The sequence below is a fragment of the Saprospiraceae bacterium genome (assembly GCA_016719615.1).
Classification (GTDB): domain Bacteria; phylum Bacteroidota; class Bacteroidia; order Chitinophagales; family Saprospiraceae; genus Vicinibacter.
In genome coordinates this window covers 57,672-115,342 of sequence record JADJYQ010000001.1, presented here as the reverse complement: position 1 = coordinate 115,342, position 57,671 = coordinate 57,672, and the positions used below count along the sequence as shown (strand labels likewise).

Sequence of the window (57,671 nt, the reverse complement as noted above, 5' to 3'; positions counted from 1 at the left end):
ATCCCACCATCATCAGCCAGCAATTGAAAATTACCTAACAAGTGGACCACTAAAAACAAGATGAGAAACAATCCGGATAAACTCATGACCACTTTTCTCCCGATGGAGGAACGGAACAGAAAATTGAATAACCAAATCATAATAGAGGATTCGTTGATACCGCGGCAAAGCTATAACTGGATACTAAGAAAGATAGGCTAATGCTAAAAAATTCCAATTAAAATATGAATAGACACAGGTTAATTGATTGATACTAGCGGGCTTACAAAACTAAAGCAAGTTATTAAGTTTGGTACTAAACTAATATCCGAGTGCCTGACTTAAATCCTCTACGAGATCCTCTGCGTCTTCAATTCCCACACTGAGGCGAATTAAGGTATCTGTAAGTCCGTTGGCAATTCGATCTTCTCGAGGAATGGAGGCATGTGTCATACTGGCTGGGTGACCAATCAATGATTCAACACCCCCTAAAGATTCTGCACAAGCAAAGATTTTTGTGGATGCTAAAACCAACAAAGCATCCTCTAAAGAACCACTTTTTAAATCAAAAGAAACCATTGCACCAAATCCCCGCATTTGCGATTTCGCAATATCATGGTTGGGGTGTGTAGGAAAACCAGGATACAAAACCCTGGAAACTTTTGGGTGCTTAAGCAGGAAGTCTGCAATTTTAACCGCATTCTGACAAGCACGTTCTACCCGAACATGTAAGGTTTTGATCCCACGTAGAATTAAAAAACAATCCATTGGTCCCGGTACCGCCCCTGTCGCATTCTGAATGAATTTCATTTTTTCAAAAAGTTCCCGGGTCTTCGTTATAACGGCACCATGCACTACATCTGAATGTCCACCCAGATACTTCGTTGCGGAATGTAATACCAAATCGGCACCTAAATCGATAGGGTTTTGTAAATAGGGGGAAGCAAATGTATTATCGACACAAACCAAAAGTCCTTTCTCATGGGCTATTTTGCAGATGGCACGAATATCAACGATGCTCAATAGAGGATTTGTAGGGGTCTCCACCCAGATGAGTTTCGTTTTGTCAGTAATACATTTTGAAAGTTCATTCGGGTCAAACATCGAAATATATTTACTGCTGATGCCAAGGGGTTCAAAAATTCTAACCAGCTGCCTGTAAGAACCTCCGTAGAGATCATTTGTAGCAATAACTTCATCTCCGCTTTTCAACAATTTGATAACTGCATCCATTGCTGCCAATCCACTGCCAAAACAAATTCCTCCATATCCGTTTTCCAATGCTGCGAGATTTTCTTCCAATACTTGCCGGGTTGGATTTTGTGTTCTGGCATATTCAAATCCTTTGTGATTGCCAGGACCCTCCTGTACGTAAGTTGATGTTTGAAAAATAGGAGTCATGATAGCCCCGGTTGAAGGATCCGGATGGACACCTGCGTGGATCACTTTGGTATTGAATTTCATGGATTTTTAAATTAGAAATATTATAAAAATAGCCACAAAACTTTAGTGTTTTGTGGCTATTAAAGTATTTTTAAATATTAATTTTTAGAAAAAGAGTCAAATAACGAACGTTTGTTATCCAAATTAATATAGAACAAATAATGTCCGGAAGGAATGCCCGAAATGTCTAAACGAAATTCAGCTTCTTTTGGCAACGAACCAGATAAAATCGATTTGCCCTCTGCATTGATAATCGAATAATCTGCTTTGGAAAAATCAAGCTCCTTTAAATCAATCAACATTTCATTTGAGACCGGGTTGGGTGATATTTTAAATAATGATGAAGAGGCTGACTGGTCATTATTTCTAACGATTTCCTGATCTTTCAAAAAAGTAAAAGCCGTATCATTTACGATGCCATTGTCATCTTCAAATTCCGCAAAAAGCAAGGTAGCCACAGGTTCTGCAAAACCAGAAGCAATCCAGCTGTAAGTTATTAAGGTTTGACTTCCGAAAGGAATGCCCAAAACAGAAATTTCCACTAATTGGACGCTCTTCATTTTGATAACCGGAAAACTTCCTTCTTCTGTTTTCATGGTGCCCCAGGCATCTACAGTTGAATTGGTCATCATTGCCATTTGCGCCGGAAAACCACCTGCATCAAAATTCGCGGTAACATCATTCTGAAAATTATCACCAAAATTGAGAGGGTATTTGGTAATGGTCACCTTTTTATCAAATGCAATGGCCAATGAAGATTGGTATAAGCCCACCAGATAAAGTCCAGTATTGTTATATTCGTACATATTAAAAGCACTATCGATATTTGGAACATTTACGTAAGCCATATTACAGCCTGGAAATTTTGAAAGAAAGTGAAGTCCATTTACGGGAATGTATTCCGTGCTAAAATCTTCAAAACCAGTTCCTGTGATATCCCAATTTTGGTTACCTCCAGCTTTCTGATAGTCTTGCAAATCAAAACCCGAAAGGTCGCTCAATTGGCCGTGTTCAAGTTTTATACCCGGCCTGGGTCCATCTGCCGCAGTATAGGTAATTTGGGCATTTAAACCACCAAATAACAAAACAAATAAAAGTGTACATAAATTTTTCATAGGCAATAGTTATATTATTTTACAACAAAAGAAAGAAATCCATACGAGTTAAGAGGATTTATAGGGCTCAATAACAAAAACTTAAATAAAAATACGACTTTTCGTTGAATTCTAATGATTTCCCTAAAACTCCATTGATTAGAATTGAAGGCTTTATCATGGTTAAATTATAAAGACTAATTTCCATCAAGCCCGGCAGACCAATGGTAAGAAACAGAAACTGAATCAATGGGACCTTGAAGGATGGGTTTTTTGAAGATTTCAATTTTAAGCGCCACGACTTGAGGAAACGCAATTCTCAATTGAATCGCAAGTTTGTTTGCCAAATTCTCCAAAAGCTCTTCATTTTGTGCGAAAACTTGATTAGCAATGTCATATACCCCTTGATAATCAATGGTATTAGCGAGTGTAAAACCGGTTTTAGCATTGGGTATAAAAGACAAATGAATGTCTGCTTGAATCTCGGTAGTCCATTTTTGCTCTACGGGATAAAGCCCATATGGTCCGAAGAACCTGAGTTTATGGAGACTGATTTGCATTAAATTTGTATCTTCCATGATTATTAACAAGCCATTTTAGGCTTCACTTGTAGCCGCTATTAACTTTGCGCAAAATTGATAAAAAGACATGAGTTCTGGTACTGATCGCTATGAAGGCCATGATTATTATGGCGTGGATGAATTGCTCCAGGAAGATCACTTATTAGCCCGCGAGGCAGTAAGGGCCTGGGTTAAATCGGAAGTAAGTCCGATTATCGAAGAATATTCTGAAAAAGCTCAATGTCCGACACATTTATTCAAAGGGCTGGCTGAAATCGGTGCCTTTGGACCCAGCTTACCAAGTGAATATGGAGGCGGAGGAATGGATGAAATAGCTTACGGAGTTATTATGCAGGAATTGGAACGGGGCGACTCAGGGATTCGGTCAATGGCCTCAGTTCAAGGTTCTCTGGTTATGTATCCCATCTACCGCTTTGGTTCGGAAGAACAAAAGCGAAAATATTTGCCAAAACTTGGAGCTGGAGAATTTATAGGTTGCTTTGGGCTGACGGAGCCAGATTTTGGATCCAATCCTTCGGGAATGATCAGTAATGTCAAAGATGATGGAGATGCATATATTTTAAATGGAGCCAAAATGTGGATCACAAATTCACCATTGGCAGATTTGGCAGTTGTGTGGGCTAAGGATGAAAACGGTGATATTTTGGGAATGATCGTCGAAAGAGGCTGGAAAGGCTATTCTGCACCTGAAATTCACGGTAAATGGTCTTTGAGAGCTTCGATTACGGGTGAACTCATTTTTGAAGATGTGAGGGTCCCGAAAACACATGTTTTTCCCAATGTAAAAGGTTTGAAAGGTCCATTATCCTGCTTGTCTAAAGCCCGTTATGGAATCGCCTGGGGAGCCATAGGTGCTGCTTTGGATTGTTATGATGTTGCTCTTCGATATTCTAAAGAACGCATACAATTTGACAGACCTATTGCCGGTTTTCAGTTAACCCAAAAGAAATTGGCAGAAATGATCACAGAAATCACCAAAGCCCAACTTTTAGCATGGAGACTTGGAATGCTGGCCAATCAAGGCAAAGCGAGTCCCGCACAAATTTCTATGGCCAAACGCAATAATGTTCATATCGCCCTTCAAATTGCAAGGGAAGCCAGACAAATATTGGGCGGAATGGGGATCACTAATGAATACCCGATTATGAGACATATGATGAACCTTGAAACGGTTTTGACCTACGAAGGAACACATGATATCCACTTATTAATAACTGGAATGGATGTAACGGGGATCAATGCTTTCGGAATGTAATGGCAAAAGGCAACAATTAAGTTTTTATTAATAACTTTCAATACTTTAAAACGTTTAACAGAAAACCACAGATTTTTGACCTCAGAAGAATACTATCGAACATCATATTACGCGTTCATTAAACCTGGCAGTATATTTCTATTTGTATTTGCAGCAGGATTTTTATGGATGGCACAAGTGGCTCTGGCGCAGCATCCGCAGGATATTTTTTTACAAAATGGATCCTTTGAGGATGTACCAGATTGTTGCAAACCTCCCTCAGGTTGGGTAGATTGCGGTTTTAAAGGAGAAACACCACCCGATGTACAACCTGCCCTTGATGACTCCAATCGTCCATTTTTTAATGTAACCAAAGCTGCATTTGCAGGTAACACCTATTTGGGTATGGTCGTCCGCGAAAATGACACCTACGAACGCGTCGCACAAAGACTCCTAAAGCCCTTAAAGAAAGATCTGTGTTATACTTTTAGCATTTATTTATGTCGTTCTGATAATTACTTGAGTGCATCCAATCGCAACGAACCAGACAAACTCAAAGAATTTACACAACCCATCTTATTGCGCATCTGGGGCGGCGATGCGTATTGTCATCAAAAACAGTTGTTAGCAGAATCGCCACTCATTTCAAACACTGATTGGAAAAAATACGAATTTGAATTTGAGGTTAAACATGACATGTGGTATTTTGAATTGGAAGCATTTTACAAAACGCCGGTACTTTTTCCTTATAATGGAAATATTTTATTGGATAATGCATCCCATATTACAATTATCCCTTGTCCTACAGATTCAAAAGCATATGCAGAGTACAAAAAAGAAATCCAGAAAGCAAAAAATGGCAATACAAAACCAAAAGAGAATTTAAAAACAAAATCAAATTCTGGGACTTCTTCAATACCATCCAAACCTAAACAACGCATCTTAAAATATCTCGATAACAAGATGTCAGTAGGACAAGTATTTAAAATAGAAAAATTATATTTTGAGACAGATTCAGCTACTATCAAACAAGAATCTTTTGACGTGCTTGACGAATTATTGGAGTACCTGGAGAAAAACAAAAAAGTTAAGATTGAGATTGGAGGGCATACCAACAACAGATGTTCAGAAAAATATTGCGAACGTCTTTCACTTCACAGGTCTGAAGCAGTGAAGGCATATCTCGTTGAAAACGGAATCGACGGATCGCGCATCGTTTGTAAAGGATACGGCCGTAAAAATCCCGTAGCATCAAATTCTACGGTAGATGGACGAAAACTCAATCAACGCGTAGAAATAAAAATACTCAGCATCAGTGGTTGATCTACATCTGTGTTACTTACACAAACCCAGGTAAGTTGTGATTAAAACAAGCGGTATTGTATTTCGGAACACTCGTTATAAAGAAAGTAGCCTGATTCTGGATATCTTCACAGAAGAAGCAGGCCTCCAATCCTTTATTGCTAACGGTGTATTTAGTAAATCCAATCAACGCCTGGCTGCTGCCCTTCAGCCAATGAATATTGTTGAAGTCGTAGCATACTACAACGAACAAAAAGAATTACATCGATTGAAAGAAGTATGCATATCCGTTATGTATCAAAAAATTAGATTCGATATTAAACGCTCTGCCATGGGTTTGTTTTTGCTGGAAGTATGCAGGAAAACGATTCGTTCCCATCAAGCTAATAGTGAATTATTTCATTTCGTAAAAAATGCGTTCGAAGAAATAGATCACACTGACAGCTTTAATCCAAATTTTCATCTTGAATTTTTAGTACAGCTCATGAGTTATTTGGGTTTCCAACCTCAAAATAATTATTCTTCAAACACAAGTTGTTTTGATATGGTCAATGGAATTTTTACAAGCTACAAAGGCGAGGCCGTTTATCATCTTTCTGAAGGAGCAAGCAAAATATTCTCCGAAATGCTTTCTGGACAATCATACATACATTTATTTCAGAATAGTCAACAGCGCCGCCAAATGTTGCATGCGCTCATACTTTATTATCAATTACACATTGAAAATTTTGGTCAGGTAAAATCTATGGAAGTATTCCATGAGATTTTAGGGGCTTGAGAATTTCTTGAAAATATATTAAATAAAATCTGCTTACTTCAAAAATAATTAAATCCAATTTTGAGTCCTTCAAATGGAGCAGTTAATATATGGTTCACAGAATCAACTCAGGTGATGATCCCAGAATTGCAATTAATAAATTCAATTCGACTAACTTTGCAGAATGATATCTGTACAAGAAGCCAAAGATCTCATTTTGCAAAATATTCAGCTCCTTGAAACTGAAACGGTCTGTTTGTCCTCTGCATACGGAATGATACTTGCGCAAGCTGTTGTATCAAAAATAGATGTTCCTGCTTTTGATAATTCTGCGATGGATGGATATGCAGTAAAGTACGATGATCAAATTCATTCATTCCGCGTGACGCAATATATACAAGCAGGAGAACTTACAAATATGGAATTGAATTCCGGAGAAGCAGCACAAATATTTACAGGAGCTCCTATTCCTAAAAATGCAGACACCGTTATTCCACGGGAATTGATTTCAGTATCTGATGGAAATATTAATTTTAGTCCCAATATTATTTCCAGAGGCATGCATATCCGGAAAAGAGCATCTCAAAATGCAACTGACGAAATCATAGCCCAGGCCGGAGCATTCATGAATCCTGGTTTAATTGCTTTACTTTCTTCTTGCGGAGTCCAAAGTGTAGTTGTCTACAAAAGACCTTCGGTCAGTTTCATCGTTACCGGCAATGAACTTATTGAGCCCGGAAATCCTTTACCCGAAGGGTCTGTTTACAATTCCAATGGTCCGGCCATTTATTCTTTTCTTCAACTCTGTGGCATTCAAAGCATTCATGCTTTTTCAGCCCCTGATCAAAAAAACACGCTCCGAGAAAAAATAGAGCAAGCTTTAGACTGCAGTGATGTGGTCATCCTCACAGGTGGTGTATCGGCAGGCGATTTCGATTTTGTACCTCAAGTGCTCGCAGAACTAGGCGTACAGAAGTTATTCCATAAAGTCAAACAAAAACCGGGAAAACCCATTTATTGCGGCAAAAAAAATAATCAATGGATTTTTGGTTTACCCGGAAATCCTGCTGCCGTATTGGCTTGCCTGAACCAGTATGTAAAGCCTTGTTTATTTGGGATCAGTGGTCATCATGAAATTTTCAGACAATTTGTGGTGTTAGCAATAGCTCATACATGGACTAAAAAACCAGGACTAAGTCATATTCTAAAAGTCAAAATGGAAGGCCAAAAAGTAAAAATTCTGGATGGACAAGAATCGTTTAATCTTTTACCCTTCAATGAATGTAATGGATTCATGGTAATGGATGAAGATACAGAAGTATTGGAAAAAGGAGCCCGGGTAAATGTGTATCCCATATAATGTATGAATAAACCAAGAAGTGAAATTTGAAAAAATAATTAAATTCACTATGCAAGTCATTTGAAGTATCCAATGGGAACAGGATCTATCATAGAAGTAAGTATTCTTGCAGGAGGCAAAAGTTCGAGAATGGGGCAGGATAAAGGTATGCTACAAATGGGCTCACAACCCATGATACAATATCTACTTGATACGTTTCAATGCTTTGATATGCCGCTCCATATTATTGCCAATCATCCTAACTATCGTTCGTTAGTTTATCCCGTTTATGAAGACCTATGCATTGAAAAAGGACCTATGGGAGGATTATATACGGCATTATTAAAAAGTCGTTCATCGCTAGTATTACTCATAAGTTGTGATAGTCCATTTATAAGCAAAACATCGATCGATCGATTATTGAGTAACATAGAAGATGAAAAAATAATCGTATCTGTCGTACAAGATATTATCAATCCCCTATTTGCGATTTATCCCGTTTCGCTGGTTCAAAAAGTATGGCTAAATATCCAAGAAAATAAATTAAAAATGACAGATTTTATCCTTGAATCCGCTCATTTAAAAGTAGGTATGGATGATATCCATAAAAAAGATCCTTTTGAATTTTACAACATCAACAGTCCGTCGGATGTTATACTTTGCAAATCCAAATGGAAATGAGTAAAATCAAGATACAGGCATTCGGTATAGTGGCCGAAAAAATGGGACTACAACAAACAATGCTCAGTGATTTGGATGATACTGACGCATTAAAAGTAAAATTGGAATCGGAATTTCCAGACTTAAAGCTGGTCCGATATGCGATAGCTTACAATCGTAAGTTGATTCATGAAAATATCGCATTCACCGGTGATTGTGAAATCGCTTTGCTCCCGCCATATTCAGGAGGTTAATCAATTACATGAATCGATTTGAACGTCAGGAAATATTAAAAGGATTTGGAATTGAAGGACAAAAGAAACTTCGGGAAGCTCGCATTTTAGTTGTAGGAGCAGGAGGTTTAGGCTGCCCGGCTCTTTTATATCTGGCAGCAGCAGGCATAGGGACCCTTGGTATTGCTGATGGAGATTTTGTAAGTCTTTCAAATCTCAATCGCCAAATCCTCTTCGGAATAGAAGATCTCGGCAAACCAAAAGCTTCGACTGCAGCTGGTTTATTAAATCTCAAATACCCTGATATACATATCAATATTCACGAAACTTATTTGCAGGTTCATAATGCCATTCCCATACTCTCAAATTACGACTTGATCATAGACGGCACAGATAATTTTCAAACACGGTACCTGCTTAACGATGGATGTTTTTTGTTAAAAAAGCCATACATCATGGCCGCTATTTTTCAAAATGAAGGCCAAGTTGCTGTTTTGAACCTTGCGTATGGCAATGACCGACCCTTACATTACAGAGATATTTATCCGGATCCACCCATGCCACATGAAATTCCGAATTGCAATGAATCAGGAGTGATTGGTGTATTGCCTGGAATTCTCGGAATGCTTCAGGCCGCTGAAGCTATAAAGTTATTGACGGGTTATGGAACACCCTTGAAAAACAAACTGCTTCATTATCATTTGCTGGATACTAACTTTTTTGAAATAGAGATCACAGCCAATCCCAAAGCAGACCAAACCACTCCCCTAAATCTTGATGCATATTATAAAATGGATTATGTAATGACATGTGGTGGTGTTGAAACGATCAACTGGAAAGATGCAATGGATGTGTTACAAAAAGAAAAGCACGCACTTTTAATTGATGTCCGGGAAAAAGATGAATTACCAACAACAGAACTACTCAATTGCCATCAAATACCTCTCAGACAGCTCGAAAATGAAATCATCAAGTTGCAAGCCGCAGATTCATTCATTTTATTTTGCCAAACAGGAACGAGAAGCGGACATGCAGCTTCACTGTTAAAAGCGATGTTTCCGAATAAACATATCTATTCAATCATCGGAGGATTGCGAGATTTTAATTCTCCATTAAATTTAAAATTGTATGGATAAAAAGCCAAAAAATATTTTTGTAGATGGCCCCATTTCGTCCGATTTTATTGCTGATGCCATTCATAAACACCGAACACAAAAAGGTATTGGAGGGCACAGCATTTTTCTCGGGCAAGTTCGGGCAGATGAAAAATTGAATGCGGTAGTTTCAGCTATTGAATACAGTACCTACAAAGAAATGGCTCTTGAAATGGCTCATCTCATAAGGGAAGATATTTTTGAAAAATATCCTCTACATTGTATGCATATATACCATAGCCTAGGTAGCGTTGAAGCCGGCAATATCTGCCTTTTTGTTTTCACATCCTCAAAACACAGACAGGATGCCATCAATGCCTGTGAAGAACTGGTTGAACGCATTAAAAAAGAAATACCGATATGGGGAAAAGAAATATTGTCTGATGCAGAATCAGTTTGGAAAGTGAACGAATAAAGGAGGCCTTTCACTTCTCTAGAAAAAAAACGCTCTAAAAGGTTTAAAATTTTTATTAGAACTTCTCTTAAGCATTGAGCGTTAAGCGAAATCTACATGATGATTGTCATCCCGGCAGGTATCTTCTATCACATTTGAGATTATGATCGTGATTTAGCTTCGCGTGATATTTCCAAGGCATGTACTTTGGCATTTTTTTAATTGAAATCCGCTGCCCTTCATGAAAGATCCCTTTATCAAAACCCTGGCCGAACCCTTCCGCATTAAAATGGTAGAACCCATTCAAATGACCACACGCGAAGATCGGGAAAATGCACTTCGCGATGCAGGTTTCAATCCTTTTTTATTATCATCGGAAGATGTCTTTATTGATCTCCTTACCGACAGCGGAACGGGTGCCATGAGTCAGGCACAATGGGCAGGTATGATGATCGGTGATGAAAGTTATGCCGGTGCAAAGAGTTGGATCAAATTAGAAAAAGTAGTTAAAGAATTAAGCGGAATGCCTTATGTGTTACCTACACATCAGGGACGCGCAGCAGAGCGAATTTTGTACGGCCTGATTGGTGGTCCAGGTAAAATTTTTCTGAGCAATACGCATTTTGATACAACGAGAGCGAATATCGAATATACTGGCGCTGCAGCTTTTGATTTGATGCCAGAAGAATCTCTTCAAAATGATTTGTATTCAGCTTTTAAAGGAAATATAAGTCTCATTAAGCTCGAAGAACATATTGTTCAATTTACTCCTGAAAAAATTTCAGCTGTCATCTTAACGGTTACCAACAATTCGTCAGGAGGTCAACCGGTAAGTATGTCGAATGCAATAGCAGTGCGAAATTTATGCGATAAATATGGTATCATGATGGTCATCGACGGATGTCGCATTGCTGAAAATAGTTATTTTGTTCAGCAACGCGAAGAAGGGTATCAACATAAAACTTACAAAGAAATTGCACAACAAATGTTGCAACTCGGCGATGCTTTTATCATGAGTGCAAAAAAAGATGGAATGGTTAATATGGGCGGATTGTTGTGTTTGAAAGACGAAGAACTCAGCAGAAAATGTATCAATCAACTCATCATCTCAGAAGGATTTGCAACTTATGGTGGTTTATCAGGACGCGATATGGAAGCCATGGCAGTAGGTTTGGAAGAAGTATTTGATCCGGATTATCTGCATTATAGAATCAGAAGTACCAACTATTTGGGAGAACACCTGAGACAAAAAGGAATTCCTGTCATTTGGCCCATCGGTGGTCACGCCGTTTATATCGATGCCAAAAAATTATTCCCATCACTGCCCGTATCTGAATTTCCAGGATTGGTATTGGCTTGCGAATTATATAAAATTGGTGGAATTCGCTGCGTAGAAGTAGGAAGCGTTATGTTTGGAAAATATGATGAACATGGTGGACTCATTCCAGCCGCACAAGAACTCGTTCGCTTAGCCATCCCTAGAAGAGTTTATACACAAAGTCATATCGATTATGTACTCGAAGTATTTGATCATATCCTTGAATTAAGAGATCTGGATCGAGGTTACAAAATTGTTTATGAACCACCATTCCTAAGACATTTCACAGCAAGGTTTGAATCACTCTTTTCCTCAAAAAAATAATATGAAAAACACATTGAAAAATCATAAATCATAGGCGGAGCCTTACAAAATGAAAATGGTAGAGTTACTCAAAACTACCACGCGACAAGAAAGGATGAAAGCCATTCGAAAAGCTGGTTACAATACTTTTTTATTGCCATCGGAGGAAGTTTACATTGATCTGTTGACCGACAGTGGTACCAACTCCATGAGTGATCGGCAGTGGAGTGCTTTTATGTTGGGAGATGAAGCATATGCCGGAAGTAAAAGCTATTTCAAACTCGAAGCAGCTATTCAAAAATATTATGGATATAAATACATTATACCTACACATCAGGGACGTGGTGCGGAAAATATACTCTCACAAATCATGATCAAAAAAGGCCAGTTTGTGCCTGGCAATATGTATTTTACAACTACTCGAGTTCACCAGGAACTTGCAGGTGGTAAATTTGTAGATATCATCATTGACGAAGCGCATGATCCAACAAATCTTCATCCCTTTAAAGGAAATGTTGATCTTCAGAAACTGGATGATTTGGTTCAAAAACATGGTGCTGAGAAAATAGCTTATATCACATTAGCTTCCAATGTAAATATGGCCGGAGGGCAGCCTTTCAGTATGGAAAATTTGAAAGCCTTGCGCAAATACACGATCAAACATGGAATCTCTATCATTCACGATATGACACGTGTTGCAGAAAATGCGTATTTTATTCAACAACGCGAAAAAGGATACCAACAAAAAACGATTCGCGAAATAGTCAAAGAAATTTGTTCACATACAGATGGAGCTACCATGAGTGCTAAAAAAGATGCACTGGTCAATATTGGTGGGTTTATGGCCACTAATGATCCGAATGTTTTTGAAGAAGCACGCAATCTTGTCGTTGTTTATGAAGGTTTACATACCTATGGCGGACTGGCAGGTCGCGATATGGAAGCCATGGCGGTGGGCATTCAAGAAAGTCTGGACGACAACCATCAAAAAGCAAGAGTAGGACAAGTGATCTATCTTGGTGAAAAAATGCAGGCTTATGGAATTCCAATTGTTCAACCGATTGGAGGCCATGGTATTTTCGTCGACGCAAAATCTTTTTTACCAAACATACCTCAGTCCAATTACCCGGCGCAAGCACTTGCAGCCGAAATTTACATAGATTCCGGTGTGCGTACCATGGAAAGAGGAATTGTTTCAGCAGGCCGCAAAGCCAATGGTGATCAGTATTTTCCAAAACTTGAATTGGTTCGGTTTACGATCCCCAGACGGGTTTACACACAAGCGCATATGGATGTGGTTGCGGAATCTGCAGCGACCGTTTATGAAAGAAGGCATAAAATCAAAGGTTTACAAATGGTCTACGAACCGAAATATTTGCGTTTCTTTCAGGCAAGATTTGAACAATTATGATCATTAAACAACTCCTTGAACCCAAAAGCATAGCCGTCATAGGAGCCTCTGAAAATACTACAAAACCAGGGGGTAAAGTAATTACTAATCTCTTGAAGGGAAATTTTAAAGGGAAACTTTATGCGGTTAATAAAAATTTAGTACACCTTTCCGGAATGCAGCATTTCTACAATGTTGAAAGCCTTCCTCCAACAGATCTGGCCATCATTTCTATTCCGGCTAACACTTGTTTGTCTGTCATAAAGCAACTCCTAAAAAAAGGAACAAAAGCCTTTATTATTTTCTCAGCCGGATTTGCAGAAGGTGGAACAGAAGGAAAAATACTTGAAGCTAAGATCGCTGAAGCCATTGACGAAGTGGGAGGAACGATGATTGGTCCGAATTGTATTGGTGTGATTACAGCGCATTATAAAGCAGTGTTCACTCTGCCTGTACCGGATTTTGATCCAATGGGTTGTGAATTAATCTCGAGCTCCGGTGCGACAGCTGTTTTCATTATGGAAGCAGGTATCGCCGCAGGATTGCGTTTTTCGAATATGTATTCCATAGGAAATGCAGGACAAACAGGTGTGGAAGATCTTCTCGAGCATATGGATTTTCATTTTAATGAAAACAGTCCACAAGTCAAATTGCTTTATCTGGAAAACATCAGCAATCCATTCAAATTCATGAAACATGCATCATCACTGGTGCGTAAAGGTTGCAAAATTGCAGCCATCAAGTCTGGATATTCTGAGGCAGGACAAAGAGCAGCATCTTCTCACACGGGCGCATTGGCGACTTCTGACATTGTAGTAAGAGCATTATTTAAAAAATCAGGAGTTATTTACTGCAGTAGCAGAGATGAGCTTATTATTATGGGTTGCATTTTTCAAAGCAAACCACTTATGGGTAAAAATCTGGCCATCATCACACATGCCGGAGGCTCAGCAGTAATGCTCACAGATGCATTGACATCGGGAGGTCTCAAAGTTCCGCATCTGACCAATACCGCTACACATCACTTACTTTCCAAACTCAATCCGGGGTCTTCTGTTTCCAATCCCATCGATTTTCTAGCTACCGGAACAGGTGAGCAACTTTCAGAAATAATTGATTATTGTGAAAACGAATCTGCTGTTGATGGAATGATTGTTGTGTTTGGTAGTCCAGGACTACTAACAAGTGTTAGGGACGTATATCTCAGAATTCATGAAAAAATGTTAGTATGCAAAAAACCAATTTATCCGGTGCTGCCATCATTAATCAATGCCAAATCTGAAATTGAAGAATTTTTATCTAAAAATCATGTAAACTTTCCCGACGAAGTTTCTCTTGGAAATGCACTCCCACATGCTTACTTCAGGCCACAACCAACATTTGGAATGACGCATCTGGCACCGATGGAAACCGCAACCATCAGAAGTCTGATTTCGCAAATGGACAACGGGTATTTAAATCCGATACAAACCAAAGAACTACTTGATGCCGCAGGGATTAAAATAGTTGAAACTAAAGTTTGCTACACCTTAGAATCACTGATGCAAGCCATTGATACGCTTAACTTTCCATTTGTTCTAAAATCAGTCGGACCCATACACAAAACCGAGTCCGGTGGCGTGATTCTGAACTTGCAATCAAAAGATCAGCTCATAGATGCATTCCAGAAACTCATCCATAAACCCGAGGTCATTGCGGTGCAAATACAGGAAATGAAAAGCGGGGAAGAACTTTACTGTGGCGCCATCAAACAGGGACAGTTCGGGCATTTGGTTCTTTGCGGACTTGGTGGAATTTTTCTGGAAGTATTAAATGATGTTTCGAATGGAATTGCCCCTCTCAACGAAGATGAAGCGATGCAAATGATACGTTCCTTAAAAGCCTATAAAATCATTAAAGGATATCGCAATAGACCCGGAGTTAACGAACAAATTTTTGCTGATGTGATCATCCGGGTAGCTTCACTTGTGCATCTAGCGCCTGAAATTGCTGAGCTTGATATCAATCCGTTAAAAGGCAATGAAAATGAATTGATCGCTGTCGATGCAAGGATCAGAATAGAAAAATAAGTAAATCCAGATTTAAATTATTTCTTTCGGGTAACCAGAATTTTATCTACCCTTTGTCCATCTTTATCCACAACTTCCATTTCATAATGATCTACAGCGAATTTGTCGCCTACATTTGGAAGTGTGCCACTGAGGTGAATGATTAAACCAGCAACAGTTGTATATTGGTCGAGAAAATTATCTGGCATTTCAAGATCAAAAAACTTGAGAAAATCGATGACGGAATATTGACCATCGACCAGCCAACTATTGTCATCACGTTTTGTGATCTGATATTCTTCCTGATCTAATTCCGTAACATCACCAACCAAAGCATCCACCACATCATCCATGGTTACAATGCCCATGGTTGCGCCATATTCATCAACGACTATGCCATAATGCATTTGCCTTTGTTTGAACAATTCCAATATCTTATACGCATACATGTTCTCATTAAAATACAGAGGTTCTTTAATGTAATCGCGCAAATCAAATGGTTTATCGGAAGCCGGTGTAAATAAATCTTTAAGCAAGACTATACCAATAATATTGTCAATATCATTGTCATCACAAACCGGATATGCGGAATGTTTTTCCTCATTGATTTTTGCTCTGACAGCCTCCCAATTTTCCGATGAATCAAAATAAACCATATCACTTCGATGGGTAAATAAAGTATTCACTTTGCGGTCACCCAATTCAAAAACGCGCTCTACAATATTTTGCTCAATATCTTGTATTTCACCACCCTGGGCACTTTCTTTAATGATCGATTTTATTTCTTCTTCTGAAACTTTGCTGTCACTGGTTTTACGAATTCCAAATAAATTCAAAACCATATCATTGGATGCTGCCAGCAACCAAACAAAGGGAGCTGTAATGTTTGCTAAAATGCCCATCGGTTTTGCAAAAAAAACAGCAATGGGTTCAGGGTAAGCCATTCCAATTCTTTTTGGCAACAATTCTCCAAATACGATAGAGAGATAAGTCACGACCAGCACTATAAGTCCGATCGAAATTTGATAAGCATAAGGTTGAAGTATACTTATGGTTTCAATATAAATAGCTACATCATTGGTCAGGTTTTCACCGCTATATACACCCAATAATATACCAATTAAGGTGATTCCAATTTGGACCGTAGAAAGAAAACGCGTTGGGTTCTCAGATAACTCAAGAGCAGCATTTGCACCCGGCATTCCCTTCTTTTTTGCTTGCTCCAGCTTAAATTTTCTTGAAGAAACCAGGGCCATCTCTGACAATGAAAAGATGCCATTGAGTAGGATCAAGCCCATTATGATTATAAACTCCATAATATCAGAACAATACCGCAATCAAATATTATTATTCCGGCTTTGTAAAAGCAAATATCGTTATTTTAGGAGGTTTTGGCTGATTTTATTCCAACATTCAGAATGCATTCTGTGCATACTATTTGAAATAGGCCTGGATATTTTGCTGAACCATGATTTAGAATTTGTTATCAAATAGAATCACATATTGCCTTAAGGAATAAAATACTTTGCAATTTGGCCCGTTAATTTTATTAATTTATCATTAATTAAATTAAAAAAAAGATATTTGCACAAGAAAAAAGAATATGATACAAATTGATCAAATCGTCGCGGTAAGTGGTAAAGGATCTCTTTTTAAACTCGTAGCCTCCAAATCAAACGGTCTCATTTTGGAAGATATGGAAACCAAAAAATCAAACTTTTATTCTTCCAGAACCTATCAATTCTCCCCTTTAGAATCCATAGGAATTTACACCTTATCAGATAACATTCCTTTAAAAGAAGTGTATCAAAGATTCCTCGATGCAGAAGCGACTGCACCAATCCCCGGTGAAAATGAACCGGATGATTTATTTAAATCTTATTTTGAAAAAATGATTCCTGAGTACGATCGTTATCGCGTCCATGCAAAGGACATGAAAAAATGTCTGAAATGGTATCGTCAATTAAAAAAATTTGGCAACATCACAGAAGAGTTAGTCACTGAACTTCCCGTTGAAAAAACCGAATCATTGAATTCTTAATTTCCAAATGTACAATCAAAAAAAAGTAGTTGTCGTTTTGCCAGCATACAATGCTGCTCGTACACTCAGACAAACACTGAATGAAATTCCTATGCAGCTCGTCGATGAACTCATACTTTGCGATGATGCAAGTCATGACGGCACTTTTGAACTTGCCAAAGAGTTGGGTATTCACCATTGTATACGCCACGAAAAAAATCTCGGTTACGGAGGAAATCAAAAAACACTATACAATAAAGCACTGGCACTTGGTGCAGACATCATTATCATGTTACATCCAGACTATCAATATACACCTAAGCTGATACCAAGTATGGTTAATATTATTGGAGAAGAATTGTACCCTGTGGTATTGGGATCACGCATCCTTGGAAAAGGTGCTTTAAAAGGAGGAATGCCTTATTACAAATACGTTTTCAACCGAATGCTTACCCTTTTTGAAAATTGGATGGTTGATTATAAATTATCCGAGTATCATACCGGATACAGGGCATTTTCCAGGAGTGTTTTAGAAAATATTGATTTTAATGGAAACTCTGATGATTTTGTTTTTGATAATCAAATGTTATCACAAATCATTTACAAAAAATTTACCATTGCCGAGATAAGTTGTCCGACAAAATACTTTGAAGAAGCCTCTTCTATAAATTTAAGTAGAAGTATCACTTATGGTATAGGAGTACTTAAGGTAAGTTTGAAACATTATTTACAGAGAAAAGGATTGGCCCGTTTTAAGATGTATAAGTGAGCATTCATGATCCAGCCTTTTTATAAACAAGCAGGATTGAAAGTCCAAAATTTAAATTAATATGTTTTGTAATCCATTTGCTAAGGGGGACTATATATTCAAACGCCGATACTTGCCAGGGTTTGATGCTTTCAAACCGCAACAGAGTCCCTGTTATAAACCAAGCAATGGCACCGGGTACATTAAAATGTTTTCTTTCTAGAATGAAGCCATCTCTTTTTTTGAAACATTGATCCAATCGCGTTATCGTATATCTTCTATAATGATCCAATTGTTTATCTAATCGATTGAATAACGACGGATGTGCCGGTACAACCATAATAAAAGTACCGCCTTGTTTAAGAAGTTTTAATGCATTTGTTATTGCTAATTGATCGTCCTCAATATGCTCAATAACATTAGAGGCAATGAGGGTGTTAAATTGTCCATACAAGTGTTTGTATTGAACTTCAAACGCTGGATGAATTAAATCCAATTCAAATATATTAGCTAAGGAATTCTGGTTTTGAAAATGCTGCCGAAGATAGATTAAGTATTCTGAGTTACTATCTGATAAACTAACATCTGTATGTTTGGAGAGAATTTGGTTTGAAATATTGCCTATTCCACTGCCTAATTCTAAAACTGAGCCTTTGACCCATGGTTTTATGAGTTCATAAATCCACTTGTTGAAGCCTTGAGCGATTGCTAAGGATTGCAGGGTATATAAACCTGCATTAGTAGTCGAAATCAAGAAAGTATTATGCTTTCTGCAAACCATCCATAATCAGCCGAACGATGTGTTGGGATTGATCTGCCATGAGTTTACCACCTTTTGCAGCTGGTTGGTGCTTCCAGCGGAGCGCTCCCATAATAGCCTGGCAGGCCATTTCGGAATCATAATTATTCAGTTTTTTAGATGAAGCTCCTTTTCTCAGTAAGTCGGCGAGTATATCTTCCAAGACTTTAATTTGCTTTTTATGACTTTTATCGAAACTGCCTTCAAGATGGCGGCCTTCCGTGAAAGTAGCTTGCATGGCAGCCCAATTTTCTGCTTCATAATGCACAAAAGATTTCAAATAAGCTTCCAACTGAGCAGTTGCATTTTTCTGAGTTGCTATATTTTCCTGTATTCCCTGAATTAAGGGTTTAAGGGTCTCCGTGCACAAGCAATGAAGAAGATCCTGTTTAGATGCAAAATGGTTATAAATACTAGCAGCTTCAATTCCTGCTTTTTGTGCAATGTCCCGCATGGAAGCACCGCCAAAACCATTTTGGTTAAATAAATTAACCGCTGCATCTTTAATTCGTTGCCTAGTCATAGTATGAATTTTATTTTACATCAAACTTATTAAAAAAAAATCGTGCATTGGACTTCAATGCACGATTTTTTTATAAAATGGTCTATTATTTCATTATTTAAGGTGACTTATGTGTCCCATGAGGCTACTTTTGATATTTGCCGCCTTGTTTTTATGCCAGGTGTTGTTTTTAGCCAACTTATCAACCATACTTACAACTCTAGGTAAAAACTTGCTGGCTTCAGATGCAGTCTCCATTTCACGAAGCTTCTTAATCGCTGAACGCGTGGTCTTCTTAAAATAGCGATTTGCTATCCTTCTTACGATGTTTTGGCGGATTCTTTTTAATGCCGACTGATGATTTGCCATAAATGCCTATATTTTAAGGAGCGCAAAGATAGTAAAAGCTTTTCTTTTTTCTATAATTTGCGCAAAAAAATATATAAACGGCTCATTTTAGGCGATTTAGCTGAATATATGAATTTAAATAATAACAGCGCATCTATGCTTGCTTTGCGATACAGCAAGCAGGCTAAAGGTCAAAGCTTAAAGGTCTCAGTGAGCGTTGATAAGTAAAGAGCCTTGAGCTAGCTTTTGCATTGATTAATTTTGAGTCCTTAGGTCAAGGCGTCACCTATTTCCGATTCATACACTTCTAATGTTCAACCTATGAACCCTATCTCTTTAATCATTCCCCATGTGCCTACATTGAGAAGTTCCGCACTTTAATGGGTTTTTGAGAGCTTCATCAATACCCAAGTTTCGAAAATGGTGAATAAGAGATAACTTACTCCAAGTGGAATTGCCAGTTGTCTTGGAACCAGTGCAAAAATTTTAACAAGGCTAAAAACCAGTAGAGACAATAAGAGCATTTTGAAGAAAACTGAAACCATAAAAACCCTCGTAAACAAATATGGATTGGCAGATTTAATGGCCATTTTCGCGACATAGAATATGGTCAAAGTAAAAATGATAAAAAAGCAGACCAAGATCATTTGGGCAGATAAGATCCCTTCAGGTTGATTTTCCTTTTTAAACAAGTAGCTAAGGATAAAACTTGCAATCGCCGTTAGGGAAAGCCAGCTATAAAAATTCATGGCTTTCATTTATCGAGCTTTTTAAGGTCATAATTTAACCATACTAATTGCAACAAAAGCATGAGCATACTCAAACCGGCTGTCCATAGTGGTTTACTTAATTCCATTTTTTGATCGATCCATTTACCCAACCAAGCTGCTAATCCGATCGATATAAAAATCTGGGTAGCTAAACCGGAATAGCGTAATACTTTGTTGCTTTTTAGATCATAACGACTCATCCGGTTGGTAAGGCTTACATTTTAATAGTATCTGGCTTAATCACAGGATTAACTGTGCTGGTTGGAGCTGCTTTATGAGAGGAATTCATTTTTGCTGTTACATTAAATTTTGCGCCCGGACTGACCGCCAATTTGTCTGTATTAATTTCGCCATCTACCAGGGCTGTTTCTTTAACTTGTAGCAAATCTTCGATATGTAAAATCCCTTTAAATCGTCCTTCAATCATGGCGTTTTGCGCTTTGATCTCTCCTTCGATGGTGCCTTTAGGGCCTATGATCACTTTTCCTTTACAGATCAAGGTGCCTTTTAAATAACCATCAACCCGGATATCGCTTTCAGCCTGAACACTCCCTTCAACCATAGTTCCTGTTACTAAACTGTTGAGGGCTCCCTGAGGGGTTTGTCCGCTAGGTATGGACCGATTAGCTTCTTCTTTTGAACTCTTATTCCCAAACATAGTCTATTGTTTTTGGTGGATAACAAAAGTACTAAAAAAAGCGACTTTTTTCATGTGATTCAACAAAAAAGCCCTTTCCGCGGAAAGGGCTTTGGGCATTATATTTTTTAAAATGAAAACACTTAAAAGTTAGGGCAATAGATTCCCCTTCTTTCAGGTCCACAAATATTGTAAATGAAAGATAATTCGAAAGCGTTGTTTCCGGCATTTGCATTGCGCAAGCTGGAAGTGTTGATATCATAACTCAAACCGAAACCATATTTCTGATAATCAAATCTTGCCGACAAAATGAGCGCATCCATATGAATTCCGGTAGAACTTGCGTCCTTATATTTATTTGCCAATCTTGACCAGAGACCTAATTGGAAAGAACTTTCGTTTGTTCTGGATTGGCCTGAACCAAATCTGAAACTGGTACCCAAATTCAACTGAAAAGATGGACCCTGAAAGAAGGTAACAAAACCAGGGATGATCGCACTCCTTCTATTAAGACGAAATACACCACCACCGTGAATGGTCAATTTGGAATATAATGGCGCGGGTATATAGCCCGGTGTGCCCTCTTCAATGTTGTTCTGGAGCGGTTCATTGAGGTGACTCAAAGCGCCTCCAACATAAAAGTTATTGTGTTTATCCAAAACGCTGAACCACAATACGCCTACTGAAACATCTGCAAAAAGGAAACTTGGGTCAAAAATGGCAGGATCACCTGGAATGTTTGGATCTGGGCCATTAGTGGTAATCTGATTTCCCCAAATGGCATTGTGAAATTTCACGCCCCTTTGATTGATTCCGCCTTCTGCACCAAATACGAGGTAATTCGAAGAAGTTCTCGTACCGGACATGCGCTTACTATAAGAACCTGATAATTTGAATTGAATGGTACTAAAATCTAAAGAACCTGCTTTATCACCCCAAAACGTGCCTCCAAAACCAAAATAGTCATAGCGACCAACTGGTATTTTCTGATCGAAAGAGAGGTTATACGTATTAAAGGAGTTCGCAAATCCTAAAATGGGTGCCCACTGATTTCTGTAATTCGCAACGAATCGCATTTTACAATTCATAACACCTGTCATCGCCGGATTTAAATTGGTCGGTGACATGTAAAATTGTGAAAAGTGGATGTCCTGAGCGCTAAGGTTCAGGCTGATCAATAAAACAGAAAAGGCTAGTAATCTCATCATACCTACTACAATATAAGAGGCTAAATTTACAGCCTTTCCAGCAAATAATATTCCCATTTTCATAATTTTTAATAAATTTAAAAAACTTATATACCTAAAGCCTTAATCCACACGGGCTACCGCTCCGTAGTTTTTTAACAGGATGTCATCGTATTCGTTTGCTTTGTCGAACAATATGTTAAATAATACCTGGCCGTTCTCGGGTTTAAAAGAATGGTCGAAGACCTGCAACGATAAAACGATATCCCGGTTTAGAATACTGAAACTAAGACCCTCTAAGAAGTAATTCTGCTGCAACAGGTAAGTATAAATTTCTTTAATACCTTCTTTGGGCAAGGAACAAATATAGGCATCTCCTGCAATCATCCCGGAATCTTCGTGATAGGAGAGCAAAATTTTGGCTGAACCTCGTTCTACTTCCCAATTAAATGGTCCTCTACGAGTTAAACTAACATCGTAACCTAACTGGCCCAGCGACTCCTCAATTTCCAGGCGAATCCCCGATGGCGAATAGTCTTCTATCTGGGAAATCATCGTGATCCTAGCTCCGCAAAACGGGCAATACTTTTTTTCGCTATTGGGCTCAAACACAATATTGGCACATGAGGTGCATCGCACGCCCAGTTCTTTTTTGCCCGCAGCAAACTCTTCCAATGCCTGCTGAAGATATCTGGCCGGCAGTGAAAATCCAATGCTCTGACCATTTTGAATGATAAATGTATTGATTCCAAGGATTTCCCCGTGTTCGTTGATCAATGGACCGCCGCTGTTTCCGGGATTCAAGGCTGCATCATGCTGAATATAATAGAGGTCATTTTGCTGGTGTACCGCATTCGAAATGATCCCTTGAGTAGCCGTGTATTTGAGTCCGAAAGGGTGTCCAATAGCTAACACCGGATCCCCCTGCTGATAATCCTCAGATACGTGGAGGTGTACATCCATATTTGTTTTTTGATCAGGCCCCTGAATAAAGGCAAGGTCATATTTGGGATCGACATATTTGACTTTGCGCAAAAGTCTTTTCACACCCATCCCTTCAATAACCACTTCTTTATTATTTCTGACAACATGTTCATTCGTAATGATCAGACCATAATCCCGCAAATAAAATCCCGTGCCTACCGAGAATGGGGTTGCAATCTGAATTACAATATCCTTATACCGCTCAATTAAATTTTTCATGAGAGGGATAATGATTTAATAAAAACCAATAATGATTTTAGAACTGCCGGCAAAGTCTCGCCTTCCAGTGTCAGGGTAGCCGGCAAATTAGGAAAAGCAGGGCGATGCTTCTCCAGTATATGTTCGATGCGATCCACAATTTTATCTTTTAAAACTCGACTTCCGTCTTTATTTCTAAAATTAAATTGAAAACCAAGTTTATTGAAGTAATCCTGCTCTGCGACTTCAAAATAAAGGCGCATGAGGTCGTGATCGGGACCCGGCAAAGCAAAGTTATACAAACAATACCCTGCTATATAGTTGCAAATGGCCATTGTTACTTTGTCATGCTTATTTTCTTCATACCATTTAACGGCCTGCAATTCAGAATCGATAAACTGGGCTACTACAGAATGATTGGCCGGACTGGTGATGCCAAATGTTGAAATAACCTCATATAATTCTTTTGACAATTGATCATCGCTGATCTCCCGGAGGTCTTTCATCCCTTCTTGTAATACATTAATTTTCTCTTCGATCCGGTCTGCCGGTAGACTAAAATAACGAATGTGAATATTTCCGAGGACATCCATAAACGGGCCTTCCGGTTTTACCAAATAATCCAATCCGTAAATAGCAGATAGATAAGCATATGTCAATGCCCCCTGATATCTTTTAGGATTTAAAGTGCCCAGCAGATCACTGGCATTTAAGGCATCGAGTCTTGAATGAATATATTCAATTTTTATATGAACAATTTCAGAACTCAATATTTTAATATGTTGATTCTTCAAGGGCTCCAAATGCTCAAACTCGCTCAACAATAAATCATCCTCTTTGTCTGATTGAATGGCGAGTTCTTTCAAACCATAATATAATTTATAAGGCGATGCCTCGGATAACATACTATCGAACAACATGCAGAGATTGTTTTGGGGGTCTAAAGAAAATCGGGCATAATTCAGGTCATAATTATATTCAACCGCTTTTCGCAAAAACCCTACATTTAAATCCTTACAATGTGCAATTTTAGATTCTGCTCTAAATATCTTATCGTTGACCAGGCAATCAATTTGTTTGGAACCTTGATACAAACTAAAGCAAAAAAGCGCTTCACTATCCTCTGTCAGGATCAGATTGGCTTTGCCATGATTCTCCAAATAATGAACGAATGCCTTGACAGACTCCAGATATTTGTTTTCTTCAAAAAGTTTTAAACTTTTATCCCAGGCAACGTATTGTTCGGCTGACTTATAGGCATCTGAATACCTTCCAAAGTAGATATCCGGATTTTCTTGTTTACTTGCAGTTAGACGATCCCAAAATGCCATGATTCGCTCCAAAAACCCAAAGGTAACATCTCTGTCGAGTCTGCCAATAATACCCCATTTAATTTAATGCTTTGCGTCCCTCCGGATGATTAATTTTGGACCATGAAATCCTATATCGGCAGAAGTGTTTTTCCTCCAATTCAAAATAAATGCAAAATCCATTACCATCAGCGCATATATACAGCCGGAAGTTGTTTTGCTCAAGAAATATCTTCACGACTCGAAATATGTAAAATAAATAACATAAGACATCCTTTTGGGATCGTTTTCAATCCAATGAGTTTTGCGAGCCAGATTGAAAAACTGATGGATGCACATATTTACCATGTTGAAGATCTCATTGAAAGAGATGGTTTGTTCCATTCATTGGACCATCATGGCTCGTATTCAAAATCTGATGGCATACTTATGCTGGATGAAATAAACAATGGCATACAAACTTCGAGGGTTCAACTGGCGCAAGCCGCTTACATGATCATTACTTTGGGTTCTGCCCATTATTACTTGCATAAAGGCAAAAACCAAATTGCTGCGAATTGCCACAAAATTCCACCATCAGAATTCATCAAAGAGAGAGCCGGAACTGATCAAATCATCTTTGCCCTGACCGGAGCATTTCAAAAAATTAAAGTATTCAATCCCGATATAAAAATAATTCTCACGGTAAGTCCAGTGCGATACCTACGCGATGGATTTGAAGAAAACAGCTGCAGCAAAGCCATCCTTTTACTGAGTTGCGACGAACTTTCCAGGAATCTTGAAAACGTTGATTATTTTCCATCCTATGAAATTTTTATGGATGATCTGCGAGATTACCGCTATGTCAAAGAAGATCTCATTCATCCCACGGAAGCAGCTGTAGATTACATTTGGACTTATTTCACAGAAGCCTATTTTGATGCAGAAACATTGGAATATATAAAACGTCTGGAAGCATATCACCATTTATTAAATCACCGCATTTTACATCCGGATTCGTCAAATTTCAGAAATCATTTACTTAAATTAGATGCATTCAGGTCAATGTTGGAAAAAGATTATCCCGAATTAGGAGATCGGCTAATTGTTAAAGGTTAAAGGGTTAAAAAGGTTTTGAAATTTTAATTTATTTAAATTTTAATAATTTTAATAATAAATGGAGTTCGTATACTAACAAACGTTTGTTAGTGTTCGACAACTATCAACCTTTTAATGAACTCATATTGGACAGTTATTCAAACTAATGATTATTAATCAATTCATCCATGCGTTCACCTCACCTCCAGCTCCTCTCCACGATGCGAAGAGGAGAGCAGATCCTGCTTCTTTTAAAAATTTTTTTTTAAAAAGAAATAGCTCTGCGTAGTCTCCATCCCGCTTTATAAATGTATAATGGACTCCGTAGAATTTTACAAAGCGGGATACGCTGGGGCGAAAGGAAAACTCCGTTTTCCAAACGGATGCTAGTTTGATTTATTTTTGTTTTGCTCGCGCTTAGTAATAGTTGCCTATTCAACTATCGACTTTCGACATCAACATGTTTTTATGTAAATGAAGTTTCTTCATGTCGGGACAACTAATATTCTTCCTTTCAAACAATAACCTTCTTCCACTTTCCCAATTTAAAATAATACCATGCTACGATTGCAATGATGGTTTCAGCAACGGGGATGGCAATAAACGAACCTGTAGTTTTCATATCCATACCAATGGCTAAAAAATAGGCAAACGGAATTTGAAAAATCCAGAAACAAATAAAGTTAATCCACGTAGGTGTTCGCGTATCACCGGCTCCATTGAGGGCCTGGATCATGACCATACCTACGCCATAAAAAATATATGCGGACCCAATAATGCGCAAGGATAATACGGCATATTTTGTAACCTCAGGATCGTTGGTATAAATAGAGATGATGGCATCCGGAAAAAACATAAATAAAAGGGTAACGAAGGCCATAAATATTCCATTGTATTTTGCTGTGAGCAATACACTTTTTTCAGCGCGTTCGGCTTGGCCAGCGCCTAAATTTTGACCTACCAGAGTTGCCGCAGCATTGCTAAGCCCCCATGCGGGAAGTATAAAAATACGATATTCCGAATGGTAATTTGATAACCGGCGGATGCATCTGTTCCTCCTGTTTCTGCAACCAGTTTGGCCATAACAATCCAGCTACCACTGGCGATGATAAATTGAAAAGTAGCAGGCCATGCCAGGTTAACCATAGATTTGATTAAATCAATATTGATTCTGAAATACGCTGGTATTAATTTTAAAATCCCATCTCCCTTAAATAAATGATAGCATTGATACAACACTCCGGTAGTCCGCCCAACCACAGTTGCGATGGCTGCACCTGTGAGTCCAAAAATTTCAATAAAAATCGGGCACAATATGATATTGATCAAACTCGCGAGCCACAAACTTTTCATCGCCATGGCAGCATCCCCGGCGCCTCTGAAAATTCCATTGATCAGGAATAATAACATAATGACAAAACTGCTGCCCAACATGATGCGTGCAAAAGGGGTACCTACTTCTACAACTTCTGCACTGGCTCCCATGAGTCCCAATATCTCGCCGGCAAAATATGCACCCAAAAAACAAAGTATTACACTTAAACCAAGTGCAATCCACAAAGCCTGTGCTCCGGCCTCTGCGGCACGAATCGGATCTTTCTCACCAATACGACGCGCAACGATAGCTGTAGCTGCTGTACTCAGACCAATCGCAACGGAATAAATAATAGTGATCACGGATTCGGTAAGACCCACTGTTGCAATTGCTGCCGGCCCCAATTTTCCAACAAAGAAAATATCTACAATAGCGAATACACTTTCAAGGCTGAGCTCAAGGATCATTGGAACAGCCAATAAGAATACCGCTCTTGGAATACTACCTTGCGTATAATCCACGGCTTCGCCTGTCAATGACATTTTAAACAGACGGATGAATTCTCTAAACTTATTCCAAAAAAGCATAATAAAGGCTGAATTAGGTCTGCAAAAATGCAGTATTTCAACGAATAGCTTGGTTGAAATTCAGAAAATAATAAATGCTTACTTCAAAAGTATATTTTAGAAATTGCGCTGACGCTCCTTTATGCATGGATTTCTAGCTTTCAAATGGCAAACAACTCTATGTTTTTGTTGCATTGGGTTTTAAAATAAATAGTTTGTTTGACGTTAATCATGTTCAAATTTTTTTACCCAAAACCAGCAACCAACTGAATGGTTCTTCTACTAATAATTAAGGTGTTATGGTATTAAATAAGTTAAATTCGCTTTGGCATGTTAATAGAACAACATGTTTAATCCTGATCTACTAAAATTCATTAAAAAGTACATTCCACTCGGTTGGTTTAATGAGTAATTTTTGAATACGGGCTTTCATATCATACAATACCAAATTTTCATCCGGGTCTAAATAAATGATTTCATTTGTATTAGTGTTAAACCGAAATTGCGAAGCTCGAATGCCATCGATTTTCCGCTTTTGACTTCCATCTATGTTTATAGTCATTATATCTCCCGGTGCCTGCAAAAATATAATGGTCTGATTGTTCATCCAAATTGGTGAAAAATTATGGGTCGTGATATCTCTGGTAAGATTTTTATGGTAACTTCCATTCCTATCTGTTAAATATATCTGATCGTGTTGATCCCCTTTTTCGGCGGTATACACAATTTTATCATTACTTAAATTCCAGCTTGGTGCATAAGATTTGAAGGGTAAGTCATTTGTAATTTGAGCCCGTTTATTGGATTGCAGATTATAAGTGTAAATTTCCACTTTCCCATTTTTCCCCTGGCCCGTTCTAATATTATATACAAGGCCTTTCCCATCAGGAGACCAACTTACCGCAAACTTTTTAAGTGTATCCCTTATGCATACGGTGTCTGTCATTCGATCAAAATCATACAGGAAAATTTCATCCATGCCTTGAATATTCTTAATAAAGGCCACTTTTTTGCCATCCGGTGAAACTGCCATTCCTCCTCCATTTATTTGCAATAGCTCTGTCTTCTTTGTAAGGATATTGTATTTAAAATTTCGGAGTACCGGGGGCGCTTTTTTAGTTTTATCCAGTTTTAAAACATTGAAGAGTATGGATTGTCCATCCGGCATCCAACAAAAGGCTGAAATTCGATTTTCAAACGAGGTATCCGCTAGTGGAACATTTAAATAATCCAGGGCTTCTGGCCTCCAGGAGTACATCATAATCTTAGCCACTCCTTCAGCCGACGCATCATTCAAAATTTTCGATACCAGATATAAAGAACCATCGATTCCTGCGGATACACCTTCCGTCGTAATGATTCTGCCATTATCAACAAATCTTTTCCCCGTAACAATATTAATATTCGGAAAATCTCTGATCAGGTTTTTTATAGAACCGTAATGACTCGTCGCAGATTTTCCATCAAGCGCTCCTGTCTTAGCAAGTAAGCGCACTCCATTACATACCGTAAGCATGTATTCGGCTTTTTTATTAACAAGAGCCAACCAGGAAATCAACTTTTCATCATTTGCAATTGAAATCGTATTCCCACCCGGAATAATCAATATTTCCGGTATCGGACAATCATCAATTCTATATTGCGTCGTAACTTTTAAAAATCCCTGACTCAAAATTTCATTTGAATGGATTCCAACTGTATACACATTAAAAGCCTTTTTACCATTCCATTCAGCTTGTTGAAAAACTTCTCCGGGTCCTGCAAAATCTAGAAGTTCAACTTCATTGAAGAGCAAGATGGCTACGTTTTTAGGAATATAGTGGCTATCCGCCTGAACCTGTCCGAAGGTATTCAGTGAACTTAAAAACAAATACAAATAAAATGTTCTGATCATATTTTTTTAAGCAACGCTGCTTATGAATGGAATGCAATGATTATTGATCAACGACCACTCGCTACTTCGTGTTGTGCTGATATTATGAATACTTTACTCCTCCTCAAGAATTTTTACAGGAAATTCTTAGATTCTTCATGGGCTCCTTTTCACTAATATTGAAATGGGGCATTAAGGTAGCGTATACTTTTTGAAAAACCGCAAAGCTCTAAGCGTATTCCATCTGCTCGGGCTTCCGGCCTTTTCCTTGTACAGCATCAAAACAAATTTCGCTCATTTTTTGTAAGAGTCTTCAACCCAGAATTGATACAACGAGAGGATAATCAAAGCTATCTTTAAGAATTTCAATATAGCTACTTGAAATATTTTGGGATTCTATTAATTTTTTACAAATATCTCGAGCTATTTCCATTGTTTCTATAATAGTTCTTCCTAGGGCAACTAATCCTTGTATATCGTCAAATGTTGCTAAATAAAAACCTTCCGGCAATTATTCTAAATGTATTTTAATTGTTCCATCCATGATATTGCAAAGTTATTAATCTTTTATTCATGCTCCTAGTTTGTAGTGCCCCATAACGTTCCGCTGCTAAAAGCAGGCAAGAATTAAAAGTACAATTTTAGAAGTAGAATCCAAAATTGAAGAAAGAAATGAAGAATGAAAAGCTACTTCGCCCTGCTTGATTTTTAGCGGTTGTTATAGCCAATTATAAAAAACCGACAATTCAAATTAACCTTTTGTAAGAAATATAGTCAAACAAGAGATAATCATAAAATAGCATATCATGAAACAATTTAAAAGAACATTCGTAGTAAGTTTTCTCATTCTTGCAGTTTCAATATTTACAATTTCTAGTTGTAGTAAAATTGATGAAGAAAATATTGTAACGCCTACACCTGAGACACCAGACTTAACCAAATTGCATTTTGGTGGGACAGCACCTTACAAAATATTAATTAGAAACCAAGGAAATCCAAACCCAGATTTTCTTTCTCTATGGTTATGTGGGTTGCCGTCTAATGGTGCTGGTGCAAATAATGCAGCTGACTGGACAAATCCTGATGGAACTTGGGATTATACCAAGAAACCACAAGTTGCAGGAAATGTAATTTGGACTTCTGAATTTAACGTCACCTTAGATGGTAATGGTAATAGAGTGTTATCAGGTAATGGTTTACCAAACCACCCAACTGGAATTTTTCCAATACAACCTGGCACCATTCCATATCAATATGATGGCAATCCCAATATTATTTCTCCTCAACCATTAAGTTTTATAATTCCCGCTATACCGCAAGAAGCTACAACAAAATCATGCGTTGGCTTTGGTCCTGCAGGTTACTCTTTAACTGGTAGTGCAATCTATCACGGTGCTTCAACTCTTGGCACAGATGCGGCTGCACATGAAATGTTAGATAGATTTGGCGGACATACAGATGGTACGGAAAGATACCATTATCATTACCCTTCAAAAGATTTACAAGACCATATACACGTACATACTTCTGGGCATTCAGCTTTAATGGGATATATGTTAGATGGTTTTGGTATTTATGGTCCATATGGAGAAAACGGAGAGTTATTAAAATCAGCAGATTTAGACGAATGTCATGGGCATAAACATCCTGTATTGTGGGACGGGCAAATGATTAATATTTACCATTATCATTGGACCTATGATTTTCCGTATAATATTGGCTGTTACAAAGGGACACCACAATAATCATCAAATAGAAAAAAGGTATATGTCAATATTAAAATATTTATTCGCATTTTCAATTCTTGCATTCTTCTGCATTTCCTGTTCAAAAGATGAGGAAGGTAATGTAATTTCTCCAACAACAAGTACACCAAATATACTTTTGATTATTGCCGATGATTTGGGAAAAGATGCCATAAAAGGCTATCAAGAAGGTAGTATAAAACCAAACACTCCCAATATTGATGCAATTAGAAATAATGGTTTACTATTTGCTAATTTTTGGGTTAATCCAACGTGTACACCTACTAGATCTTCTATTATTACCGGGAAATATGGCTATCGTACGGGTGTAAAAGGCGTTGGTGATATATTAAATTCTTCAGAAACCGTGGTTCAAAAATATATAAATAATAATACAGGTAATAAATATGCAACAGCAGTAGTTGGTAAATGGCATCTTTCTGGAAATAGTACTGGCTTTAATCCTGAAACTTTTGGTATTGATTATTACGCAGGATTAATTCGTGGTGCAGTGGATGACTATTTTCAATGGCAACTCACAGAAGATGGTGCAACCAGTCAGCAAACAACATACATAACAGAGAAATTTACAGATTTAGCTATTAATTGGGTAAACAGCCAAAGTAAACCTTGGTTTCTTTGGCTAGCTTACAATGCCCCACACACTCCATTTCACGTTCCGCCAAGCAATATGCACAGTCAAGGAAACTTGCCTGCATACACTAACGGTATGGATGCAACTCCTTATTTTATAGCTTCCATAGAAGCTATGGATTATCAAATTGGGCGTTTTTTAGCAAATATTCCTGCTGATGAAAAAGAAAACACAGTTATTATTTTTATGGGAGATAATGGCACAACAAATCTTGTAGCTCAAAGCCCATATTCAAGTACAAAAGTAAAAAACACTTTATATCAAGGCGGTATAAACACGCCTTTATTTGTTTCAGGAAAAGGAGTTTTCAGAAATGGAACAGACAATCAGTTATTGGTAGGAACTGACCTCTTTGCAACTATTGCCCAAATTGCAGGTGTAAATGGAAATGAATATCACGATAGTAAAAGTTTTAAATCTTTATTTTCTCAATCTAGCAGTATTCGGAATTATCAATATTCAGAACTAAAAGACGGAACTGATGAGTTGTGGACAATTAGTAATGGCACATACAAATTATTAATTAAAAATTCTGGTAATGAAATGTATAATTTGGTAAATGACCCTTATGAAAATAATAATTTACTGAATGGTGCGCTATCCACTACAGAACAGAGTGCAAAAACATTATTAGAAACCGAATTAAATAACATAAGACAATAAAAACTGGCTATAACAACAACAGTTTGGCAAAATGGTGGGTTCAGTGCTAAATTGAACATTTGGTTTTCAAATGAACATTAGTGCTAAATTGAAAGTAAGTGCTTCAAAATCCGCCACTTCGCCAAGCTGCAAAACCTTGTTATCGGCAATGCTATATATTTCTGAAAAACCGAATTCGCTTTGGTATTTTAAGAGCACAATGCGTTAATATTTATTCAAAGAAATAACATCCGAGCCTATCTCTGTACTACCAACTTAGCTGTTTTGAATTGTTTTCCGGAACGAATCTGGAATATATAAATACCATCGTGTAAGGCTGAAATATCAATGAGTTCAGCTCTTCGTGATTCCAGAGGTTGTTTTATCCACATTTTACCGCTCAAATCAAAAACGCTGAGCTGTGCATCTTTATCCAATGATTCTGAAAAGCTCAACTGAACACTATTTTTTGCCGGATTTGGAAATACATTAAATTCAAAAATTTGTTCATCCTGTGTGCCAAGCGGACCAATCTGAATTTTGAAAAAATCGGTTCCAAACCAACCACCGGTTCCATCTTCGACAATAAATAAAAATCCATCGGTCTCCATTGGAGCACCTGTATGTTTATAACTCAAGCGGCCATCATTGATGTCTTTTTGCGTAAATTTTGAACCGTAATCCAATTTTACTCCATTCAACATGAGATCGCCTTTTTGAGGAATCACTACGATTGTATAAATCAATTCTGTCGCAGTATTACCCGTATCAGCAGATTCCAATTTATCCTGACCAATATTGCGCAATTCGCCTTGATTCATCTGCAGTCCAAGATTTGAAATTAAAAACGGATTGTTGACTTTAATCTCAGAGCAGATGTCTAATTTAAATCCGTAAAAATTCGCCTGTCCACTGAGGAATCTGTCTGTAACAACCTCAAGGGTCCAGTCTCCTATTTTGTCTTCACCATTAAATTTGTTTAAAGCTTCCAATGGCTTGATTATTTTTTTCTGCGAAGGCGGACAACCATTCATGGTATTGAGCAAACCTTCATCATCGAACGAACAATCGAACAAATCCGTGACCCCACAGTTGCGGTCAAATAATTTGACGCGGGTACCCTGCGGACTAACGAGTGTTAGGGTGATACTGTTGACACCAATAGCGTTGGCAAACAAATCATTGACATTGACATCGCTGATAATTCCCGACCCTCTGATGGGTACAGGCATGTAACCTGTTTTATTAGCACTGCGCACCAATACGTTGCCGGGGTAATCTGTCAACTCGCATTTTTTATTGACCGTTTGGAATGGCGAAGGGGTACTGGGGGAACCCAGTCCACAGCGGTTTACCGGAATAATTCTCCAATAAAGTAAAGTACTTTCATTGAAGAAAACATTCGGAGTAATGACGGTGTCTTTGATACCGTCAAGACTATAAATCAGAGAAGCCCCAAACGATGGTGAACTTGCAATTTCGAGGCGATAACTCAAGGCATTTTTAGCAGCTGTCCATTTAAACTCAAGCGATTGCGGCAAACCTGCCAGTCCACTGGCCGGAGAAATGGTTTTGAGATCTGAAAAATTCACATTGATCAAATCCATTTCAATGGTTTCTCTCAAGGTATCACCTGTTTCTGTGATGGCCCATACTTCAAATTGGTAAACGCCACTTTCGGCTACATTGCTGAAGTCAAGTTGAAGTTTGGTATTTCCTATCAAAGGCAAGTCATCATTTTCAAATTGGTAAACTGCACCAGCTGGCAGACCACCGCTAATCATGAGTCTCAGTTTTCCGGAATTGTTGCCAAAAGCACAGGCCTGAATATTTAAATCAATTTTATCAGGTATGCAAAATACAAATGTAGAAGGGGCAACACCAAATTGAATTTTATTGACATTATTTGCGGCAAAGATTCTGATATCACCATCTGAAACATCAAAGAAAATATTATCTGCAGATTCAACCAGAATTCTGGAGCGAATCATTCCTACCAGGCTATCGGGGATTTCGACAAATGCATCGCCATCGTTTTCGGTATCCATGAGAAGTGGAATCATCACATTTGGATTGGTGCGATTCGGCATCAGATAGATATTGACTTTCTTACAAGACACAGGAGCTTTATGTGTATTGGCCACATCCCATCTTATGAGATTGCATTTGCCGGCATAAAGGATATCCGTTGTGAGGTTTGGAAAACTTACCTTAAAAGGTCCGGCAGAATCTATAGCAAAGAAATGCGTTTGTTTGGTTGTTGTTGCTCCCGAACCGGGATGGTTATCGCGAACGTTATATCTAAAAGTGATTTTGCGATTTACCGTAGGTAAAACTTCTGTTCTTTCAAAATTGGCTCTGGTCAAAATTGTATTCCACACAGGAACGATTCTATTGGGATTGTTTCCGGGAAATACTGACTTAAATAATGGGCCTTCGACGTCGAGCAAGGGTTCTCCTAAAACCATACCATAACCACCGGCATCGTATTGTTCCCAGTTGTAAGTGAGGTTATCATTTTCCATATCCGTTGCACTACCTTTCAACTGAAAGGGCGTTCGTATTGGAATATAAAGTCCGGCAGGAAATAAAATCTCAGCATCCGGAAAACTATTACTTGTGGCAGATTGAACTCCACAGCGGCTTCCATCGCCGGTTCTCGTGTAGGTATAAATTCTCTCAACTGAATTCGTGTGAAAATAATTGGGATGTGGCAGATTTCCGGTCTCCACGTTTAATCCGGCTCCGCATAAACCACTATAGGACATGATACTGGTACCGCTGCCCGGCTCATAGGAAGTTCCGGATTCATTTCCATTACAATTCGAAAAGGTATGAGAAGCGCTGAATTGGTGTCCCATTTCATGGCAGGCTATCCTTTGTGTGACATAGGCAATATCCGTGTTGTACCAACAGGTTACTCCGCCACCCTTGTTGGCATTACAAACAGAAGCTAAGAATGCCACTCCCCCCACATCTGTGCAGGTATTGGTAAAAACGTGGCCAATATCATAAGCAGCTCTACCGATCACATCGGTTACTACATCCGTATTTTGGCCTAAACAAGCGCCTCCGGAAGTTGGATTGCCATAAGGATCAGAAGTTGGATCGAGAAATATAAGTTTATCATTGTTGGCTACAAGATTCATATGCACTGCTACATCCTTTTCGTAAACGGCATTGATGTAAGATAAGGAAGCGACCATTTTATCCAAAGCTGTAGGTACGCTACCACCGCCACGACCACCATCCAGAGCCCATTCAGCGGTGCAAGCCAATGCTAGTCTGTAGGTTCTCAAATTCACGGGTGCTCCCTGCGGACTTCTCGGTTGCAAAGATTTTTCGTGCGTGCGTTCTTCAGATTTATCTAATGCATCTATGTCTTTGGTTCCACAACTTAAGTTGAATGCTTCGTCAAACTGAATGTCAGATCCTTTGAACATGGCATACACATCGCGATTTCTGTCGGGTGCATCGATGATCACATCTCCTTCAGGGGTGAGGATGTAAACCTGGAAACTGTAGGGAGAAATGGACATTCTCATGTACAATTCGCCATGATGGCCCGCATAAGTTTTAATTTCCGGAAATTTAGCAGCCAGTTCGGCTTCCATAACAGGAGATTCTTTGACCCTGAAAGTCTTCCAAACACCTTCTGGCATAGGTAGTTCCAGATTAAATTCACCTTGACCGGCCGCATTCGAAAGATTTATTAAATGTTGTGCATACTTCTGGCGATCGAGTTGAAAATAGCTAGTGACCTTTACTTTATTCCAATCACTGCCAGCCCTGGAAGCAAAATTTGCCGTCAGGGGTTTCCAATAAGCGCTTTGGGCGTTTAGATGGTATATGCATACACTGCATAAAAAGAGAAAACTTAGTATTTTTTTCATCGTTTGACCTTCACTAAAATGGTTATCAAGATATAACGTTATAAAGTTTTAAACGTTTGCTATTCTTCTTAAAATTATGACTGAATTTTGGAAAGAAACTCTTCTTCCGTCCAGATTTCGACCGTACCAAGCTTTTGGGCTTTAGAAAGCTTTGACCCAGCATCCTCACCTACCACGAGAATGTTAAGATTGGAAGATACTGCTGAAAGTAATTTCGCCCCGTTTTTCTCCGCCAAATCCTGCGCTTCTTTTCTTCCCAATTGCGTCAAAGTCCCTGTAAACAGTATGGTTTTGCCCGCCAAAACCGCATTTTCATCGCTCATCCGGGGCCTGTCATCATCGGTCTGCCGCATGTTAACACCTAGGTGTTCCATTCTGTCGATCATTCTTAGATTATCGGGCTCCTGAAAAAATTGGATTACATTTTGCCCAACTACCGGGCCTACATCTTTGATGGCAGTAAAGCGTTCGAGGTCCCAATTTTTTAGATCGGGAAGATAGCTGAGGTGCTCGGCGATAAGTTTAGACACTTTTTTACCCAGGTGGTGGATGCATAGTCCGTGCAAAAGCCTGTATAATGGTCGGCTTTTTGCCGATTCAATGGATTTACTGAGTTTTGCTGCTGATTTTTCACCCATTCCTTCCAATTGGGAAATGGCTTCATAGTCGAGATTGTAGATATCCGACATATCATTGAGCCAGCCCAATTCATAAAATCTTTCAACCAATGATTTTCCGAGTCCGTCGATATCCATGGCATCTTTGGAAACGTGATGAATCAATCGCTGCACTTTCTGAGCTTCGCACTGGAAATTCGGACAACGCCAGGCAGCTTCGTCTTCTTCGCGAACCAATGGCGTTTCACAAACGGGGCAATTTTTTGGAAATTGAATTGGCTTTTCATTACCGGTTCGCAATTCGGGAAATGCTTTGACGATATAAGGGATGACATCACCTGCCCTTTCTACCAAAACTGTATCGCCATAATGTATGTCACGTTGCCGGATAAAATCTTCGTTGTGCAAGGATACGGAGCTCACCGTAACCCCGGCGAGTGGGACGGGTTCAATTTTTGCAACCGGAGTAATGGACCCGATTTTTCCGACCTGGAACTCCACATCTTTCAACACAGAAGTAGCTTGTTTGGCCTGAAACTTATAGGCCACTGCCCAGCGCGGATGGTGCGCTGTGTAACCACAGCGTTCCTGAATGGAAAGATCGTTGATTTTTACAACGACCCCGTCAATATCATAAGTATAATGATCTCGCCGCTCGGCCCATTGTTGAACGAATGCCTCCACTTCGTAGATGGAAGCACATACTTTGCGGTCGCCAAGGGCTACTTTAAAACCTAACTGATCCAGCAACTGCATCCAATCGGAATGTGAAGCTCTTTTGTTCATGGCCGGATTTCCATCCTTGTCTTCTGCGAAGGAGAGTTGAAAGATGAAGACATCCAAACCGCGTGCAGCCGTCTCAGCGGGATCTTTCACGCGAAGCACACCGGTAGCTGCATTCCGGGGATTGGCCAATAAACTCAGTCCATCCGATTCTCTTTGTTGGTTGATTAGCGCAAATTTTTTATGACTGAGTACAGCCTCTCCGCGCAATTCTACACGGTGCAAACCGAATTTGGAAAAGGCTGCATGCAGAGGTACAGATTTCATGGTTCGGGCATTTCGGGTGATCTCATCCCCTTGTGCACCATCGCCGCGCGTGGCGGCCCTGACCAGGGTATCGTTCTCATAAACCAGAGCAATACTACCCCCGTCAAATTTGGGTTCTGCAAAATATTCAAGCGCATTCTGATCACTTAACTCACATAGTTTTCGAACCCGGGCATCAAAGGCTTCCAGGTCTTCTAATTTATAGGAGTTTTCGAGAGAAAGCATGGGGGTAAGGTGTGTTACTGTTTCGAACTTCTCGGTGAGGTCGCTCGACACCCTTTGCGTTGGAGAATCTGCATCAAACCAATCCGGATGATCTGATTCAACCCGTTCCAGCAATTTATACAATTGATCGTATTCATAATCGCTAATCAGCGGGTTATCCTGGGCATAATACTGCCATTCGTGAAAACGGATCAACTCTCTCAACTGATCCAAAGCAGAACGGTTTGTAACAGACGGGTTCTGCAAAAATTCGCGGGTCTGATTGTTGAATTCCTTGATTTCGGCAGCGCTGTATTTCATGGTATGAAATTGTGGGAAGCAAAAGTAGGGAAAAAGGGGGATCAAGGGGGTCAGGAGTCCTGCTCATCTCACTCCTTTACAAATTTTCCAAGCCAATACCCTCCCTGCACATTGCGCATATGTATAAAATTTATACCCCTTTTAAATTTACTAAACTAAATTGGGATTTACTCACCTGTGTTTTACTTACAAGTATCAAACATGAATTGACCCTGTGCATATTTAGCAAATAGATTTACACTTTGATGGTTATGCTATTCTGACTTCAGTCCACAACTGCCATTTTATTTGCCGCCGGTAATTCAGGCATTTCCTTTTTCTTGCATCTGTCGAAGATCTTAAAGTCATAACTTAACCGCAGACCTAAAGATTGAATCTGATGCAACTCATAACCATAAATTGTTCCGCCTACTAATAGAGGTGTACCCAGCCTTTTAGAATAATAAGCCTCAAATTCAAACTTATTATATTTCCATCCAAGCATGAACATCACACCTTTTTCAGAATAATTATATCTTAGATCACTCGTGTAATTGTTTTCTTCATCTTCATAATAAAGATTGTTTACGATATTGTATGTCACGCCTACATCTACCTTCCATTTGCTTTTCCAATAATATGTAAGGAAGAAGTTATTCCTTACATAGTTATAATGAAAGATTAAATCTTGAAAAAACGCTCCTTAAAAAAAGCTCTGGACGTGTTTATGGTTGAAATCGCTGGTAACTTGAAAGTATAACTTGTTAATCAGTTTTTGCTTTAAATTGACACCTATCAAAGGGCTGGAATTTTCAAATCCTTTATTTTTAAAATCTAGGTCAATAAAATTTAATGGGGCGGAAGCAACTTTTGAAAATCATAACCTACGACGGGACTCAAATATGTTTGGGAAAAAATATGACTAGAACATGACATGAAAAAAATAAACAACAAAACCAGATTTTTTAAGTTATTCATTACAGTTTTAAGGCAACTTTGAAGTGGTGTCTTGAATTAATCATCTTATCTGCCCTTTTATTGTTATTTTTTCAATCAATCTTAGGAATTGAAATATTGAACCTCACTGAATTAATTCACAGTTTCAGGTAAATTATTTTATGTTGACCAAAATATCGTCACTCAACAATTGCCATCTTATTCACCGGTAGCAATTCAGGTTTTTCCTTTTTCTTACATGCATCGAAGATCTTAAAATCATAACTCACACGCAGACCTAAAGATTGAATTTGGTGCAAGTGAAAGCCATAAATGTTTTCCCCGCTAATTGGAGTTTCGATTCTATTATTATAATAAACTTCAAACTCAAATTTATTATATTTTAGCCCAAGTAAAAACACCCATCCTTTTTCAGTATAATTTACCTTATTATTGCTCATGTGGCCACGTTCAAGATCTTCATAATATAGTTTATTAACAATATTGTATGTTATCCCACCACCAATTTTCCATTTTTTTTTCCAATAATAGGTAAATAAAAACTGATTCTTATAATAGTTATAATGGTAAAGAAAATCTTGAAAAAATCCTCCATCAGGAAAACCTCGGACATGCTTATGGGTAAAATCAGCAGAAATTTGAAGATAAAACTGGTTAATTAATATTTGCTTTAATTTTATTCCTATCAAAGGGCTTCCATTTCCAAATCCTTTATTTTTTAAGTCTAATCTAATAAAATCCCGAGTGGAAATAACCTTTTGAAAATCATAACCTAACACAGGACCTATATATGTTTGAGAAAGTATCTTGCCGGACCAAGTGCTGACAAAAAAAATAAACAAAGTCAAAATATTAAAGTTTTTCATTACAAAGAATATTGCATAGTTGAAAGGCTATTTTATATTTTTGCCATAAACCAAATACCTCTTTTGAACTTTTAATAAGCTGCCATCTTTTGATGAAAATCTAAAGATCGCAATTCCTGAATACGGAATTTCCCGTCCCTGAATTAAACAATTGTTAGTTGTAAAAATTAGACGACCATAAATATCATAAACTCTTAATAAAGCACAATCATCCTTCTTGTCCTTAAATAAAGTTGCTTGAATTCCAATCTTCGTTTTATGTTCTTTACGCGACAACTCAGAAAAATAATCACAATTCGGATCGTCATTATTACAGTCTTCCAGTTTAAGGAGCTTGTATATTATACAAGGCCTTATGCCTGCATCACATAATGTTGGCGAATACATGGAAATTTTGATGTACTGCGGGTAATAAGGATACTTTGGTATGTCTGTGATCGTCAAACACTGGCCTCCGGTTTGACTATTTCCCTGCATTCCCAATTGTGAAGTATATTCGGTACTCTTTGGACCTATTATCGTCCAATTAAAGGTGGAACCCATTGGATAAGCACCACAGGCGCAAAGCTGAAACGCATCGGATTCTTCGCAAATAATAGAGCTGCCTGTTAGGCATATATTCGCAGAACAATCAGGTATGGTTCCAGAATTTGCATATCCGGTAGGTACACAAATTAACTCCCAGGATTGAGCCACAGCCCTGAATTCATCTGAGCATCTGCCATAATTTTTCAATACATAGGCTAAGGTCGATTCCATAAGGTCTTTGTAATCACTCAGGTTCCCCAGGTTTTTAAGCGATGCCAAAACGATTTCTGTGGACTTATCCAAACCCAGAGCCGGAATCACCGGGGATGTTTTGCCTTGGCTGATTAAATAAAACCAATGACCCAGAGGTTTTCCTCTTAGATGAGCATTTGTCAAATTTATTACTTCAGTAAAGCAGTCAAAATCAGTACCGGGAGATTGCAGATTTCGATCATATTCTTGTCTAGTTCGATTATCATCATCTCCTATTGCCCAATCAAGGGATTGTATCTTTGATTCTATATAAGTTCCAATCATGTCACACAATCCCTCATGCAAGGAACCTGCAGCCAATTTTTCACTAGATAAAAATTTACGCAAATAGATATGAGCAAATTCGTGGGCTGCAATATCAAATAATGCGGTTGGGCCACCATTGGCGTTGCCGCCTAAATATATAGCCTGAAAATCATCCCAAGGTTGTGCAAAAGAATTATTATAACTTGTTAAAGTTCCAATCCTAACGTCATTAAACCCTTCACCAATTCCTAATGCATCGAATTCGGGTAGTACTTTCTCCACAACATAAAATGCCTGATAAGCTAAAGTTGTAGCTTCTGAACCCCACGAAGTATTTGAATTTGATGTGAAGGGAGATGGCTTGTCTTTCCAATTTGGAAAATAGGCCGGGCCTCCCCTTCCCTGGTGTGGGTCAGTACTTGTGTTATCAAAATCCAGTACTCGCAGTCTTTGATCAGGTGACTTAAGAATATAATTATTACCAGATTCAAGATTTTCTAAGTTTTGAATGCCGTAAGTAATAGTAGGCGCATCGATGTATTCATTCAAATCGATGGTAGTGAGTGAGTCTCCTGTATTGGCATCAATAAATATACATTTATTACCTCCCACGGAATCGCTGTAAGCAATTCTCCAGACCAACAAATATTCACATTCATTTAAAAAATTATGAGTGATGATCAATTCCGAATCATAAAGCGTATCGCTTTCAAAATATTCTAGTGCAGATTGCAAAGAAATATCTGCAGCCGTATCTATTGAAATTTCAGTCAAAATTCTTGGAGCAATGGAGTAAATGTTATCACAAGGATTATCAGGATCATCTGTTAGGTTTCTGATATATTCGACCGTATATCCTCCGCCATCTAACCTAATTCCTTTATAGAACTGTTGATACCTTGAATAATAATACAGAGTATCCTGGAAATCATTTTCGGTAAACAATAATTCAAAGCTCGTATTGGCATCCAGACCCAGACTCTCAATAATTATTTCAAGGCTATCTTTTGAAGATAAATCCACAAATAGAATTCCATTTTCAAACGGCGCAATCAAATGCGTGCTATCAAAGATTGCAGAGTCATAGGCAAAAGAATTGAAGTTTTCACATTCGGAAGAATTATTTGATTCCTGAGCCTGCACATTCAAGCAAGAGAAAAGAATTAAGTTGATTATTAAAAACGCAGTGACGCTTTTAATTTTGAGTCTAAGGACGTAAGGACGTAAGGACGTAAGGATTTCATATTAATTCCGTTTTTGGTGATTGATTTACCAAAGATATGCGTAATTAGCAATAAATCAAAATTTAATACTGATTATTTTGTATTTTATTTTAACTAATATAATATTAGTCAAAAATATCAATATAATGTTTGCTTATTATAAGAAAAATCGATTGATAGACATTTCTTTCTAAACACATGAATCACCATTTAAAATTATTTGTGCATTTTCATCTGCCATTGAACAGCCATTTGACATAAAACTTAACTTTCCTGATGCATCAGAATAACTGTTCGTTTGGTAATTGAACCAAAAATCTCTTTCTTGAGGTATAAACTCAATCTTATTTTTGTTAAATGACATGATTATCCCCCCAAACGGATTAGTACTATCCGGAATACCACTACCATATCCGAATAACCAGTTGTAGTCGTGTTTTTTCTGGGAGTGTGCATGAATACAAATACTAAAGAAACATACTAATGTAATTATCCTGGTCTTCATACTCAATACAATAGAGCTCTTTTTCAATCCTTTAAAAACTTCGACATCCAATATCTGCCCTTTTCATTCCTTAGTTGAATAATATACATCCCAGTATTTAAATTCAGAACTGGGATTCTCATTTCTTCTCCTGCATTGTCAGTTTGCATTTCACTGATCAATTGACCTTGAATACTAAACAATCTGATATTTACTTTTCCAGGTATTAGGTTTTGGATATCCTGGACAATCAACTCCGACTTTGCCGGATTTGGGTATAATAATAATTCACCTTGCCTAAACTTAAAAGCTTCATCTACATCCGTATTGAGTTGAATTCGAATGGTGCTGTCGCATGGATAAGGTTCGTCGACGCGGTAATGTGGGAAGTTTGGCGTAGCATGGCTGTTCCTTGTGGGTAACTTAAGACCTCTGTTGATTAATTGGCAGTCTTTCCCTTTCCGGTTTGGATAAAGAATCACATGTAAGTATTGATTCCCACCTCCTGCGGTAATATAAATCCTGCAATCAGGTCCAAGAGCCATCTGCATGTAAGTAGCCGGATAGGGATCAAAAAAATCATCAAAAACGCCTACCGTGTCGATTGCTTTTGTACTGTCTTGTTCCATCAGATCTACCTGAAGGACTTCTGTAGGATTGGATACGTATACAAATCGCGAATCGGGCGAAAAGGCACAACCACCACTTGTATTGAAAGGATAGACTATTTCATAAAAACTAAAATTACTTAATAATCCTGTAGTTCTATCAAAATCAAAAACCTGCAGACCGCTTAGTGGACTATAAAAAGCATAGTGTCTCCCATTGGGAGAGAAAAGACCTTGCGCCCCACCTGATCCTAAGGCTATATGTTCCTTGCCAATTGATTGCTTGTTTATTTTTTCTATACCATTTTGTGTATATAAGAATGTATAAATTTCATTATTATGACGAGCAGGTGCTATTCCCCACCAACTCTTATAGCTATTATCCACAGGTATAGCTGAAAATCCTCCTCCATATATTGTATCATATAATATGATTTTATTCTTTGATTTTACTGAATCATTAGAATGTACAATAATATTTTCATATATACATTTTCGGAATGCTTTTTGACCATTACCTATGGTATCCAAGATAGTTTGAAAAAATACCAATTCTTCACTATTACTAAAATTTATAAATAAGCAGCTTTGAGCAGCTGGTTGATATTTTGGACAATTTACTCCCCATATTTTACCATAACCTAATGAATCTCCATTAGGCAATATTTTTGCTTCGGAATCTGCAAGAAAACATCCATTCGACATATACATTAAAACCCCAAAATCATCTGAAAAGCTATTTGTCTGCAAATTAAACTCAAAATCTCTGGCTTGCGGTATAAAGCTAATTTGTCCATCATTAAACGACATGATGATCCCACCATATGGACTTGAGCTGTCAGGCACACCGGTACCGTAGCCAAATAACCAGTTGTAGTCATGCTTTTTCTGGGAATATGCATTTGTCGCTAAGCCCAGTAATAGCCAAATTACTATTTTGGTTTTCATCTTTGGACAAGTACTTTTGTATTAGCTTCTTTATAAGAACCAATGGTTATCAAATACAAACCGGGATTCAATTCCGAAACCGGAATTTCAAGCATTTCTTGTATCGAGAATTCAATAACAGGTCTTCCAAATAGATCAATAACTTTTCCCCTATATATTAATCTTTCGGGATTTCCATTCAATTTTATTTTAAGTACATTATTTGATGGATTAGGATATACTAAAACTGATTTCTCGTTGAATTTGTATTCTGCAGGATTTTGGTCTTTAATACCACACAAATTCTGTTCATTTACAACCACAGGGTATGAACTGGAAAGCATCATTCTGGCTTCATATACTGCGTTGCCATATTCATAAGGACATAAGTTTACAATATCCTTTAAGATGCTGACCTCGTATTCTTCAATAGGGCGTTTATTCCCTAAATATTTTAATCGAATGAGACTTACTTTCTTTTGGAGAATATCATAAGTAGTAGAGTTGCTTAACTCTTTTAAGTCATTTATATAGCTTTCAATAATCTGGTGATTTGAACTTCCTTCATCAAAATATTTTGAACAGAAACTTCCAATATCACTGAACAGGTCCAATGCTGTGCCTTTGTAATTTCTCAACCATAATTGCTCTTCTGAAGTAGTTGATTTTTTTGATTTGATATACTCCAGGATGTTTTTCCTGGCTGACCAGGTTCTGGCCTCATCAAATTCATTCAGGCCAATAGAGGAATTATATATTGAATTATAGAGTTTATAATCCTCACTTGATTTGGAAGATCTAGCTCCAAATCCACCAGGACAAGTATTATTGGTTGAACAGGAATATTCATTCCCTGATTGAGGATTTAAAAACCATTGTTGTTGAACAGGTTCTTGAATATTATTGGGTAAATAAGGCGCAATCGGAGATACCAAAAATTGTGATTGTACAACAACATCTTGTAAGCCATAATTCACAGCATCGTTATCGATACCGCATCCGGTGAGGTGATTGCCCCGATGGCTTTGCGGACCAATGATACCATCTCCACCTGTTGCACGGGTAACAAGGACCAAGCCTAATTTATGATTGCCTAAGAAGTTTTCTGACACCTCGTTGGGATTACAACTGCCTGCAAACACCAGGCCACAGTCGGCACCTTCTATTTCATTACAACTGACTGTGTTGAAAGGGCTTTCTTGAACTTCTACGGCCGAGGTTCCATTCCCATAGGCTGCACAACTTACTTTGTTGCAGCTCAAGGTACAATTCATAGAATTTAATAAGTAGATTCCATCTGTCCTTACGCCATTGGTTGCATTGGTATATACCGTATTGTTTTTGATATCTACATTGGAGCAGGTATTTGCCAGTATGCCTGCTTGTCCGGTTTCATTTGTTACTTCATTGTCTTCAATCAGCACCAAACCGGAATTCCCTCCAATCTGAATAGCCGTGCCATATGTTGAGGTACAGCTTACTTTGTTTTTGGTGATCGTGCAAGGCATATTCCCATTTTGATCCAGGTTAATTCCTAAAAATGCAAGCTCTATTTCATTCTGATGAATGAGTCCTCCTGTAGTACTCCCTGAGTTGCTAATATAAATTCCATATTCTCCATTGCTCATATTGTTGCCCTGCAAATCATAAGCAGTGCCGGAATTGTAAATCGCACAATTAAAATCTTTAAAATTATTTTGAGGAGCATGTGGATCAGGATCCTTAATCGTCTCAAATTTTTTACCGTTGCCACCGGATGAATAAATCGCGGTTCCCCTCCATGGGGAAGTAACTTCAGGTACACCTCTGTATCCATTTCCAATTGCATAAAAATTTGAACCTTTCACTTTAGCAGCTGAATTGGACAAGCCTATTCCTCCATAACAATTTGCATATTGGGTATTCACTGATTCAAATAATTCCGCATCAATGACCTTGGCTATATAGCCACTCAAGCCATCAAATTCTGAATCTGATAATAAAATCGAAGATCCTGAACTGCCGGTCGAACAAGTAATTCCATTTTGACATGCCTGGATTTTCGTCTTGTTGCTGAATTCTATATTGTTTGCTCCCAATGAAGTTGTGACATGTTCGGCTTGATTAATGCTTGAATTATCTATATATAAATTAGCACCCGGCATGAGTTCAATGGTATTCCAGAAATTATCGCATGAATTTACAGTAGAATTGCATATAGTCAGTGTTATCCCGGGATTTACAATGATTTTTTTACCCTCTGCAAGATAAACGAAACATTTACCGAATATGTGATCCTGATTAATGATTAAATCACGCGTTATTTTCAAATTTCTCTGGAAATTACAGTTTGTAGAAGGAAATTGTCTTTCAGCATCAATCAAGGATGTAACTGTGTTTATTCCAGGTTGATCTGTAATGTATAATCGGTCAGCTTGAGTTGATACATGAGGTGCAAAGGTTTTGATGGGTGCACTGGTTACTCCGTGATCATGATGTATTCTAAATGTTGTCTCATCTGGAATTGATAAAGTTCCTTTATGAACTAATTTAACCTTACACTTCAATATTTTTTTCTCATTATTACCCAGAGTGAACGGAGTGTTGTAAATGAGGAAATTTAAATCAGGATCAGCATTAGGATCTATTCCTCCATTAAAGTCCATGTGATCTATGATTTCAAGTTTATCCTTGGTTGGAGATGAGCCTTTTGAATAAGCTACTTTTACATTTGTAAAATTTCTAGGAGTGCAATCATTGTGAATCGTAACGGTTACGATCGCTTCACTTCCATTATTACAGATGTCGTCACTTAGTTTTGCCACAGATGGCACAGCGGTTGCAAAAAGGCCGATACAATTCTCGCAAGGGATTGAATGTGTATCAGATAAGCAGTTACAGTAATCATTCATTACTTTTGATATTTTTTGCCAGGAGCAAATATGCATATCGAGTCCTCTAGGAATTCCACACATTACAAAATTATATTGCCCATCAGCACACGGACATGGATCGTTTGGATCATCAGAAAGATGAGAAGCGGTAAAATAATGTCCAAACTCATGGGTTGCATTGATTATGGCTCTTTCAATAGTTGGAGCACGACCTAGAGAAACCGTAATAGGTGAATTTAATCCTAAAGAGTGACATTGCAGTCTATGCGCTTCAGTGGTAACATCTGTTGTTCCCGAATGAAAATATATAAACATATCTTTGGGTACACATGGATATTTGTCCTTAAAAAATTTTTCAAATTCTACAGCTTTGTTTACCGGGTCGTAAAATCTATCCAATTCTAATATTGCAGGGGTTCCATTTGGTCTGTCAAAAACATAATTAAAACTAAACGTTCCATTCCCTCTATTTTCTCTAATGTAATTTCTATATTGATAGGCTACCCCAAAAGGACCATTTAAAACTTCAGCTGCATACTTTTCGACTTTATCCAACCCTCCTTTTAAGGCTATAAATCCAGGTTCTGTAAAGATGACTACTTCCAAATTTATTGGACAATCAACTGGTGCAATTTGGTCTGGGCCGGTCTCCGGGTCTGTATATACACACGGCAATTCTTCAAATAGATGAACATCGGGAAGTCCCAATTCCTCTCCAGTTGGAAATAGTCTTAAACACCGTATACTATCTTCAAGATGTATGTAAATCTTTTCATTATAAAACCAAATTTCAGCAACGCTACTCGAATCTCCATTAATAATTCCGAGGAGATGATAAGGATCACAAGTGCTTAAACCCAATGTGTCTTCGGTATCTGTAAATGAAAGATTATATTGTTCCTGGCCTAATTTCAAAATAAATCTGTACTGTGGATCTTCCAATGCATTCATAAAATTGCAAAGGTTTAAAGAGTCTTCTTTAAAAAGAGTATAATTCGAATGCTCTCTATTCAATTTAATCTTTGAAGGCAAATCAGCTTCGAATTCATTAAATTCGTAGGTAGGAATCGTTTGGCTAAAGATTTTCGCAAAAATGCATAGAATGGCTAAAGACGTAAGGACGTAAGGACGTAAGGACGTAAGGACGTAAGGATTTCATATTAATTCCGTTTTTGGTAATTGATTTACCAAAGATATGTGTAAATATCAATAAATCAAAATTTAATACTGCTTATTTTATATTTTATTTTAACAAATATAAAATATTTCAAATATAGCAATACAATATTTGTTTCTGAATTTCATTCGAATCTATTCAAAATATGCCCGAATACCTGAATCCTTAAAAACCAATTCCTTTGTTTCCAGTAAAAATAAACTTACTAAATAAGCTTAAGACAAACAATTAAAAAGCGAATCAATAAATTTTTAGAATCCCAATCCCCTACTCCGGTTCAAAGCCCAGGATGATGCTGAATTTTGCATAATCTTTCCAGCTCGTTGTTTTGGCATCCAGCCATGGTTTGTCAAATCCGATTCCGTAATCAAATCCGAGCAAACCAAACATCGGCAAAAAGATACGGATACCTGCACCAACCGAACGTTTGAGTTGGAATGGATTGAATTCGCGGAAGGCATTCCAGGAGTTTCCGCCTTGTGCCCACAAGGATGCATACATCGTTGCACTAGGATTGAGTGATAAAGGATAACGCAACTCCATGGTGAATTTGCTGAAGAGTGTAGCGTCTTCAGTCAAATCTTTAAAATTATACTCATCGACGGTTTTTGCTTTGACTTCTTCAACTTCGTAACCTCTGAGCGAAAAGATATCTCTGCCCGTCACGGTAAAGGTTTGGTTGTTTAATCCGTCGCCACCTACTACAAATCTTTCAAATGGTGGTGCTTTTAAATCTTTGTTGTAATAACCCAGCAATCCAATTTTTGCATTGAATGCTAAAACCAACTTGCCTGTCAGATTCAAATACCAATCGCCATCGAAACGCCATTTGTGGTATTCGACCCATCTGAAGCGCTCACCTGCGCTGACTGAATCTGGATTCCATCCGCTGCGGAAAAGCGAATAGGGTGGTGTGAGTTGCACGGATAAGGAAAGTCTCGAACCTGAACGTGGAAAAAGTGGATCTGAAACCGTGCTGCGAACAAATGTGGTTTTCAAAGAGATGTTGTAAAAATCGCCGTTGTTTACGATTACATTTCCGGCTCTGAAACCTGTATAATTATCGAGGCGGATGCGCTCGAGATTTAATCCCGTACTAACAGCAAAGTTGTCGTCGGGCTTTTTTAATTGTGTACCCAATGCTCCCGAAACGCGGAGGATGCTTAATCCGCCTTCAAGGCCTGTACCAAAAGCAGAATTATCAGTACGGCTGAAAATACCTCCCAGCGTAAAAGATGTGGGTCTTTTGCCACCCAACCAGGGTTCGGTAAATGAAAAATTATACGACTGATAATAACGACCGTTAGATTGTGCGCGGAGCGAAAGTTTTTGCCCGTCGCCCTGTGGTAGCGGACTCCATGATGATTTTTTAAAAATATTGCGCGTCGAAAAATTATTAAAAACAACGCCTAATGTTCCGATCAAACCGAATGCACTCCATCCGGCTGATAATTCCAACTGATCTGAAGGACGTTCTTCGACCTGGTATTCGATATCAACGGTTCCTCTTTTGGGATTCACCGGTGTATTGATATCCATGGTTTCAGGATTAAAATATCCCAGGGACATAATGGCTCTTTGCGAACGAATGATATCCGATCTGCTGAATTTTTGTCCGGGCCGCGTTCTCAATTCACGGCGGATGACGTGTTCATTGGTGCGATCGTTTCCTTTTACGACAACGCGATCAATGGTGGCAGGTGGACCTTCCGTTATGCGGATCGTAATATCGACGGAGTCATTTTCAATACCGGTCTCAACGGGTTCTGCTCTGAAGAACAAATGGCCCTCATCCATATACAAACTGCTCACATCGCGACCATCATCTGAAAAACTCAATCTCTTTTGCAACAACTCCTGGTTGTACACATCGCCTTTTTGAATTCCCAATACATTTCGAATATGTTGTTCTGTATATAGTGAATTTCCTTTAATGTAAATATTCCTAAAATAAAATCTTTTACCTTCGTATAAATCGATATGGATTCTCAATCGCCCTTTATCATCTCTCCAAATGGTGTCATTTAATAAACTAGCATTTCGGTAACCTTCTTTATTATAAAACGTGATTAGGTTTTCAAGATCGGCTTCGTATTTTTCTTCTTCAAATTTTGACTTAGAAAAAATTCGTCCAATGCGTTTGGTCTCCTTTAATTGTTTGCGCAATTTACGCGAACTGACTTCCTTGTTTCCTGAAAAAGTAATGTCGTCGATTTTAACGCGCTCGCCTTTTTGAACATCGATGATCAATTTTACAGAATTAGTCTTTTTGTCATCAGGTACTTCTGAAATTATAACTTTTGTATCAAAATAACCTTTTTCAATGTAAAATTTTTCAAGACTTCCCGAAATAGCTTGTTTGATCTCTTCTGTAAATACTGCATTTTTTGGTAAATGATTGGAGACGATGATATTGAGATCGTCGTGTGCAGATTTTTTTACGCCTTTGTAGGAATGGGTAGAATATCTTGGTTTCTCAGTAACCATAATATGTAATCCTGCAACATTGCCGACTAAATTTTCAAGCCGGATATCTATTTGAGTGAATAAACGCTGTTTGAAAATGGCTTTGATGGCATTGGGGATCTCCGGCCCGGGCACTGCAATTTTTTGTCCTGTTTTTAAACCGGAAATATTAATGATGGCATTTCCGTCGCTGAATTCATTACCTGAAACCCGAATGGTAGATATCTCATAGATCTTGGCATCGTAGGGAACAAAGACATTTTCCTGAGCACTAAGGGTGTAAACAGAAATAACATATAAAAAAGCAAGGACTATGGATCTGATCATGTTTTTACGGTACTAAATTTTATAAACGCCAAGCAGGTCGTAAAATTGCGGCCACAAAGGTAAGTATTCTTGGTTTGTTTAATCCGGCGGCAGGATCTAATGGCTGAATTTAGAATCTGATTTCATTTTAAATAAAATATTTTAATATAAATCGTTGTATTTCAATATATTGTATAAATTTAAATAAAGGTATTGGGGTTCGGAATGGGTTGATTTTCGGAATGGGGTTGATTTTCGGAATGGGTTGATTTTACGGAATGGGTTGATTTTTGGAATGGGATTATTTTCGGAATGGGTTATTTTACGAAATGGGGTTGATTTTCGGAATGGGATTATTTACGGAATGGGTTGAAACCCATTCCTAGTTATAGTGATGGGTTTATTCGTGGGCGGTGTTTTTGGGATTTCGATTTCTGATTAATGATTTTTGTGGTTGCGTTTTTGGATCCGGCTGAAGCCGGCTGAGGGGTTTTTTAAATTAATAATTTTTGGTTACTGTTTTTAGCAAAAAACAGCATTAGATTTTGATGATTTTTTCCAAATTGAATCCATGTTTTTGAATGAGCTCTTCATATTCATCATTGAAAGATTTCTTGCTATGGTGCTCCTCCTGATTTTTAATATATTGCCTGAGCTTTGGCATTCTTGATTCGGATACGGATGCAGCATAATATTCATCCTGCCAGGCAAATTTTTCAGTTGTTAGTCCCAATTTATTTATCCAATTGGATGATTCGCCTTTTATGAATTGCATGACATTTTGCATCGTTTGGTCATTTTCCATTGAAATCAGGCAATGACAATGATCAGAATATCCGCTGATAAAATCAATGTATATTCCTTTTTCTTTTGCGTTTTCTGAAATGTGATCCCATACTTTGAGTCGCAATTGTTTGGTCTTAAGAAATGGGTATCTATGCTTGGTACTCCAAACAAAATGGATGTATACTTTTAGAATGGGCATTGTATAGTGTTTAATATGTTAGGGTGTTGTACAAAATTGCAAATTTATTTTTGATTTTAAATTTAAATTTTAGGTATTAATTCTAAAATTTTGAATAATTGTTTTGATGAATTCGAGGAAGGGGTTATTTGCGGGGTTGGTTGATTTTACAGAATGGGGTTATTTTACGGAATGGGTTGATTTTTGGAATGGGTTGATTTTACGGAATGGGTTGATTTTCGGAATGGGATTATTTACGGAATGGATTATTTACGGAATGGGTTGAAACCCATTCCTAGTTATAGTGTGGGGTTTATTCGTGGGTGGTTTTTGGGGTTTACGTTTTCTGATTAATGATTTTTGGGTTTGCGTTTTTGGATCCGGCTGAAGCCGGCTGAGGGTGGGGATTTTTGCGATTAGATTCTCATTTATTAATTGCTTCTAGTTTTAGATGGGTGATTGGGATGGATTTTTGATTGGGATGAATTTTATTTACGGAATGGGGTTGATTTTCGGAATGGGTTGAAACCCATTCCTAGTTATAGTGTGGGGTTTATTCGTGGGCGGTTTTTGGGGTTTTCGTTTTCTGGTTAATGATTTTTGGGTTTGCGTTTTTGGATCCGGCTGAAGCCGGCTGAGTGTGGGATGTTTGCGATTTGATTTTCATTTATGAATAGCATTTAGTTTTAGATGGATGATTGGGATGAATTGATGATTGGGATGAATTTTCATTTACGGAATGGGTTGATTTACGGGATTGGTTGATTTACGGAATGGGTTGAAACCCATTCCTAGTTATAGTGATGGGTTTATTCGTGGGCGGTGTTTTTGGGATTTCGTTTTCTGATTAATGATTTTTGGGGTTGCGTTTTTGGATCCGGCTGAAGCCGGCTGAGGGGTGGGATTTTTGCGATTAGATTCTCATTTATTAATTGCTTCTAGTTTTAGATGGGTGATTGGGATGGATTTTCATTTACGGAATGGGTTGAAACCCATTCCTAGTTATAGTGTGGGGTTTATTCGTGGGTGGTTTTTGGGGTTTACGTTTTCTGATTAATGATTTTTGGGTTTGCGTTTTTGGATCCGGCTGAAGCCGGCTGGGGGTGGGATGTTTGCGATTTGATTTTCATTCATTAATAGCATCTAGTTTTAGATGGATGATTGGGATGCATTGATGATTGGGATGAATTTTCATTTACGGAATGGGTTGATTTTCGAAATGGGATTATTTACGGAATGGGTTGAAACCCATTCCTAGTTATAGTGTGGGGTTTATTCGTGGGCGGTGTTTTTGGGATTTCGTTTTCTGGTTAATGATTTTTGGGTTTGCGTTTTTGAATCCGGCTGAAGCCGGCTGGGGGTGGGATGTTTGCGATTTGATTCGGATTTATGAATAGCTTCCGGCTTCAACTGGATGGCTATTTGGGATTTATTTTTCGCGAGATAAAGAAAATGGAAATGATTCGGGCTTTGTCCCTCTTTTCAAATTGGGCTGATCTCCCATTTGAAAATGCAATTGACCTCCTTGCATTATGCTGGGATGATCTATCCAATTGTAATTATGCTCTTTCCCGTTCCAAAATACGTTTTGGACAAATATATTTTCCTGGCTGTTGTTCGGTGCTTGGATTACAAATTTTTTATCATTTTCTAAATGCAAAATTATTTTTTCGAACAAAGGTGCTCCCAATACATATTGATCTGTCGCAGGACATACGGGATAAAAACCCATGGCTGAAAAAACATACCATGCACTGGTTTGTCCATTGTCTTCGTCGCCGCAATATCCATCGGGGGCGTTTTGGTATAATTTATTCATGACCTCTCGCACCCAATATTGTGTTTTCCAGGGCTGCCCTGCATAATTGTATAAATAGATCATATGTTGTATCGGCTGATTGCCGTGTGCATATTGCCCCATATTGACGATTTGCATTTCGCGAATTTCATGAATCGTAGATCCGTAATAACTGTCATCAAAAACAGGTGGCATGGCAAATACAGAATCCAGCATCCTGGCAAAAAAATCATAACCGCCCATCAATTGTGCGAGTCCGTCGACATCGTGAAAAACACTCCAGCTGTAATGCCAGCTATTTCCTTCCGTGAATGCATCGCCCCATTTAAAAGGGTTGAAGGGATTTTGAAAACTGCCATCTGCATTTTTTCCACGCATCAATCGCGTGGCAGGATCAAACAAGTGTTTGTAATTCAAACTTTTTTTCTCGTACAATTCAATCTCTGCTAAGGGTTTATTTAAAGCTTTGGCCAAACGGCTGATGGTAAAATCGGCATAAGCGTATTCTAAGGTACGCGCTGCACTTTCATTAATATTGACATCGCATGGAATATATCCTAGTCTATCGTAATGTTCAACACCTTTTCTTCCGGTTGCTTGCGGCCCTTCGTGATGCGCTCCGTGGATCAAGGCATCATAAAGTACCTCTATGTCATAACCGCGTATTCCTTTGATATAAGCATCAGCAACTACAGAGGCAGAATTATTTCCAATCATAATATCGCTGTATGACGGACTACTCCATTCCGGCAACCATCCGCCTTCTTTGTAATCATTGATAAGGCCTTCCTGCATTTCTTTGTTGACGGAAGGAAACAACAAATTCAACAAAGGATATAAAGCCCGGAAGGTATCCCAAAATCCTGTGCCTCCGTATCGGTATCCTGGCAATACGGTCCCTGTATGCGGACTGTAGTGTACTACTTTTCCATCAGCGTTTATTTCATACTGTTTCATTGGAAACAACATGGTCCTGTACAGTGTGGTATAAAATATATTTTGTTGTGATTCGGTACCACCTTCGATCTCAACTTTACTCAATAAATTGTTCCAGATATTTTTGGCCTTCCCTTTAATGTTTTCGAAAGAATCGCCACCTAACTCCAAAAGATTCCGTTCAGCTTGCTCAAAACTAATAAATGAAGAGGCAATACGTGCATGTAAAATATTCTGGTGCTTTTGAGCTTCAAATTGAAAAATACCACCCACATGGCTTCCCGAAAGCTCCCGAGTTGTCAATTTTGTTTTATCACTCCAAATATTGAAAGCAAGTATGGGCTGATCAAAAACAATGACGAAATAATTTTTAAAATTATTGAGCTTGCCCCGACTATAGCGCGAGCTGTAGCCAATGATTTTATTTTGTTCCGGAATGATTTTAATATAAGAGCCCCTGTCGAATGCATCGACCACAATGAATGCACTGTCGGTTTTCGGAAATGTAATTCGGAAAATGGCTGCGCGATCTGTTGGAGTGATCTCAACCTTGGTATGAAAATCTGCCAGATAGACCTGATAATAATAAGGCCTTGATGTTTCAGCTTTATGACTAAACCAGCTTCCGCGCTGGTCTTCATCAAATACTGATTTTCCTACCACAGGCATCAACGAAAAGGGTCCGTAATCATTCATCCATGGAGATGGCTGGTGTGTTTGTTTGAAACCTCTTATTTTTTTGGCATCATAGGTATATTGCCAACCATCGCCATTGCGGCCTGTTTGTGGTGTCCAGGCATGCATTCCCCAGGGTAATGCAATGGAAGGATAGGTGTTGCCATGGCTCAGTTCATAACTGCTTTGAGTTCCCATCAATGGGTTGACCCGGTCGGCCAGGTCCGGTTTTCTTTTTGACTGCGCAAAAACAAGATTGGGGAAAATCAATAATATGAAATAGAGAAATCGCATGGTGATTTATTTAGAAGTCTAAATATAGTTGTGAAATTAATGAATTGGCGAAAAAATGATTTTTATCTTTTCTTTACACAATATTGAGTTATTTTTTAACTCATTATTGATCTATTTATTTTTTAGATTTAATAGGGATGGGGTTATGATTGGGATGGGGTTATGATTGGGATGAATTTCATTTACGGAATGGGGTTATTTTACGGAATGGGATTATTTTCGGAATGGGATTATTTACGGAATGGGTTGAAACCCATTCCTATTTATAGTGTAGGGTTTGTTCGTGGTCGGTGTCTTTGATTTCGTTTTTAATTTATCATTTTTGTGTTTCCGTTTTTGATTCCGGCTGAAGCCGGCTGAGGGTGGGATGTTTGCGATTTGATTTTCATTTATGAATAGCATTTAGTTTTAGATGGATGATTGGGATGAATTTTTGATTGGGATGAATTTTATTTTCGAAATGGGTTGATTTTACGGAATGGGATTATTTACGGAATGGGTTGAAACCCATTCCTAGTTATAGTGCGGGGTCTATTCGTGGGTGGTTTTTGGGATTTCGTTTTCTGATAAATGATTTTTGGGTTTGCGTTTTTGGTTCCGGCTGAAGCCGGCTGAGGGTGGGATGTTTGCGATTTAATTTTCATTTATGAATAGCATTTAGTTTTAGATGGATGATTGGGATGGATTTTTGATTGGGATAAATTTTATTTACGGAATGGGTTGATTTTCGGAATGGGGTTGATTTTCGGAATGGGATTATTTACGGAATGGGTTGAAACCCATTCCTAGTTATAGTGCGGGGCTTATTCGTGCGCGGTGTTTTGGGATTTCGTTTTCTGATTAATGATTTTTGGGTTTGCGCTTTTGAATCCGGCTGAAGCCGGCTGGGGGTGGGATGTTTGCGATTTGATTTGAATTTATGAATAGCTTCCAGCTGGAAGGCTATTCATATTCTTAATTTTCGTCACATTCCCAATTTTTTTTCCATATTTTCAAGTGAGATTCCTTTGGTTTCAGGAACCCACATTTTTATCCAAAATAGTTGGAGGAGCATGAGGAAACAAAATATTCCAAATATGATTGCAGGATTTAAAATATTGACAAGTTTTGGAAATATCAAGGTCAAAAGAGCAGCAAATAACCAATGGGTAAAACTTCCCAAAGTTTGGCCGGCATCGCGATGTTGGTTGGGAAATATTTCGCTGATAAATACCCAGATGACGGCTCCTTGTCCGATGGCATGTGCTGCAATAAATGCAAAAATTCCATAGGTGACGAGGTCATAAAATTCGGTAGCAAAAGCAAAAGAGCATAAGCCGAGTGAAAGGATGTAGCCGAAAGCACCCCAATAGAGCAAGGATTTTCTTCCTGCTTTATCAATTAATCTTAAACCAACAAGTG

General features: G+C 38.2%; 43 protein-coding genes and 2 pseudogenes (2 of these 45 cut by a window edge). 16 read left to right on the top strand and 29 right to left on the bottom strand.

Annotated features, from left to right (window positions below; translation table 11 throughout):
• From IPM92_00500 to IPM92_00485, 4 genes are all read right to left on the bottom strand, one after another.
• Nucleotides 1–140: the 5' portion of a succinate dehydrogenase cytochrome b subunit gene (locus IPM92_00500; GenBank protein ID MBK9106882.1), read on the bottom strand. The gene continues 550 nt to the left of window position 1, outside the view; 140 of the gene's 690 nt are visible here — the first part of the coding sequence; its start codon is at nt 138–140; its stop codon lies beyond the left edge, outside the window.
• 160 nt (nt 141–300) lie between these two features.
• Nucleotides 301–1,443 (bottom strand): cystathionine gamma-synthase, encoded by a 1,143-nt coding sequence (locus tag IPM92_00495; protein ID MBK9106881.1) that lies wholly within the window; start codon nt 1,441–1,443, stop codon nt 301–303.
• A 77-nt stretch (nt 1,444–1,520) separates the two neighbouring features.
• Entirely contained in the window at nt 1,521–2,537 is a 1,017-nt protein-coding gene (locus tag IPM92_00490) for a T9SS type A sorting domain-containing protein (GenBank protein ID MBK9106880.1), read from the bottom strand.
• A gap of 176 nt (nt 2,538–2,713) precedes the next feature.
• Nucleotides 2,714–3,094 carry a dihydroneopterin aldolase gene (locus tag IPM92_00485; protein ID MBK9106879.1) on the bottom strand — a complete coding sequence of 127 codons (381 nt, stop codon included), beginning with the start codon at nt 3,092–3,094 and terminating at the stop codon, nt 2,714–2,716.
• 70 nt (nt 3,095–3,164) lie between these two features.
• On the opposite strand from IPM92_00485, the gene IPM92_00480 reads away from it, so the two are divergent.
• The 11 genes from IPM92_00480 (at nt 3,165) to IPM92_00430 (ending at nt 15,250) form a co-directional block, all read left to right on the top strand.
• Entirely contained in the window at nt 3,165–4,352 is a 1,188-nt protein-coding gene (locus IPM92_00480; protein MBK9106878.1) for an acyl-CoA dehydrogenase family protein, read from the top strand.
• A gap of 75 nt (nt 4,353–4,427) precedes the next feature.
• On the top strand, nt 4,428–5,654 hold the full coding sequence (locus tag IPM92_00475) for an OmpA family protein (GenBank protein ID MBK9106877.1): 1,227 nt from the start codon (nt 4,428–4,430) through the stop codon (nt 5,652–5,654).
• 37 nt (nt 5,655–5,691) lie between these two features.
• Nucleotides 5,692–6,411 (top strand): DNA repair protein RecO, encoded by a 720-nt coding sequence (gene recO, locus IPM92_00470; protein ID MBK9106876.1) that lies wholly within the window; start codon nt 5,692–5,694, stop codon nt 6,409–6,411.
• Nucleotides 6,412–6,574: 163 nt separating this feature from the next.
• A complete protein-coding gene (locus IPM92_00465; GenBank protein MBK9106875.1) occupies nt 6,575–7,750 on the top strand; it encodes a molybdopterin molybdotransferase MoeA in 1,176 nt (391 codons plus the stop codon).
• A 60-nt stretch (nt 7,751–7,810) separates the two neighbouring features.
• Nucleotides 7,811–8,410: a molybdenum cofactor guanylyltransferase gene (locus IPM92_00460; GenBank protein MBK9106874.1), complete on the top strand. Its 600-nt coding sequence runs from the start codon at nt 7,811–7,813 to the stop codon at nt 8,408–8,410.
• Nucleotides 8,407–8,643: a molybdopterin synthase sulfur carrier subunit gene (locus tag IPM92_00455; GenBank protein MBK9106873.1), complete on the top strand. Its 237-nt coding sequence runs from the start codon at nt 8,407–8,409 to the stop codon at nt 8,641–8,643. Before IPM92_00460 ends, IPM92_00455 begins: the two co-directional genes overlap by 4 nt.
• Before the next feature lie 8 nt (nt 8,644–8,651).
• Nucleotides 8,652–9,758, top strand: a complete 1,107-nt coding sequence (locus IPM92_00450) for a HesA/MoeB/ThiF family protein (protein ID MBK9106872.1) — start codon at nt 8,652–8,654, stop codon at nt 9,756–9,758.
• Nucleotides 9,751–10,191 carry a molybdenum cofactor biosynthesis protein MoaE gene (locus IPM92_00445; protein ID MBK9106871.1) on the top strand — a complete coding sequence of 147 codons (441 nt, stop codon included), beginning with the start codon at nt 9,751–9,753 and terminating at the stop codon, nt 10,189–10,191. The genes IPM92_00450 and IPM92_00445 overlap by 8 nt, the downstream gene beginning before the upstream one ends.
• A 220-nt stretch (nt 10,192–10,411) precedes the next feature.
• The gene (locus tag IPM92_00440) at nt 10,412–11,812 is read left to right on the top strand and encodes a tryptophanase (protein ID MBK9106870.1); all 1,401 of its coding nucleotides are present in this window, start codon (nt 10,412–10,414) and stop codon (nt 11,810–11,812) included.
• A 49-nt stretch (nt 11,813–11,861) separates the two neighbouring features.
• Nucleotides 11,862–13,202: a tyrosine phenol-lyase gene (locus tag IPM92_00435; protein MBK9106869.1), complete on the top strand. Its 1,341-nt coding sequence runs from the start codon at nt 11,862–11,864 to the stop codon at nt 13,200–13,202.
• Nucleotides 13,199–15,250, top strand: coding sequence for an acetate--CoA ligase family protein (locus tag IPM92_00430; GenBank protein ID MBK9106868.1), 2,052 nt, complete (start codon nt 13,199–13,201; stop codon nt 15,248–15,250). Before IPM92_00435 ends, IPM92_00430 begins: the two co-directional genes overlap by 4 nt.
• 17 nt (nt 15,251–15,267) lie before the next feature.
• Here IPM92_00430 and IPM92_00425 read toward each other — a convergent pair whose 3' ends face one another.
• A complete protein-coding gene (locus IPM92_00425) occupies nt 15,268–16,545 on the bottom strand; it encodes an HlyC/CorC family transporter (GenBank protein MBK9106867.1) in 1,278 nt (425 codons plus the stop codon).
• 287 nt (nt 16,546–16,832) lie between these two features.
• Here IPM92_00425 and IPM92_00420 point away from each other — a divergent pair, with 287 nt between their 5' ends.
• Together IPM92_00420 and IPM92_00415 are read left to right on the top strand one after the other, a co-directional pair.
• The gene (locus IPM92_00420; GenBank protein MBK9106866.1) at nt 16,833–17,270 is read left to right on the top strand and encodes a DUF5606 domain-containing protein; all 438 of its coding nucleotides are present in this window, start codon (nt 16,833–16,835) and stop codon (nt 17,268–17,270) included.
• Nucleotides 17,271–17,277: 7 nt separating this feature from the next.
• Nucleotides 17,278–18,018, top strand: a complete 741-nt coding sequence (locus tag IPM92_00415; protein ID MBK9106865.1) for a glycosyltransferase family 2 protein — start codon at nt 17,278–17,280, stop codon at nt 18,016–18,018.
• A 4-nt stretch (nt 18,019–18,022) separates the two neighbouring features.
• Here IPM92_00415 and IPM92_00410 read toward each other — a convergent pair whose 3' ends face one another.
• The 9 genes from IPM92_00410 to IPM92_00370 all read right to left on the bottom strand — a co-directional run bounded on the left by IPM92_00410 (nt 18,023) and on the right by IPM92_00370 (nt 24,753).
• Nucleotides 18,023–18,751 (bottom strand): class I SAM-dependent methyltransferase, encoded by a 729-nt coding sequence (locus IPM92_00410; protein MBK9106864.1) that lies wholly within the window; start codon nt 18,749–18,751, stop codon nt 18,023–18,025.
• 7 nt (nt 18,752–18,758) lie between these two features.
• Nucleotides 18,759–19,319, bottom strand: a complete 561-nt coding sequence (locus IPM92_00405; GenBank protein ID MBK9106863.1) for a TetR/AcrR family transcriptional regulator — start codon at nt 19,317–19,319, stop codon at nt 18,759–18,761.
• Between the two features lie 93 nt (nt 19,320–19,412).
• Complete coding sequence (locus IPM92_00400) at nt 19,413–19,667, bottom strand: 30S ribosomal protein S20 (GenBank protein ID MBK9106862.1); 255 nt, start codon at nt 19,665–19,667, stop codon at nt 19,413–19,415.
• A 356-nt stretch (nt 19,668–20,023) separates the two neighbouring features.
• A complete protein-coding gene (locus tag IPM92_00395) occupies nt 20,024–20,395 on the bottom strand; it encodes a hypothetical protein (protein ID MBK9106861.1) in 372 nt (123 codons plus the stop codon).
• A 5-nt stretch (nt 20,396–20,400) separates the two neighbouring features.
• Nucleotides 20,401–20,616, bottom strand: a complete 216-nt coding sequence (locus tag IPM92_00390; GenBank protein MBK9106860.1) for an AtpZ/AtpI family protein — start codon at nt 20,614–20,616, stop codon at nt 20,401–20,403.
• Between the two features lie 14 nt (nt 20,617–20,630).
• Complete coding sequence (locus tag IPM92_00385; protein MBK9106859.1) at nt 20,631–21,074, bottom strand: polymer-forming cytoskeletal protein; 444 nt, start codon at nt 21,072–21,074, stop codon at nt 20,631–20,633.
• Between the two features lie 122 nt (nt 21,075–21,196).
• A complete protein-coding gene (locus IPM92_00380; GenBank protein ID MBK9106858.1) occupies nt 21,197–22,261 on the bottom strand; it encodes a PorP/SprF family type IX secretion system membrane protein in 1,065 nt (354 codons plus the stop codon).
• Nucleotides 22,262–22,363: 102 nt separating this feature from the next.
• On the bottom strand, nt 22,364–23,443 hold the full coding sequence (locus IPM92_00375; protein MBK9106857.1) for a trypsin-like peptidase domain-containing protein: 1,080 nt from the start codon (nt 23,441–23,443) through the stop codon (nt 22,364–22,366).
• Entirely contained in the window at nt 23,440–24,753 is a 1,314-nt protein-coding gene (locus tag IPM92_00370) for a hypothetical protein (GenBank protein ID MBK9106856.1), read from the bottom strand. The genes IPM92_00375 and IPM92_00370 overlap by 4 nt, the downstream gene beginning before the upstream one ends.
• Before the next feature lie 102 nt (nt 24,754–24,855).
• Here IPM92_00370 and IPM92_00365 point away from each other — a divergent pair, with 102 nt between their 5' ends.
• Nucleotides 24,856–25,830, top strand: coding sequence for a GSCFA domain-containing protein (locus IPM92_00365; GenBank protein ID MBK9106855.1), 975 nt, complete (start codon nt 24,856–24,858; stop codon nt 25,828–25,830).
• 493 nt (nt 25,831–26,323) lie between these two features.
• On the opposite strand, the pseudogene IPM92_00360 reads toward IPM92_00365, so the two are convergent.
• The 3 genes and pseudogenes from IPM92_00360 to IPM92_00350 all read right to left on the bottom strand — a co-directional run bounded on the left by IPM92_00360 (nt 26,324) and on the right by IPM92_00350 (nt 30,107).
• A pseudogene (locus IPM92_00360) lies at nt 26,324–27,711 on the bottom strand (MATE family efflux transporter).
• Between the two features lie 343 nt (nt 27,712–28,054).
• A complete protein-coding gene (locus IPM92_00355; protein ID MBK9106854.1) occupies nt 28,055–29,584 on the bottom strand; it encodes a DJ-1/PfpI family protein in 1,530 nt (509 codons plus the stop codon).
• Between the two features lie 292 nt (nt 29,585–29,876).
• Nucleotides 29,877–30,107 (bottom strand): annotated as a pseudogene (locus tag IPM92_00350) (DUF1902 domain-containing protein).
• Nucleotides 30,108–30,369: 262 nt separating this feature from the next.
• On the opposite strand from IPM92_00350, the gene IPM92_00345 reads away from it, so the two are divergent.
• Together IPM92_00345 and IPM92_00340 are read left to right on the top strand one after the other, a co-directional pair.
• Complete coding sequence (locus IPM92_00345) at nt 30,370–31,308, top strand: YHYH protein (GenBank protein ID MBK9106853.1); 939 nt, start codon at nt 30,370–30,372, stop codon at nt 31,306–31,308.
• Between the two features lie 22 nt (nt 31,309–31,330).
• Nucleotides 31,331–32,626, top strand: a complete 1,296-nt coding sequence (locus IPM92_00340) for a sulfatase-like hydrolase/transferase (GenBank protein ID MBK9106852.1) — start codon at nt 31,331–31,333, stop codon at nt 32,624–32,626.
• A 236-nt stretch (nt 32,627–32,862) separates the two neighbouring features.
• On the opposite strand, the gene IPM92_00335 is transcribed toward IPM92_00340, so the two are convergent.
• The 12 genes from IPM92_00335 to IPM92_00280 all read right to left on the bottom strand — a co-directional run.
• Complete coding sequence (locus IPM92_00335) at nt 32,863–36,498, bottom strand: T9SS type A sorting domain-containing protein (protein MBK9106851.1); 3,636 nt, start codon at nt 36,496–36,498, stop codon at nt 32,863–32,865.
• A gap of 74 nt (nt 36,499–36,572) precedes the next feature.
• Nucleotides 36,573–38,690, bottom strand: a complete 2,118-nt coding sequence (gene ligA, locus IPM92_00330) for an NAD-dependent DNA ligase LigA (GenBank protein ID MBK9106850.1) — start codon at nt 38,688–38,690, stop codon at nt 36,573–36,575.
• A gap of 265 nt (nt 38,691–38,955) precedes the next feature.
• The gene (locus IPM92_00325; GenBank protein MBK9106849.1) at nt 38,956–39,273 is read right to left on the bottom strand and encodes a hypothetical protein; all 318 of its coding nucleotides are present in this window, start codon (nt 39,271–39,273) and stop codon (nt 38,956–38,958) included.
• A gap of 532 nt (nt 39,274–39,805) precedes the next feature.
• Nucleotides 39,806–40,468, bottom strand: coding sequence for a hypothetical protein (locus tag IPM92_00320; protein MBK9106848.1), 663 nt, complete (start codon nt 40,466–40,468; stop codon nt 39,806–39,808).
• 51 nt (nt 40,469–40,519) lie between these two features.
• Nucleotides 40,520–42,688, bottom strand: a complete 2,169-nt coding sequence (locus tag IPM92_00315) for a M4 family metallopeptidase (GenBank protein MBK9106847.1) — start codon at nt 42,686–42,688, stop codon at nt 40,520–40,522.
• A 264-nt stretch (nt 42,689–42,952) separates the two neighbouring features.
• The gene (locus tag IPM92_00310) at nt 42,953–43,267 is read right to left on the bottom strand and encodes a hypothetical protein (protein ID MBK9106846.1); all 315 of its coding nucleotides are present in this window, start codon (nt 43,265–43,267) and stop codon (nt 42,953–42,955) included.
• Between the two features lie 23 nt (nt 43,268–43,290).
• The gene (locus tag IPM92_00305; GenBank protein ID MBK9106845.1) at nt 43,291–44,802 is read right to left on the bottom strand and encodes a T9SS type A sorting domain-containing protein; all 1,512 of its coding nucleotides are present in this window, start codon (nt 44,800–44,802) and stop codon (nt 43,291–43,293) included.
• Nucleotides 44,799–48,686, bottom strand: a complete 3,888-nt coding sequence (locus tag IPM92_00300) for a right-handed parallel beta-helix repeat-containing protein (GenBank protein MBK9106844.1) — start codon at nt 48,684–48,686, stop codon at nt 44,799–44,801. Before IPM92_00300 ends, IPM92_00305 begins: the two co-directional genes overlap by 4 nt.
• A 412-nt stretch (nt 48,687–49,098) precedes the next feature.
• Nucleotides 49,099–51,624: an outer membrane protein assembly factor BamA gene (gene bamA / locus IPM92_00295; protein MBK9106843.1), complete on the bottom strand. Its 2,526-nt coding sequence runs from the start codon at nt 51,622–51,624 to the stop codon at nt 49,099–49,101.
• Between the two features lie 517 nt (nt 51,625–52,141).
• Nucleotides 52,142–52,588 (bottom strand): IS200/IS605 family transposase, encoded by a 447-nt coding sequence (gene tnpA, locus IPM92_00290; protein MBK9106842.1) that lies wholly within the window; start codon nt 52,586–52,588, stop codon nt 52,142–52,144.
• A gap of 1,408 nt (nt 52,589–53,996) precedes the next feature.
• Entirely contained in the window at nt 53,997–56,270 is a 2,274-nt protein-coding gene (locus IPM92_00285) for a GH92 family glycosyl hydrolase (GenBank protein MBK9106841.1), read from the bottom strand.
• A 964-nt stretch (nt 56,271–57,234) separates the two neighbouring features.
• On the bottom strand, nt 57,235–57,671 hold the end of the coding sequence (locus tag IPM92_00280; GenBank protein MBK9106840.1) for a sugar porter family MFS transporter. It continues 892 nt past the right edge of the window; the window shows 437 of its 1,329 coding nt (coding positions 893–1,329); its start codon lies beyond the right edge, outside the window; it ends in the stop codon at nt 57,235–57,237.

Bases quoted from the DNA above. Each gene is read 5' to 3' on its own strand.
- IPM92_00495 (MBK9106881.1), bottom strand. From the start codon at position 1,443: ATGAAATTCAATACCAAAGTGATCCACGCAGGTGTCCATCCGGATCCT.
- IPM92_00490 (MBK9106880.1), bottom strand. From the start codon at position 2,537: ATGAAAAATTTATGTACACTTTTATTTGTTTTGTTATTTGGTGGTTTA.
- IPM92_00485 (MBK9106879.1), bottom strand. From the start codon at position 3,094: ATGGAAGATACAAATTTAATGCAAATCAGTCTCCATAAACTCAGGTTC.
- IPM92_00480 (MBK9106878.1), top strand. From the start codon at position 3,165: ATGAGTTCTGGTACTGATCGCTATGAAGGCCATGATTATTATGGCGTG.
- IPM92_00465 (MBK9106875.1), top strand. From the start codon at position 6,575: ATGATATCTGTACAAGAAGCCAAAGATCTCATTTTGCAAAATATTCAG.
- IPM92_00455 (MBK9106873.1), top strand. From the start codon at position 8,407: ATGAGTAAAATCAAGATACAGGCATTCGGTATAGTGGCCGAAAAAATG.
- IPM92_00450 (MBK9106872.1), top strand. From the start codon at position 8,652: ATGAATCGATTTGAACGTCAGGAAATATTAAAAGGATTTGGAATTGAA.
- IPM92_00445 (MBK9106871.1), top strand. From the start codon at position 9,751: ATGGATAAAAAGCCAAAAAATATTTTTGTAGATGGCCCCATTTCGTCC.
- IPM92_00440 (MBK9106870.1), top strand. From the start codon at position 10,412: ATGAAAGATCCCTTTATCAAAACCCTGGCCGAACCCTTCCGCATTAAA.
- IPM92_00435 (MBK9106869.1), top strand. From the start codon at position 11,862: ATGAAAATGGTAGAGTTACTCAAAACTACCACGCGACAAGAAAGGATG.
- IPM92_00430 (MBK9106868.1), top strand. From the start codon at position 13,199: ATGATCATTAAACAACTCCTTGAACCCAAAAGCATAGCCGTCATAGGA.
- IPM92_00425 (MBK9106867.1), bottom strand. From the start codon at position 16,545: ATGGAGTTTATAATCATAATGGGCTTGATCCTACTCAATGGCATCTTT.
- IPM92_00420 (MBK9106866.1), top strand. From the start codon at position 16,833: ATGATACAAATTGATCAAATCGTCGCGGTAAGTGGTAAAGGATCTCTT.
- IPM92_00415 (MBK9106865.1), top strand. From the start codon at position 17,278: ATGTACAATCAAAAAAAAGTAGTTGTCGTTTTGCCAGCATACAATGCT.
- IPM92_00405 (MBK9106863.1), bottom strand. From the start codon at position 19,319: ATGACTAGGCAACGAATTAAAGATGCAGCGGTTAATTTATTTAACCAA.
- IPM92_00400 (MBK9106862.1), bottom strand. From the start codon at position 19,667: ATGGCAAATCATCAGTCGGCATTAAAAAGAATCCGCCAAAACATCGTA.
- IPM92_00395 (MBK9106861.1), bottom strand. From the start codon at position 20,395: ATGAATTTTTATAGCTGGCTTTCCCTAACGGCGATTGCAAGTTTTATC.
- IPM92_00390 (MBK9106860.1), bottom strand. From the start codon at position 20,616: ATGAGTCGTTATGATCTAAAAAGCAACAAAGTATTACGCTATTCCGGT.
- IPM92_00385 (MBK9106859.1), bottom strand. From the start codon at position 21,074: ATGTTTGGGAATAAGAGTTCAAAAGAAGAAGCTAATCGGTCCATACCT.
- IPM92_00380 (MBK9106858.1), bottom strand. From the start codon at position 22,261: ATGATGAGATTACTAGCCTTTTCTGTTTTATTGATCAGCCTGAACCTT.
- IPM92_00375 (MBK9106857.1), bottom strand. From the start codon at position 23,443: ATGAAAAATTTAATTGAGCGGTATAAGGATATTGTAATTCAGATTGCA.
- IPM92_00370 (MBK9106856.1), bottom strand. From the start codon at position 24,753: ATGGCATTTTGGGATCGTCTAACTGCAAGTAAACAAGAAAATCCGGAT.
- IPM92_00365 (MBK9106855.1), top strand. From the start codon at position 24,856: ATGAAATCCTATATCGGCAGAAGTGTTTTTCCTCCAATTCAAAATAAA.
- IPM92_00355 (MBK9106854.1), bottom strand. From the start codon at position 29,584: ATGATCAGAACATTTTATTTGTATTTGTTTTTAAGTTCACTGAATACC.
- IPM92_00345 (MBK9106853.1), top strand. From the start codon at position 30,370: ATGAAACAATTTAAAAGAACATTCGTAGTAAGTTTTCTCATTCTTGCA.
- IPM92_00340 (MBK9106852.1), top strand. From the start codon at position 31,331: ATGTCAATATTAAAATATTTATTCGCATTTTCAATTCTTGCATTCTTC.
- IPM92_00335 (MBK9106851.1), bottom strand. From the start codon at position 36,498: ATGAAAAAAATACTAAGTTTTCTCTTTTTATGCAGTGTATGCATATAC.
- ligA (MBK9106850.1), bottom strand. From the start codon at position 38,690: ATGAAATACAGCGCTGCCGAAATCAAGGAATTCAACAATCAGACCCGC.
- IPM92_00310 (MBK9106846.1), bottom strand. From the start codon at position 43,267: ATGAAGACCAGGATAATTACATTAGTATGTTTCTTTAGTATTTGTATT.
- IPM92_00305 (MBK9106845.1), bottom strand. From the start codon at position 44,802: ATGAAAACCAAAATAGTAATTTGGCTATTACTGGGCTTAGCGACAAAT.
- bamA (MBK9106843.1), bottom strand. From the start codon at position 51,624: ATGATCAGATCCATAGTCCTTGCTTTTTTATATGTTATTTCTGTTTAC.
- tnpA (MBK9106842.1), bottom strand. From the start codon at position 52,588: ATGCCCATTCTAAAAGTATACATCCATTTTGTTTGGAGTACCAAGCAT.
- IPM92_00285 (MBK9106841.1), bottom strand. From the start codon at position 56,270: ATGCGATTTCTCTATTTCATATTATTGATTTTCCCCAATCTTGTTTTT.